53 protein-coding genes, 2 pseudogenes and 1 riboswitch (2 of these 56 cut by a window edge) are annotated in these 57,671 nt (G+C 38.3%); of the genes and pseudogenes, 45 read left to right on the top strand and 10 right to left on the bottom strand.

The features are described from left to right. On the top strand, positions 1–833 hold the 3' portion of the coding sequence (locus tag I2F89_RS06765) for a phosphatase PAP2/LCP family protein (protein WP_195513879.1). Its footprint begins 769 nt before the window's first position; only the last 833 of its 1,602 coding nucleotides appear in the window; the start codon falls outside the window, past its left edge; the stop codon is at positions 831–833. Between the two features lie 122 nt (positions 834–955). On the opposite strand, the gene I2F89_RS06760 is transcribed toward I2F89_RS06765, so the two are convergent. The 3 genes from I2F89_RS06760 to I2F89_RS06750 all read right to left on the bottom strand — a co-directional run bounded on the left by I2F89_RS06760 (position 956) and on the right by I2F89_RS06750 (position 3,071). Next, a complete protein-coding gene (locus I2F89_RS06760; RefSeq protein WP_195513877.1) occupies positions 956–1,696 on the bottom strand; it encodes a hypothetical protein in 741 nt (246 codons plus the stop codon). A gap of 255 nt (positions 1,697–1,951) precedes the next feature. Then, the gene (locus tag I2F89_RS06755) at positions 1,952–2,197 is read right to left on the bottom strand and encodes a hypothetical protein (protein WP_071866339.1); all 246 of its coding nucleotides are present in this window, start codon (positions 2,195–2,197) and stop codon (positions 1,952–1,954) included. A 22-nt stretch (positions 2,198–2,219) separates the two neighbouring features. Then, the gene (locus tag I2F89_RS06750; protein WP_071866340.1) at positions 2,220–3,071 is read right to left on the bottom strand and encodes an aldo/keto reductase; all 852 of its coding nucleotides are present in this window, start codon (positions 3,069–3,071) and stop codon (positions 2,220–2,222) included. A 159-nt stretch (positions 3,072–3,230) separates the two neighbouring features. Between I2F89_RS06750 and I2F89_RS06745 the strand changes: the two genes are divergently transcribed. Continuing rightward, entirely contained in the window at positions 3,231–4,235 is a 1,005-nt protein-coding gene (locus I2F89_RS06745; protein WP_019723512.1) for a nucleoid-associated protein, read from the top strand. Positions 4,236–4,363: 128 nt separating this feature from the next. Here the strand turns inward: I2F89_RS06745 and I2F89_RS06740 are convergent, their stop codons facing one another. Next, a complete protein-coding gene (locus I2F89_RS06740) occupies positions 4,364–4,720 on the bottom strand; it encodes a YxeA family protein (protein ID WP_195513919.1) in 357 nt (118 codons plus the stop codon). A 241-nt stretch (positions 4,721–4,961) separates the two neighbouring features. Between I2F89_RS06740 and I2F89_RS06735 the strand changes: the two genes are divergently transcribed. The 3 genes and pseudogenes from I2F89_RS06735 to I2F89_RS06725 form a co-directional block, all read left to right on the top strand. Further along, positions 4,962–6,845: a glycosyltransferase family 2 protein gene (locus I2F89_RS06735; protein WP_142433595.1), complete on the top strand. Its 1,884-nt coding sequence runs from the start codon at positions 4,962–4,964 to the stop codon at positions 6,843–6,845. Positions 6,846–7,198: 353 nt separating this feature from the next. Further along, positions 7,199–8,386: an elongation factor Tu gene (gene tuf / locus I2F89_RS06730; RefSeq protein WP_019723509.1), complete on the top strand. Its 1,188-nt coding sequence runs from the start codon at positions 7,199–7,201 to the stop codon at positions 8,384–8,386. 320 nt (positions 8,387–8,706) lie between these two features. Then, positions 8,707–9,096, top strand: a pseudogene (locus I2F89_RS06725) (Fic/DOC family protein); the annotation flags it as partial. Between the two features lie 154 nt (positions 9,097–9,250). Here I2F89_RS06725 and tnpB read toward each other — a convergent pair. Beyond that, complete coding sequence (tnpB, locus tag I2F89_RS06720; RefSeq protein ID WP_071866344.1) at positions 9,251–10,393, bottom strand: IS200/IS605 family element RNA-guided endonuclease TnpB; 1,143 nt, start codon at positions 10,391–10,393, stop codon at positions 9,251–9,253. A 16-nt stretch (positions 10,394–10,409) separates the two neighbouring features. Then, positions 10,410–10,814 carry an IS200/IS605 family transposase gene (gene tnpA / locus I2F89_RS06715; RefSeq protein ID WP_071866345.1) on the bottom strand — a complete coding sequence of 135 codons (405 nt, stop codon included), beginning with the start codon at positions 10,812–10,814 and terminating at the stop codon, positions 10,410–10,412. Positions 10,815–10,977: 163 nt separating this feature from the next. On the opposite strand from tnpA, the pseudogene I2F89_RS06710 reads away from it, so the two are divergent. Beyond that, positions 10,978–11,196, top strand: a pseudogene (locus I2F89_RS06710) (cell filamentation protein Fic); the annotation flags it as partial. Positions 11,197–11,270: 74 nt separating this feature from the next. On the opposite strand, the gene mprF reads toward I2F89_RS06710, so the two are convergent. Both mprF and I2F89_RS06700 read right to left on the bottom strand, forming a co-directional pair. After that, positions 11,271–13,856: a bifunctional lysylphosphatidylglycerol flippase/synthetase MprF gene (gene mprF / locus I2F89_RS06705; protein WP_195513875.1), complete on the bottom strand. Its 2,586-nt coding sequence runs from the start codon at positions 13,854–13,856 to the stop codon at positions 11,271–11,273. A 23-nt stretch (positions 13,857–13,879) separates the two neighbouring features. After that, a complete protein-coding gene (locus I2F89_RS06700) occupies positions 13,880–14,596 on the bottom strand; it encodes an alpha/beta fold hydrolase (RefSeq protein WP_010735792.1) in 717 nt (238 codons plus the stop codon). Positions 14,597–14,806: 210 nt separating this feature from the next. On the opposite strand from I2F89_RS06700, the gene I2F89_RS06695 reads away from it, so the two are divergent. The 19 genes from I2F89_RS06695 (at position 14,807) to I2F89_RS06605 (ending at position 36,236) form a co-directional block, all read left to right on the top strand. Beyond that, complete coding sequence (locus tag I2F89_RS06695; RefSeq protein WP_071866347.1) at positions 14,807–15,436, top strand: lysozyme family protein; 630 nt, start codon at positions 14,807–14,809, stop codon at positions 15,434–15,436. A 102-nt stretch (positions 15,437–15,538) separates the two neighbouring features. Beyond that, positions 15,539–16,375, top strand: a complete 837-nt coding sequence (locus I2F89_RS06690; RefSeq protein WP_074801234.1) for an undecaprenyl phosphate translocase family protein — start codon at positions 15,539–15,541, stop codon at positions 16,373–16,375. Positions 16,376–16,623: 248 nt separating this feature from the next. Further along, the gene (locus tag I2F89_RS06685; RefSeq protein ID WP_181880041.1) at positions 16,624–18,993 is read left to right on the top strand and encodes a cation-translocating P-type ATPase; all 2,370 of its coding nucleotides are present in this window, start codon (positions 16,624–16,626) and stop codon (positions 18,991–18,993) included. Between the two features lie 168 nt (positions 18,994–19,161). Next, complete coding sequence (gene dnaG, locus I2F89_RS06680; protein WP_195513873.1) at positions 19,162–21,003, top strand: DNA primase; 1,842 nt, start codon at positions 19,162–19,164, stop codon at positions 21,001–21,003. Between the two features lie 23 nt (positions 21,004–21,026). After that, the gene (gene rpoD, locus I2F89_RS06675; protein WP_010735787.1) at positions 21,027–22,136 is read left to right on the top strand and encodes an RNA polymerase sigma factor RpoD; all 1,110 of its coding nucleotides are present in this window, start codon (positions 21,027–21,029) and stop codon (positions 22,134–22,136) included. A gap of 291 nt (positions 22,137–22,427) precedes the next feature. Further along, positions 22,428–24,476 carry a cell division site-positioning protein MapZ family protein gene (locus I2F89_RS06670; protein ID WP_195513870.1) on the top strand — a complete coding sequence of 683 codons (2,049 nt, stop codon included), beginning with the start codon at positions 22,428–22,430 and terminating at the stop codon, positions 24,474–24,476. Between the two features lie 287 nt (positions 24,477–24,763). Then, complete coding sequence (locus I2F89_RS06665) at positions 24,764–25,627, top strand: S1 RNA-binding domain-containing protein (protein WP_086335212.1); 864 nt, start codon at positions 24,764–24,766, stop codon at positions 25,625–25,627. A gap of 105 nt (positions 25,628–25,732) precedes the next feature. Continuing rightward, a complete protein-coding gene (locus tag I2F89_RS06660; RefSeq protein WP_023519469.1) occupies positions 25,733–26,206 on the top strand; it encodes a Fur family transcriptional regulator in 474 nt (157 codons plus the stop codon). Positions 26,207–26,302: 96 nt separating this feature from the next. Beyond that, positions 26,303–27,190: a site-specific tyrosine recombinase XerD gene (gene xerD, locus I2F89_RS06655; RefSeq protein ID WP_071866352.1), complete on the top strand. Its 888-nt coding sequence runs from the start codon at positions 26,303–26,305 to the stop codon at positions 27,188–27,190. A gap of 19 nt (positions 27,191–27,209) precedes the next feature. Next, positions 27,210–27,578: a GNAT family N-acetyltransferase gene (locus I2F89_RS06650; protein WP_071866353.1), complete on the top strand. Its 369-nt coding sequence runs from the start codon at positions 27,210–27,212 to the stop codon at positions 27,576–27,578. Next, positions 27,575–28,345 (top strand): segregation/condensation protein A, encoded by a 771-nt coding sequence (locus tag I2F89_RS06645; protein ID WP_269149416.1) that lies wholly within the window; start codon positions 27,575–27,577, stop codon positions 28,343–28,345. Before I2F89_RS06650 ends, I2F89_RS06645 begins: the two co-directional genes overlap by 4 nt. Continuing rightward, positions 28,329–28,904 (top strand): SMC-Scp complex subunit ScpB, encoded by a 576-nt coding sequence (gene scpB, locus I2F89_RS06640; protein ID WP_010735780.1) that lies wholly within the window; start codon positions 28,329–28,331, stop codon positions 28,902–28,904. The genes I2F89_RS06645 and scpB overlap by 17 nt, the downstream gene beginning before the upstream one ends. Continuing rightward, complete coding sequence (locus I2F89_RS06635; protein ID WP_010735779.1) at positions 28,904–29,620, top strand: pseudouridine synthase; 717 nt, start codon at positions 28,904–28,906, stop codon at positions 29,618–29,620. The genes scpB and I2F89_RS06635 overlap by 1 nt, the downstream gene beginning before the upstream one ends. An 84-nt stretch (positions 29,621–29,704) precedes the next feature. Continuing rightward, positions 29,705–29,827, top strand: a riboswitch (FMN riboswitch). Positions 29,828–29,954: 127 nt separating this feature from the next. Next, positions 29,955–30,566: an ECF transporter S component gene (locus I2F89_RS06630; protein ID WP_019723230.1), complete on the top strand. Its 612-nt coding sequence runs from the start codon at positions 29,955–29,957 to the stop codon at positions 30,564–30,566. A 556-nt stretch (positions 30,567–31,122) separates the two neighbouring features. Then, positions 31,123–32,646: a YfcC family protein gene (locus I2F89_RS06625; RefSeq protein WP_065096592.1), complete on the top strand. Its 1,524-nt coding sequence runs from the start codon at positions 31,123–31,125 to the stop codon at positions 32,644–32,646. A gap of 375 nt (positions 32,647–33,021) precedes the next feature. After that, a complete protein-coding gene (locus tag I2F89_RS06620; protein ID WP_065096591.1) occupies positions 33,022–34,362 on the top strand; it encodes a M20 family metallopeptidase in 1,341 nt (446 codons plus the stop codon). A gap of 222 nt (positions 34,363–34,584) precedes the next feature. Next, positions 34,585–34,821 (top strand): addiction module antitoxin, encoded by a 237-nt coding sequence (locus tag I2F89_RS06615; protein WP_071866356.1) that lies wholly within the window; start codon positions 34,585–34,587, stop codon positions 34,819–34,821. Next, positions 34,818–35,225, top strand: coding sequence for a type II toxin-antitoxin system death-on-curing family toxin (locus tag I2F89_RS06610; RefSeq protein ID WP_071866357.1), 408 nt, complete (start codon positions 34,818–34,820; stop codon positions 35,223–35,225). Before I2F89_RS06615 ends, I2F89_RS06610 begins: the two co-directional genes overlap by 4 nt. Positions 35,226–35,504: 279 nt before the next feature. After that, entirely contained in the window at positions 35,505–36,236 is a 732-nt protein-coding gene (locus I2F89_RS06605) for an alpha/beta hydrolase (RefSeq protein WP_115357503.1), read from the top strand. A 258-nt stretch (positions 36,237–36,494) separates the two neighbouring features. Here the strand turns inward: I2F89_RS06605 and I2F89_RS06600 are convergent, their stop codons facing one another. Further along, positions 36,495–36,716, bottom strand: coding sequence for a ferredoxin (locus I2F89_RS06600; RefSeq protein ID WP_010735774.1), 222 nt, complete (start codon positions 36,714–36,716; stop codon positions 36,495–36,497). Between the two features lie 29 nt (positions 36,717–36,745). Here I2F89_RS06600 and I2F89_RS06595 point away from each other — a divergent pair, with 29 nt between their 5' ends. From I2F89_RS06595 to I2F89_RS15620, 13 genes are all read left to right on the top strand, one after another. After that, positions 36,746–37,765, top strand: a complete 1,020-nt coding sequence (locus I2F89_RS06595) for a helix-turn-helix domain-containing protein (RefSeq protein WP_115357504.1) — start codon at positions 36,746–36,748, stop codon at positions 37,763–37,765. Continuing rightward, positions 37,752–39,143, top strand: coding sequence for a RecQ family ATP-dependent DNA helicase (locus tag I2F89_RS06590; RefSeq protein ID WP_065096586.1), 1,392 nt, complete (start codon positions 37,752–37,754; stop codon positions 39,141–39,143). The genes I2F89_RS06595 and I2F89_RS06590 overlap by 14 nt, the downstream gene beginning before the upstream one ends. Positions 39,144–39,227: 84 nt before the next feature. Beyond that, positions 39,228–39,863: an SAG1386/EF1546 family surface-associated protein gene (locus tag I2F89_RS06585; protein WP_034688017.1), complete on the top strand. Its 636-nt coding sequence runs from the start codon at positions 39,228–39,230 to the stop codon at positions 39,861–39,863. Between the two features lie 126 nt (positions 39,864–39,989). Further along, entirely contained in the window at positions 39,990–40,670 is a 681-nt protein-coding gene (cmk, locus tag I2F89_RS06580; protein ID WP_195513861.1) for a (d)CMP kinase, read from the top strand. A gap of 133 nt (positions 40,671–40,803) precedes the next feature. Next, on the top strand, positions 40,804–42,030 hold the full coding sequence (gene rpsA, locus I2F89_RS06575) for a 30S ribosomal protein S1 (RefSeq protein ID WP_115357506.1): 1,227 nt from the start codon (positions 40,804–40,806) through the stop codon (positions 42,028–42,030). A gap of 212 nt (positions 42,031–42,242) precedes the next feature. Further along, the gene (gene der / locus I2F89_RS06570) at positions 42,243–43,553 is read left to right on the top strand and encodes a ribosome biogenesis GTPase Der (RefSeq protein WP_010735768.1); all 1,311 of its coding nucleotides are present in this window, start codon (positions 42,243–42,245) and stop codon (positions 43,551–43,553) included. Positions 43,554–43,799: 246 nt separating this feature from the next. Beyond that, positions 43,800–44,075, top strand: coding sequence for an HU family DNA-binding protein (locus I2F89_RS06565; protein ID WP_002290178.1), 276 nt, complete (start codon positions 43,800–43,802; stop codon positions 44,073–44,075). 244 nt (positions 44,076–44,319) lie between these two features. Beyond that, entirely contained in the window at positions 44,320–45,366 is a 1,047-nt protein-coding gene (locus I2F89_RS06560) for a hypothetical protein (protein ID WP_142433583.1), read from the top strand. Beyond that, entirely contained in the window at positions 45,367–46,626 is a 1,260-nt protein-coding gene (locus I2F89_RS06555; RefSeq protein ID WP_086334503.1) for a tetratricopeptide repeat protein, read from the top strand. It begins immediately after the preceding gene. Between the two features lie 5 nt (positions 46,627–46,631). Beyond that, the gene (locus tag I2F89_RS06550) at positions 46,632–47,192 is read left to right on the top strand and encodes a YpiB family protein (RefSeq protein WP_108145494.1); all 561 of its coding nucleotides are present in this window, start codon (positions 46,632–46,634) and stop codon (positions 47,190–47,192) included. 517 nt (positions 47,193–47,709) lie between these two features. Beyond that, positions 47,710–48,072 carry a GNAT family N-acetyltransferase gene (locus I2F89_RS06545; protein ID WP_115357507.1) on the top strand — a complete coding sequence of 121 codons (363 nt, stop codon included), beginning with the start codon at positions 47,710–47,712 and terminating at the stop codon, positions 48,070–48,072. Between the two features lie 83 nt (positions 48,073–48,155). Then, a complete protein-coding gene (locus I2F89_RS06540) occupies positions 48,156–48,419 on the top strand; it encodes a hypothetical protein (protein ID WP_115357508.1) in 264 nt (87 codons plus the stop codon). Then, entirely contained in the window at positions 48,419–48,544 is a 126-nt protein-coding gene (locus tag I2F89_RS15620) for a hypothetical protein (RefSeq protein WP_258866313.1), read from the top strand. The genes I2F89_RS06540 and I2F89_RS15620 overlap by 1 nt, the downstream gene beginning before the upstream one ends. 294 nt (positions 48,545–48,838) lie before the next feature. Here I2F89_RS15620 and I2F89_RS06530 read toward each other — a convergent pair whose 3' ends face one another. Beyond that, a complete protein-coding gene (locus I2F89_RS06530; protein WP_115357510.1) occupies positions 48,839–49,720 on the bottom strand; it encodes a YitT family protein in 882 nt (293 codons plus the stop codon). Between the two features lie 247 nt (positions 49,721–49,967). Between I2F89_RS06530 and I2F89_RS06525 the strand changes: the two genes are divergently transcribed. From I2F89_RS06525 to I2F89_RS06495, 7 genes are all read left to right on the top strand, one after another. Further along, entirely contained in the window at positions 49,968–50,306 is a 339-nt protein-coding gene (locus I2F89_RS06525) for a nucleotide pyrophosphohydrolase (protein ID WP_010735763.1), read from the top strand. 19 nt (positions 50,307–50,325) lie between these two features. Continuing rightward, positions 50,326–51,531, top strand: coding sequence for a CCA tRNA nucleotidyltransferase (locus tag I2F89_RS06520; protein WP_195513859.1), 1,206 nt, complete (start codon positions 50,326–50,328; stop codon positions 51,529–51,531). A gap of 265 nt (positions 51,532–51,796) precedes the next feature. Then, the gene (locus tag I2F89_RS06515; protein WP_010735761.1) at positions 51,797–52,252 is read left to right on the top strand and encodes a hypothetical protein; all 456 of its coding nucleotides are present in this window, start codon (positions 51,797–51,799) and stop codon (positions 52,250–52,252) included. Between the two features lie 229 nt (positions 52,253–52,481). Next, on the top strand, positions 52,482–52,757 hold the full coding sequence (locus tag I2F89_RS06510; RefSeq protein ID WP_071866377.1) for a hypothetical protein: 276 nt from the start codon (positions 52,482–52,484) through the stop codon (positions 52,755–52,757). A gap of 12 nt (positions 52,758–52,769) precedes the next feature. Beyond that, on the top strand, positions 52,770–54,866 hold the full coding sequence (locus tag I2F89_RS06505; RefSeq protein ID WP_195513857.1) for a cation:proton antiporter: 2,097 nt from the start codon (positions 52,770–52,772) through the stop codon (positions 54,864–54,866). A gap of 222 nt (positions 54,867–55,088) precedes the next feature. Continuing rightward, on the top strand, positions 55,089–56,975 hold the full coding sequence (locus I2F89_RS06500; RefSeq protein ID WP_074801157.1) for an ABC-F family ATP-binding cassette domain-containing protein: 1,887 nt from the start codon (positions 55,089–55,091) through the stop codon (positions 56,973–56,975). Positions 56,976–56,985: 10 nt separating this feature from the next. After that, on the top strand, positions 56,986–57,671 hold the 5' portion of the coding sequence (locus I2F89_RS06495; protein WP_074801154.1) for a thymidylate synthase. It continues 262 nt past the right edge of the window; the window shows 686 of its 948 coding nt (coding positions 1–686); the start codon lies at positions 56,986–56,988; the stop codon falls past the right edge of the window.

Below are 57,671 nucleotides of genomic sequence, written 5' to 3'. Positions count from 1 at the left end.
TGACTTCGATGCAACAACCGCTACAAAGAGAAACCGTTCAGCGGGAAAAAGATACGCCAGTCAGCATTTTAGTTTTAGGTATCGCCAATAATTCAATTAGAAAAACGGACTATCGTGCAAATACAATCATGTTGGTTACATTGAATAATCAAAAGAAAACAACGACGATCACGAGTATTCCTCGAGATTCTTTCGTAGAAATTGCCAATATGGATGGACTGGTTGATAAAATCAACCATGCTCATTCTTACGGTGGTATCGACATGATGGTGGATACGGTTGAACAATATCTTGATATACCGATTCATCACTATGTATCGTTGAATATGGATGGATTAGAAGCGTTGATCGATGCTGTGGGAGGAATCACTGTAAACAATGCGTTTGAATTTACAGCAGAAGATATCCATTATCCAGAAGGAACGCTAGAATTAAATGGTTGGGAAGGATTACAGTATGCGCGCATGCGAGCAGAAGATCCTGAGGATGACTATGGGCGACAGAAAAGGCAAAGGGAAGTCGTCAATATTTTAGTCAATGAGTTCTTATCTGTGAAAAGTTTATTCAATTATCGCCAGCTTTTAGAGGTAGTCGGTGAAAATGGGACAACGGACATGTCTTTAGATGAAATGCTCGGAATGATGAATGAATACCATTCGGCATTATCCAATATCACGAATCATCAGTTGAAAGGTGAACAATATATTGGTGATGGCATCTTGGGAGAAGCAGGTATCTACTATGAGAAGATACCAGATGAGGAACGGATGAGAGTGATGCAGTTGGTGCAAGAGCAATTAGAAACAACAGGGCAGAACGCAGCGCAACAATAGGAACAATCGATCTTCTCTTTTTTACATTTATAAATGATAAAAAAAGCAGTTGAAATGAACGATGATCGTCATTTCAGCTGCTTTTTTAGGTAAAAATCATCACGCAATCTATTTGCTTGCGTTTATCTTTCGTTGATCGGTGTAGCGGCAAATTGTTCGATCAATGGCACTAATGTCAATTTCACTTTGTATTTACGTTCTAAAGCTTTTTCGATCGTAAATTCATTGATAGCAGACATAGAGATCTCTGCTAATTTTCGTGTGTCGTCTTTGACTGTTTCATTGATCACTACAGCATCTGCTGTTTTTTCAGCAGTGAACTTCGGATATTCTGCTACTTGTTTTGCAAAATCATCGAAACTCAAAGAATCTGTCGCTGCTTTTTCATCACTTGTTTTCTTGTCAGTTGTTGCTTCTTCACTGACTGATTGAGAAGTTGTCTCAACTTTTTCAACTTCTTTTGTTGGTGTTTCTTTTACGGACACGTCATTAGTGACTGGTGTCGCCACAGGTTGAGCCGTTGGTTGATCTTTTTTCATACGTTGATCATTCCAGTAAGAAACGATCTCAATCAATAGGTTGTCACGGAAACGTTCAAAAATCGTTGCTTCACCAGAACGAATACGTTTCAAGACAGCAGTAAAGTTATCGTCGATTGGTACATTGATGCGTGTATCTTCATTTGCTTGTCCTGCTAAGCCAATGATTAAGACTTGACGGTTTTTAGGATCAAGCATGACTTGCAATGGTAGACCATAACGGCGTAAACTTTCTTCTTCCAATGAACGGAATAATTGCGTACGAATTCCATCTAAAGAAGGACGGAATTGTTTTAATAATTTTTGTTTTTGTTTTTTCTTCATAAATACTCTCCTTCATTCATACCCTTTCGATTATAAGAAAAAAACGAGCAAATGAAAAGGTTTATCAAGAAAAAACTTTTATTACTTCGATGGAAAAACAAAAAATTAAGTGGGATATTCGACTTTTTACATATTCTAAAACCTAATAAACGGTGGGAATAGAAGTCACCTTCTCGGAAATAAGGCTAGATACTTCTGTCCCGACCTCTCAAAAAGGGGAGCAAAAGTCCATTGACTAATGCTCCCCTAATCTAGTTATTTTTTTGGCAATAAGGCAAAGGTGACTAGTTCAGGTGAATAGATGACCTCATGTCCTTGCCATTGCATCGTCATCAATGAATGATCCAAGCGTTTTTTTATTTCCGCAATTTTTTCATCTCTTGACCAATTTCGAGCAGGAAAATGCTGGATTTTTTCTGGGCGGATCAAAAAGATGAAATCTGGATCAAATGTCTGCGTCACTTTTTCAGATAAACGATTTAAGCGGTCCACGGGGTTCATAGAATATCACTATCCTTTACCTTTAAAATTGTGTAGTATCTGGATCTTTTGCTTTGCCAACGACACCATCTAATTGGTCGATCGTCTTCATTTCTTCTTCTGATAGCTCAAAATCAAATAATTCAGTATTCTCCTTGATTCTGCTTGGTGTAACAGATTTTGGTAATGGTAAGAAACCATGTTGTAATGACCAACGTAGCGCTACTTGGGCAACGCTCTTGTTGTGTGTTTCGGCAATCTCTTGCATTTCTGTGACGTCGAAGATTTTACCAGTGCCAAGAGGGCTATATGCTTCAAGGACCATATCATGTTTTTTCGCGTACTCAACTACAGGTGGTTGCAATTCGCCAGGAGCAAGAAATACTTGATTGACCATTGGCATGATTTTTGCTGTTTTTGCAAGTTCATCTAAGTGATGTGGTAAGAAGTTGCTGACACCAATGGCTTTGATTTTGCCAGCTTCGTATAACTCTTCAAACGCACGCCATGTTTCGGCATTCGCTTCTTGCCAATTTTCGCGGAAAGAAACTGGATTAGGCCAATGGATCAAGAAAAGATCCACATAGTCTGTTTGTAATTTTTTTAAAGACTCTTCGAAAGAGGACATTGCTAGATCGTAGCTATGGTTTTCGTTCCAAAGTTTAGTCGTTAAGAAAATCTCTTCTCTTGGAACACCACTTTCTTTGATTGCTTGTCCGACACTTTCTTCGTTTTTGTACCCTTGAGCGGTATCAATATGACGATAACCGGCAGCTAATGCTTCTTTAACTGAGGAAACAGCAACGTCTCCGTCAGGGGTTTGCCAAGTACCGAAACCGACAACAGGGATTTCATAGCCATTTGATAAACGATAAGTAGATGTTAGTGAATTCATACTTTCAGCTCCTTTGATTTTAGTACACTTTAAGTGTAGCTTATTTTCTAAAAAAAGAAATGTATTTTGTTTGTTATAAAATATTTTTTTGTTCGTCCCATTTTGTCGCTGGTATTTTTGTTTGATTTTCCGTAAACTAGAGCAGAAAGGAATGAAACGATGGATATCTATTTAAAAAAAGCAATTTTGCATATTATTGATCGAGAAACAGGATCTCCTGTATTTTCACAACAAGAACTAGATCTTACGAAAGATTTTGTCAGGGACTTTCTACAAAAGAAGATCCAAAAAATCTCTTCTGCACAAACTAAAACAGGGCAACTCACTGAAGAAAGCCTATTTTCTCAAAACTTGAAACAGTGTCAAGAAAATTTTGTCGAAGAAAGTGAGCGTTTAGTCCAACGGTGGTTTGACATCTATGCAGAAAGTGAGGAAGCACCTAGTGCAGATGTTTTCGTTGTCTTGTATGAAGTAGACACTGTGATGTATTTAGCTTTATTGAAAGTGAATTATCGTGATGCTTATACCCACTATGTGGAAGCAGATGAAGCCGGTATTGACAACCGTTTGATTTTGAACCGAGCGATCCTTGGCTCAAAATCTCAAAAAGCAGATGAAGCATTAGCAGTCAATCTGACAGACCTGACGTATGAGTTGATTGAAAAACGCTATGAGTTCTCTGGTAAAAAAGAATGGTACTTTTCGGGAAAAGTGATTGAGAGCGTTCCGGCACCTTCTTTGGAAGACAACGTCAAAGTGATAAAAAAAGTGGCGAAACAGCTAGGCAAGAAGTTTGAAGCAGAAGAGTTCGATATCATGGCGGACTTAAAAGAAGCTGTGTATGATACGATCGAAGAAAAAGGTAGATTGGATCATGAAATGATCGCGGAGAAAGTATTCAAAGAAAATATCACTGCCAAGTTAGCATTCCAAGAAGAAGTCAAAGAACAAGGCTTTATTCCAGAAGCACCACCAGTGAAAGAAGTACAAGAAATCTCAGAGAAAAAATTCGGAAAGCAAAAATTCCGTTTATCAAATGGCATTGAATTGATTGTACCAGTAGACGTTTATCGTAACCCGGATCTGATTGAATTTGTCAATAATCCTGATGGCACGATCTCTGTCATGATCAAAAATGTGGATGAAGTATTGAATCGTCTATAGTTTCTTTTAGATGAATCAAAGAAACGAAATAAAAGTGAATAGTAAAAAAGCAGTCAATATCCACGAAGATCGTTTTTCAAGTCTTGTGGGTGTTGACTGCTTTTTTGTGTTGTTTTTTGTAAACTGGTTCATTGATCTAATTGATCTAACGCTTTGTCCGGCACTTGAGAAGCTGTTACTTCTTCCCAACTGATGACGCCTTTACGTGAATTGACTTTTAGTTTTAAATAAGCATTCATTTTTAAAGGGCGTTCTCTCGCTTCACGTAAAGTGACTGCTTTTTCTTCTCCGTTTGCGTTGTAAGCATTTTGGTCGTATACATAAACAGAAACGTCCATGTCATTGTCTGCTGAATCCACTTCTTTTTCTCCGTTAGTGGTGATTTTTGTATAATAAGTTTCACCGCCATAGAAATAATCATAAGCGATAAAGCTTCCTCCTAGGAAAATTCCCAATACAATCAATAATGCTATCAATTTTTTTATCATTTTTTTCACCTCGGATACTATTATTCAACAAAATCTATTATTCGTCTATCGAAAGTCCAAAATTTATCGTATTTATATATAATAATGGCATATTCGCCGTTTTATGTATAAAATACTTAAGTTTTCTGTGAGAACATTTTTCAAAGTTGAGCTTACGATAATCGAATTTTAGGAGAGCTAGTTGCTTTGCTTAAAAAAACACAACTTATATAATAATGTTATGAAAGGTGGTATTAAAATGGAACTGTATTATTTAGTTGGTTTGTTTGGTATAATTTTTGGACTTTATGTGTTAGCAAAAAGAAACAATAAGATAAAACCATTCTTTTCCAAATTAACTTTAGCATTTTTGGTTGTATACTTGATCTGGCGTCTTTTCTACACGATCCCAAATGATGGCGTGATATCATTAACTTTCGGTCTTATTTTATATGTGGCAGAATTTATTGGTTTATTTGTGTATGGTTTTTTTATTTACTTGTTTTCTAATAAGTTGTCGAAAGAGTCCATGAGAGTTCATTACGATGTGGAGCCATTTCAACCAAGTGTAGCAGCGTTTATATGTACGTATAATGAGGATAATAAATTAGTGATTGCGACTGCTTTGGCTGTCAAAGCGTTACGTTATCCAAATAAGAAAATATATATTTGTGATGATGGTCATCGTGAGGAATTGAAAGAACTTGCAGAAAAATACCATATTGGTTATCTGACAAGAGAAGGTAACGAGAACGCAAAGGCAGGAAATATCAACTATGCACTTTCACAAACAAGTAGCGACTTGATTTTGCTTTTAGATGCTGATTTCATCGTTAAGAAAAATATTATTTACGAGGCTATCGATTATTTTAGAAATCCAAAGGTTGCGTTAATTCAATATCCTCAAACTTTTTATAATAAAGATCCCTTTCAATTATTGAGAAAATCATTTTACAATGAACAGGAATTATTTATGCGTTTTTTAGAACCAGCTCTTTCACGTGAAAATGCGTTGATCCATATCGGGACCAACGCTATCATTCGACGCAGTGCTTTAGAGGAGATAGGTGGCGTCCCAACAAAAAGCATTACTGAAGATATGGCAACAGGGATGTTATTGCAAAATGCTGGTTATGAAACGATTTTCATAAATAAAGCTTATGCTTTGGGAATCACGCCTTATACAGCTCGAGAGCTGTCCTCTCAACGGACACGTTGGGCCCAAGGTACAAAGCAAATATTTGACCATTTTAAACCACGTAAATTTAAAGGGTTATCTCGTATGCAAAAATTGTGTTACTATAATTCTTATTTGTACTGGTTTACTTCATTTCAAAAAATCATTTTTTTATTAGCACCAACTCTTTTTATGGTCTTTGATATATTTATTGTTCGAAGTAACAACAATCAGTTATTATTGTTCTTTTTACCACCGTTTGTCATGATTTCTCTTTCGTTTCGGTTGTATGTTCCTAAAATCAGGAATCTTACTACTTCGCATATCTATGATTGTTTTGTCGCGCCGATCCATACTAGAGCATTGATCAAAGAGTTCTTTCATTCGGAAAAAAAATTCAAAGTGACAAAAAAGGAACTTGTTGACAGTCAATCATTTGATTGGCGAACAGTTTTTCCTCACATGTTACTATTTGGTTGGATCGCTTTCGCCTCTATCGTTGCATTGTACCGACTTTATCGAGGAGAAGGATATGAAACAGGCTATATTGTGACACTTCTATGGTCAGTGTATAACCTCTATGGATTATTCTATGCGATTTTGATTGGTAAAAATCGAACAATTGAAAGCGACAGTGAAGCATTGAGCATTGTAACAAAGAAACAACTAAGTTATCTATCCCAATCATTTGAGATGTATCAAATGAGTTATAACGGATTTAGACTTCGTTCCAAAAAATTAGTTACTCCTACTTTTACACCTGGGAAAGCTTATTTATTTATGGATGAGAAAACTGGACTTAGAATCAATTCGATATGTAAAGAAAATCATGGGAGATATGCGACTTTCTCATTTAACAATTTGACACAAGCTTCTGCAGAAGAACTTGCAAGTTACTACAGTGATCAGTTGAATGCAGCAAAACAATTAGAATTCGATATGGAAACCGATACTTTACAAAGTTGAGAGTATGACCATTACTAATAGTAAACGAACGCTGTCAATAATAACAATAGCGTTATGACAGAGGTCGGCACAGAAGTAATTAGCCGTCTTATTTCCGAAGAGTTTACTTCTGTCCCCGCTGTATATTCCCTTTTAGAATATGCGTGAAGACTAATGTCCTACTCACTTTTTATTGAAATAGTGTATCGAAACACTTTAATTGACTTTGACCAATTTTGACGTATAATAGGGTTTGTTCATAACTTACAAAAAGTAAGTGTAGATGATTTTTTTGAGTTTATACTGAAAAAACTGTTATGGACGATGAGCTGAAATCATTCAGTGCATAAGACTATTTAGGAGGTTTGTTAATTATGGCAAAAGAACATTTTGATAGAAGTAAACCACACGTAAACATCGGTACCATTGGGCACGTTGACCATGGGAAGACCACATTGACTGCTGCAATCACGACAGTATTAGGGAAAAAAGGCTTAGCAAATCCTCAAGATTATGCAAGCATTGATGCAGCTCCTGAAGAACGTGAACGTGGGATCACCATCAACACAGCACACGTAGAATATGAAACAGATAAACGTCACTATGCACATATTGATGCACCAGGACATGCGGATTATGTGAAGAACATGATCACAGGTGCCGCTCAAATGGATGGTGCGATCTTAGTTGTTTCTGCGACAGATGGACCAATGCCTCAAACTCGCGAGCATATCCTTTTATCACGTCAAGTTGGTGTAAAATATTTGATTGTATTTTTGAATAAAGTTGATTTGGTCGATGATGAAGAATTGATCGATCTTGTAGAAATGGAAGTTCGTGAATTACTGAATGAATATGGTTTCCCAGGTGATGACACACCTGTCATCAAAGGCTCTGCATTGAAAGCATTGCAAGGTGACCCAGAAGCAGAAGCTGCGATCAATGAATTGATGGAAACAGTGGATGACTATATCCCAACACCAGAACGTGATACCGACAAACCATTGCTTTTACCAGTTGAAGATGTTTTCTCAATCACTGGTCGCGGAACGGTAGCATCTGGTCGTATCGACCGTGGAGCTGTTCGTGTCGGTGATGAAATCGAGATCATCGGAATCAAACCTGAAACGAAAAAAGCGGTTGTGACAGGGGTAGAGATGTTCCGTAAAACGTTAGATTATGGCGAAGCTGGAGATAACGTAGGAATCTTGTTACGTGGTATCCAAAGAGAAGATATTGAACGTGGACAAGTAATTGCGAAACCTGGTTCAATCACACCACATACAAAATTCAAAGCGGAAGTTTATGTATTGACGAAAGAAGAAGGCGGACGTCATACACCATTCTTCAATAACTACCGCCCACAATTTTATTTCCGCACAACAGATGTAACAGGTACGATCGTGTTGCCAGAAGGAACAGAAATGGTCATGCCTGGAGACAACGTAACCATCGAGGTAGAGTTGATCCATCCAGTGGCAATCGAACAAGGAACGACTTTCTCTATTCGTGAAGGTGGTCGAACTGTCGGTTCAGGAATGGTAACAGAAATCGAAGCGTAAGTATTTTTTATAAAAAAATATAAAACCTGTGGACAAGGTATTTACTTGAATATCTTGTCCAATGGTTGTAATAGAAGTGTTAATCACCGATAAAAAAACGAGCAAACTCCAAATTTTCTTTGAATTTTTAGGTTTCTCGCTTTTTTTTGTGGGGGGAATCTTCGAACAACATGTTATGAGAATTTAGTAGGTGCAATACGACTAGTATCCTTATTGCTTGTTTCCATCGATTTTTCTTGTTTTTACCATGTCTATAAATTTGTTATAATAAATATATCTGTGTTTCTAAAAAACTATGACAAAAAGTTATGGGGGATTCAATGATTTTAGAAAATAAATTAGGATTGACCAGTCAAGTCGAGTTGGCAAAAGCGGAAGAAAAAATCAGTAAGCAAAAAGCAAAAAAATTATATGATTCTGGAAGAATAGATGAATTAGAAATTGGAACGTTCAAAGGGTTAAGTGAAATCCATGACTATTTGTTTTCTGAAATCGATGGTTTTGCTGGGGAAATTCGCTCAGTAAATAGTGCAAAGGTAAATTTTCGGTTTGCGCCGGTCATGTATTTGGAGTATTCTCTAAAGCATATTGACCAAATGCCACAGTCTACTTTTGAAGAAATCATCAAAAAATATGTAGAGATGAACATCGCTCATCCTTTTCGTGAAGGGAACGGTAGGAGTACTAGAATTTGGTTAGATCTCATTGTGAACTACTCACCACTTAGCTAAACCTACCGGTTTTTAACGCTTGAAGTGGGAGCTTCTTGGGAATAGAGCATACTTGATAGTGTATTTCTTTACTAACAGCGGTGTCTCTTATTTGCCAAGCTATCCCCGTAGTTCCTACGGTTCTTGATTTTATCTAAGCTAATTGTTTTATTCGGAGACCTTCGATCAGAATATTGATGCTTGCGTTTATATCACGGTCATGATGAGCATGACAAACCGGACAAGTCCATTCTCGTATTTCGAGCGTTTTCTTGCCATCTTGATGACCACAATCCGAACAGAGTTGACTAGATGGGAACCATTTATCTACTTTGATGATTTCACATCCATACCAGTCAGCTTTGTATTGTAGTTTAGTTACAAAACTAGACCACGATACATCAGAAATACTTTTAGCTAATTTATGATTGCGTAACATACCTTTTGCATTTAAGTCTTCAATACAGATAGTATCGTGATTTTTGATAATCTCTGTACTTAACTTGTTTAGAAAGTCGTTGCGCTGATTCATTACTTTTTCATGTAGCCGCGCTACTTTTCGTTTTTGTTTTTGATAGTTTTTGGCTTCAAAGAGATTGACACCTTTCTTTTTAGCTAATAATGCACGTCTTGACAACTTACGTTGTTCACGTTTTAGTTTCTTTTCCATTTTTGACGTGAACTTATTATTATCAATCTTTTGACCGTCAGAAAGAATGGCAAAATCAGTTATACCAAGATCAATTCCAATAGAAGAATCGTTTTTAGGAAGTTCAACTATTTCTTCTTTACACAACAAAGAAATATGGTAATTACCACTTGGATGACGTGAGATTGTGGCAGATTTGATAATTCCTTTAGGTTGTCTATGGAGTTTAATCTTGACTAAAGACTTCAACTTAGGAACTTTGATGAATTTATTATCAATCAAAGCTACTGTTCCTTTTTGGTTGTTAGTAGTATAGCTTTGTACAGGATTCTTCTTACTTTTGAATCGAGGAAACCCAACGGATTTATCTCTAAAAAAATTCTTATATGCCTTATCTAAATTAAGTTGTGCATTCGCTAGAGCCAGGCTATCTACTTCCTTCAAAAACGGAAATTCTTCCTTATATTGAGCTGGTGTTGGAAAATTCATTTTTATAGAAGAATCATTTTTAGTTTCTTCATAATTTTTCATTCGGTCATCAAGCATTAGATTGTAGACCTTACGGACACAACCAAAAGACTTAGCAAAGAACATTTCCTGCTCTTCTGTTGGATAAATTCTGAATTTATATGCTTTTAGTCGCTCCATAAGACTCACCTACTCTCTATTTGTGGTTATTACCTTGATTCTGAATATACTTTTTGATGACATCAATTGGTGCGCCACCAGTTGTCAACAGGCAGAAACTTTTAGACCAAAACATTTCTTTCCAAAGATATTGTTTTACTCTAGGATAGTCACGCTTTATCAAGCGTGAACTCGCGCTTTTATAAGCGTTGATGAACTTCGTCAGCTCTGTTTTTGGCTGTGCTTTGAACATAATATGAACATGATCTTTATCATGATTCCACTCAACGAGAGTGATGTGATATGACTCTGCAATTCGTACAAAAGTTATTTTAGCAAATTCAGATATTTCATCATCAATCACTTGTCTACGGTATTTAGTTACCAGTACAAGATGATAATAGAGAAGAAACACTGAATGATTATTAGTATCTAGTTCCATTGTTATATCAGCTCATTTCTTATATAGACTGATTATAACATAGTACAAAATAAAAAGGCAATATGCATTACATGTCGGTTTTCGAGTTACCAACGGTAACCCTCATACCGAACGGCATTCATCACCCACCTATAGAGGATGGGCGACTTCTGCCTGAATTAAGTTAAAATCGGAGATACAGAAAGTGGTTGACTGGAATCTAATTGACAAGTCGGATTATTTATCTGCAATGGAACGTAGTCCGATCAATGACTTAGAAATCAGCTATTTGATTTCTAACGCGTTGACAGATAAGATTTCCGATCGTGAACTTTATATGAAAGGAATCGATGTGAGTTATTTTTATGAAGGTTACTCTGAATATACCATTGATGATCTCTAACAGAAGGAAAAAAGGTTTGTGAATAAACAAAAAACGCCTGATTTTGACTAAAACAGCAAAATCAGGCGTTTTTTTTATTTACGAAACCATTTTTTTAAGCCATTCAAAGGCTTTGTTTTTTGATCAACGGGCGCATTGTCAATGATCAATAACGTGATCATCACATAAGCGATCCAACTATCTCTTGAATAAAGTGTATAGCGAGATCTCCAATTGGTGGCATATTTATCTTTGTATTCTCTCAACCCTTGAAAAGAATAGAAATGTGAGCCAAATTCATAGACTAGATAAGCAATCCGTTCTTGGATGAAACTTTTTCTTGAAGTCCCAACATTAGACAAAGGAGCCATACCCAAATTGAACCATTGGATATTTTCCTCCTTCATATATTCAAAAAGATGGATGAATAAATAGTCCATGCTGCCAGAAGGGGCAGTCTCTGGATCATAGCGCATCAAATCAATCGTTCCGATCTTATCATTCGTATAAGTCGGCATGATCGAAGTGAAAGCGACCAACTCATCTTGATCGTTTTTGACGACTGCAATCGGTGCTCGCTGTAAATAGTCTTCTGAGAAGAAACCTAATGAGAAGCCTTTTTCTTTGCGACTGCCTAGCCAACGATCAGAAATGGTTTTAAGCTCAGCCATTTGTTGGGAAGAAAATGGTGGTTGAAGTACCTCAAACATGAATCCTTCTCGTTCGATGCGATTCAGTATCGCACGTGTGCCTTTCATTTTTTTCCCAGAAGTCGTGAAGTCGGCTAACGAAACATGGCCTTCTTCGCCCATTTTGATAAAATCATAGCCAAATTCATGAAGGATCATAACCAGTTCTTCGCTCGTTTCATAAAAGACTGGCAAGTAGCATAAGCGATCTGTTTCTGCGATAAACGCTTCGATCGCTTCTGGAAAATCTTCTTTTTTGCCTGAGGGATCGCCCATCACCACACACTTATTGTTATAACTAGCAAATTGTAACAAGACGGTTGCTTCCCCGTCTTTTTCATAGGTAAACATCCGTTTATCTTTCAAAAATATCAGTTGACTATCTGAATTACCGCCGTAAGTTTCTAAAATCGTAGTGGCGACCGCTTCATCTAACTCTTGTCCAACTTGTGCTTTTTTACCTTGGAGATAGTGGACAAATAAAATCATGATAAAGGCTACTGCTAAAATTGCTAGAAAACCAGACAACCAAATTTTTTCTGAAGGAAATAGAAAAAATGAAATAAACCGATGATTACGATGTGGGAAAGTGGGCATATTATAAACACCGATCACGATATATAAAACGGTCAATGCACCTATGATCAACCCATCGATCGTCAACCATTCCCACGAGTAGATCAATTGATCTCTGAACAATTCATTACGTGAAGCGATCACGATACCTAATAGCAATAGTAAGAAAATAATGCCAGTAGTGCTTAGATCATTCAGCCCAACATAAATTAATGAAACAAGGATCAAAAAAATGGTTGGCCAGTAGACACGCTTGACTCTGGCTGCGATGCCTCGTCCCATAATAACAAACAAGAAGCCTAACAATATGCTTGGAAATTGCATAATAAAATGCATCTTTATAGGATTGATATGATGCAACCAACGAAACTCAGTAAATGCTTGCGGGATCGTTGCTGAAAGAACCAACATGATGCCAGAAAAATACATTAAGATCACCAGGATCTTCCGAGCAATCTGGGTCGCTAATTGCTTTGGAATACCAGAGTATCGTTGGTCGATCGATACACCGACATTTTTAAAGAAGAAAACTAATCCAATGAAAAATGGAATAAAGTAATAGAAGATCCGATAAAGCAAGATCCAGATCACAACGGTTTCTTTAGGGATACCTAGAGCTGATAAACCAAAGATCATCATCACATCAAAACTACCGATTTCTCCTGGGATCATTGAGATGATCCCGATAACTGAAGCAGCGATAAATAGAGGGATTGTTTGCCATAGATCGATGGGGATCTCCATCAAATAGCCGACTGCAAGAAAGGTTCCTAAGACACCCGTCCATTCCAATAAGGAAACGAGTAACAATTGCCCTTGGGATTTAATTGAAAGACCACCAACATAGCCTTCTTTTTTGATCGTGGTAAAAATAAAAACGATGGGGAAATACAAACCACCGGCAATCAACCAAATCCAATACTGTTTAAGAAACGGAGCGACAGGAGTAAAGAAGACCATAAAAAACGAGACTAAACTATACAGAGATAAACCCGCCATCAAAAATAAAAATACTTTAGATAAAGCTTGCATGACTTGTTTGCTATCTTTTCTTTGACCGTAGAGTTCGGATCGTAAACCGATACTGACAAAGCCACCAAATCCAGCAATGTTATTAATAGTATTGATCATCCAACTTGTTTCAAATAAATATAATGGCTTTTGCTTTTGATTTAGTAACTTGTTGAAAATCAAATCATATCCAATCATGGGTAGAATAGAAATCAACCCAATCAAAAACATGACACCAATTTTCCAGAGTGGGATCGTGGAAAATGTTTGAGCTAGTTGGTCCGCAGATAACAAAGTACTGATTGTCATCAATTCACGAATAATAATCACTAATACAGAAATCAAAAAAATCGTTTTGATAAGTCTCAAGTGGCTTTTGAACCACTGAATGATTGGCTTGAACAAAAAATCACCTACTATTTTCAAATTTATTTTGTCAAGAAGTCTAAAACTTCTTGATTGAAGCGTTCTGGGTTTTGGCGAGCTAATTGGTGTCCTTGTCCTGTGACGAGAACAAATGAAGCATTAGGGATCGTTTTCGCTAAATAAAGCGAATGTTTCAGTTTGATGACATCTTTTTTACCGACGATGATCAGTGTTGGGCAATTGATTTTTTCTAAATGTTCTGTCGTGAGGCCAATATCATGAAGCAATAAATCGATGACCAATAAATGCTGACGTAAATGTGGCTGGAACAGTGCGCGCAACCAAACAAAGAAATAGTGAAAAGCACTGAGTAGTCGTGAGGACCAGAGAACCCCATTCAACCGTGTATTACCCGAATTTAAAATCAAGCGATTGACCCTATCTGGATAATTGCTTGAAAAAACTAAGGCAAGATTGGCTCCATCACTAAATCCCAAGATATTCGCTTGTGAGATTTGTTCCAGCAGCATGACTGTCAATAAATCATCTGCCATCAAACGAAAATTCAATGTTCCTGCTTGATTTGTCGATTGTCCATGCCCGCGACTATCGATGAGATAAATCGTAAAGTATTGTTCTAAAACGGGCACTTGTTCTGAAAAGAAATCACCGCTCCCGTCATTTCCATGAAGTAGCAAGAGGGGAAATCCATGTCCACTTTTTTCATAATAGATGTCAGTACCATCTGCCATTTTTGCAAATTTCTTTTCTCTTTTCACATTTATCACCTACTATTTTGAATTATAACGCTCTTTATCTATTTTAGAAATCGAAACTCTATAAAACGAACGATCATTTTCGTAAGATGAAAGGGAAAATGAAACATTCATTTTTTATTAAATTAAATAAGAAAAAACAGAGAAAAAATAGCCAAGAATGAAAAGAAATAGTAAGATAAAAAAAGATGTCAAATAGCTAGGTGGGTTTGGATGAAGAAAAAAAGAAAATCAATCTCCCGTATGATCGTAGGTCTATTTGTCTTCACGATTCTGGCAACGATTCTTTTTCTATTCGGTAGAACATATCAATCGATCAAGCGTGTAGAAAATTATCAGCCAGAGATTTCGTCAGCATTAGAAAAGTATCAAATGCAAGAACATGAGAATCTAGTGAAGGCAATCATACTTACTGAATCAAGAGGAAATGGTGTCGATTTGATGCAAAGTTCGGAAAGTGCCTATGGACAGATGGGGGCGATCACGACACAAGAAGGAAGTATTGACCAAGGAGTCAAATACCTCTCAGAGATGATAGCTGAGGCGAAAGCATTAGGTTGCGATCTGGCGACAGCGATCCAAGCGTACAATTTTGGCAAAGACTATATTGCTTACGTCAACGAAAGAGGCGGGAAGAACACGGTCCGTTTAGCCGAAGAGTATTCTAGGGATGTGTTGAGTCCGCTTTTAGGCAATGACAACAAAAAAACCTATCGCTATTGGCGAATCCAGTCATTATTGTATAATGGTGGGTATTTATACCATAATGGTGGTAATATGTTTTATGCAGATGTAGTGAAGATGAACCAACAGTTTCTTGAATGGTATGAAAATATTTTTTAAGCCTGTTGGATCGAACCAACTGCAAATCAAAGCAAGACGAATAATGAATACAATGAATGGAAAGAAGGAGTGCTTGGACGAGTGGAAGAAAATCAAAAAGTAATGGAGAAAAGAGAGAATACAACGAAAGATTGGGGATTAAGATTTTTCAAAGGAATGTTTATCGGCTCAGGATTTATCTTGCCGGGAGTGAGCGGAGGAGCTTTAGCAGCAGTATTTGGAATGTATGAGCGGCTGATTTCTTTCTTAGCACATATCACTAGAAACTTTAAAGAAAACGTCTTATTCTTTTTACCAGTCGGCTTAGGTGGTGTCACTGGCGTATTCTTGCTGTCTTTTTTAGTCAGTTTTTTACTAGGGGCCTATGAAACAACGATTTTGTGGTTCTTTGTGGGATGTATTGCTGGAACGGTGCCCGCTTTATGGAAAGAGTCAGGGAAAAAAGGCCGAAACAATACAGATCTCATTATTATGGTTGTGACATTTATTTTAGGTTATCTTTTCTTGTTATATGGTGCCCGTTTATTTGATGGGCAAGTAGAACAAAATGTCTATACCTGGATGATGGCAGGCGGTTTGATTGGTCTCGGAATGATCGTTCCTGGATTAAGTCCGTCGAATTTTTTAGTTTACATGGGACTGTATAAAGCGATGGCTGATGGATTTAAAGAAGTGCGTTTAGAAGTGATCATTCCTATTGCAATCGGTGGAATCGTGTGTGTGCTAGGTCTTTCCAAAGTAATGGACTTTATTTTCTCAAAAGCTTATAGCAAATTATTCCATTTTATTCTAGGCATTGTTTTTGCATCCACGATCATGATCATTCCTACAAATTATAGTGGACTTGGCATTTTAGGTATCTTGGCATGTCCAGTGTTATTCGTTGCTGGTGCTGCACTAGGCTGGTGGATGAGCCGTTTAGAAGAGCAGTATAAGTAGAAGAAGCACAAGAAGAAAAGTAACGTGATCGTTGTATTCAATTATCCAAGTTCTTGATAGATGGTTCGAAGAAACGATTCTCTTCTGTGATTTTTCTAGGTGAAGTATATGGTGAGATAGAAAAATAGAAAACAGATCCGCTGTTTTTTGATTTTTCTATCTTTTTTTAAAATAAAAAAAACGAGTTGTTTTTAATCGTAGAAACAGCTAGACTAATTGAAGTGATTATTTTTGAAAGTTGGCGTGATATGGAAATGAAAGAATTAAAGGGACTTACAGAAAATGAAGTGAGTCAAAGACGTGCCTCTGGTCAACAGAATGATTACCAAGAGGATGCTACAAAAAGTACGAAACAAATTTTCAGCGATAATATTTTAACATTATTCAATTTTTTGAACTTAGGAATAGGACTCTGCTTATTACTAGTTGGTGCTTATTCAAACATGGCTTACTTAGCAATTATTTTTGTAAATATCACCATGGGGATCTATCAGGAAATCCATGCGCGTAATCTTGTGCGCCGGTTATCAATCGTTTCACAGGCGGAAGTAACCGTTATTCGTGATGGAAAAGAACAGATGATCGCAACGAAAGAACTAGTTTTAGGCGATCTTGTCAAAATCGGTGCGGGTGAACAGATTCCCTCAGACTTGCAAGTGATCAGTGGTCGGGCAGAGGCAAATGAAGCTTTACTGACCGGTGAATCTGATTTGATCATCAAAGAGTCAGGAGCAGAATTACTGTCAGGTAGTTACCTGACTAGTGGCTCTGTCTTTGCTACAGTTATTCGTGTTGGGGCAGATAATTATGCTGTCCGCTTGACCAACGAAGCAAAAACACACAAGGAAATTCATTCGGAACTTGTGGAATCGATCCGCAAAGTATCTAAGTTTACAAGTTTTGTGATCATTCCTTTAGGGATCATCTTATTCTTGGAAGCTTTGTTCATTCGAAATGCGTCGATCCAACTATCAGTCGTTGCTTCTGCGGCAGCCTTACTGGGAATGTTACCAAAAGGATTAGTGTTATTGATCAGTATCGCATTGACGACTGGTGTAACGAAACTAGCGAAGAAACGAATCTTAGTCCAAGATATGTATTCTATCGAAACACTGGCACATGTAGATACATTATGTCTTGATAAAACAGGGACGATCACCGAAGGAAAAATGAGCATCCAACGAGTCGAACCCTTAAATAAAACCTATGAAAAAATGATTCCAACCATTATGGGAACATATTTAGCTGAAAGTAGCGATAACAATGTCACGATGCGTGCGTTGAGAGAGTATTTCGAGATTTCTAATCGTTACGATGTCGGAGAAAAATTAGCCTTTTCATCTGACCGCAAATGGGGCGCAATGGAATTTCCTGAACTAGGTGTAGTCTATGTCGGGGCTCCGGAACGGTTAGTGGCAGACGATCAGTTGCCGGAAAGTTTAGTGGAAGCCCAGGCCAACGGGTTTCGTGTATTGATGTTAGGTCTTGCTCCTAATCAAACGTTGTCTTCAGGCGATCCTCAAGGGGTTGAACCGATTGCTTTGTTTGAAATCGATGATCCTATCCGTAAAAACGCGCAAGAAACCTTAGCTTATCTGCACGAAGAAGGGGTAGACTTGAAAGTGATTTCTGGAGACAATCCTTTTACGGTGTCAAATATTGCGCGACGTGCTGGTTTGCCCAACTATCAATCGTATGTTGATCTATCTGATTTGACAGAAGAAGCAGAAGTCAGAAAAGCGGCGCATCAATATACAGTTTTTGGGCGAGTGAGTCCGCAACAAAAGAAACTCTTAGTCAACGAACTGAAAGCAAGTGGACGAACAGTTGCAATGACTGGAGATGGCGTAAACGATGTATTGGCTTTGCGTGAAGCTGATTGTAGTATTGCGATGGCAGAAGGAGACGGAGCAACACGACAAATTGCTAATCTTGTCTTGTTAGATTCTGATTTTACGACATTGCCCGAAGTATTGTTTGAAGGACGCCGAGTCGTGAATAACGTAACGAAAGTTTCAGGTATTTTCTTTATTAAAACAATCTATTCATTTATCTTATCGATTTTATGTGCAGTGACGGCTATCGGATTCCCATTTATCCCGATCCAGATCACGTTGATCGATCTTGCTATTGAAGGGTATCCATCTTTCTTCTTATCATTTGAGAATGATAAACGAAAAGTCGATTATCGCTATCTGCCTACTGCGCTAGTCAATGCATTACCTAATGCATTGCTTGTTGCTTTCAATACTGTGGCGATCTACCTGATCGGTCACAACCAAGGTTGGACATCTGGTGAAACAACGACATTGATGTATTATTTATTGATCGGGATCAGCTGTCTGGCAGTGATCAAAGCCTGCTTGCCATTCAATCCATTGCGGATTTTCTTAGCAGTCACCACAGTGGTCGGTATTTATGTCGCTGCGATGCTTTTCCATCATATATTAGAAGTCAATCTTGGGTTAGGAAATACTTGGCCATATTTTGTTGGCTTTATGGGTTTGAATGTGCTATTACGTTTAGCGTATTGGAAATTAGGCATACAAAACAAATTATTGAATAAAGTAAATGCAAATAAAACTCCTCATACTCATGTGGAAGAAAATGTCATATAATCCAGTATCTATCACTTGAAAAAGTATAGGAATATGGTACAATGAAACATGTATAATTGTGTCCTTTAAAATCGCACTGATTTTCGTTAGTGCGATTTTTTACCGGTTATTCTCCTGAAATGTCTTGTCGATGAGTATGAGATATCAACTAATGCAGGGGGTGAGAATATGGCTCAAAGGATCCCTCAAGAGACTATTGAGACGATTCGTAATCAAACGAATATCGTTGAGGTGATTGGGCAATACGTCCAGTTGAAAAAATCTGGGAAGAATTATTTAGGTCTCTGCCCTTTCCATGAAGAACGTACGCCTTCTTTTTCGGTTGCGGAAGATAAGCAGATTTTCCATTGCTTTGGTTGTGGAAAAGGTGGGAATGTCTTTACGTTTCTTCAAGAATTGGAAGGTCTGTCTTTTCCAGAAGCAGTAGTCAAGGTCGCTGATTTAGAACAGATCCAACTCGAAGATCAGTGGCGACAACAAACGTTAACTGCTCAAACCGGAGATTCAGCTACTGGTAAATTGATTGCGGCTCATGAAAAAGCAGTAGAAGTTTATCATCATATGTTGTTGCACACAAAAGTAGGTGAGCCAGCGTTAAATTATTTACTCGAACGCGGTCTGACCACCGAGTTGATCGAAGAATTCAAGATCGGTTTTTCGCCAAATGAACGCTCATTTTTACAACAAGTATTCCAAAATGAAGACTATTCTGAGGAAGTATTCCAGCAGTCCGGCTTGTTTGTGACCCATGATGATGGACGGATGTCGGATCGTTTTTACCAACGGATCATGTTTCCTCTTCGTAATGGTCAAGGTCGGACGATCGGGTTTTCTGGTCGTTACTTGGCTGGTGAACACGATACAAAAGATCAACCAAAATATTTGAACAGTCCTGAAACGGATCTGTTCAACAAAAGACAAGTCTTATTCAACTTAGACAAAGCACGTAGTGAGATCCGCAAGTCGGGTGAAATCTTACTATTCGAAGGGTTTATGGATGTTATCGCTGCATGGCAAGCGGGTGTCAAGACTGGTTTAGCCTCCATGGGAACAAGTCTCACGACTCAACAGATCCAGCAGATGGAAAAACTGACAAAAGAATTAGTGTTTTGTTATGATGGTGACCGTGCGGGAGTAGAAGCTACGAACCGAGGCATCGAGCTATTGCGTCAAAATAGTCGAATGCAATTATCTGTCGTAGCGATCCCAGAAAAACTCGATCCAGATGAGTACTTGAGAAAGTATGGGGAAGATGCTTTTCAAGAATTAGTTTTACACGGACGAGAAACCATTTTTGCTTTTAAATCGCGTTATTTGAAGCAAGAAAAAAATCTGGAAAATGAAAAAGATAAAATTGAATATCTTGAAGCGGTACTAAGTGAATTGAGTAAAGTTGTTTCGCCAATCGAACAAGACATGTATTTAACGCAGTTATCAGCAGAATTTCAGCTGAGTCGAGAAACGATGCAAAAACAAATACGTGATCTGCGCCGAAAGAATCAACTAACCAAGCAAGAACAAGCTCAACCAACGACAGAGCAGGTGTCCGTAAAATCTGGAACGATCAGACAAAAACGTCCACTATCTCAGGTTGAAAAAGCAGAACAAATGCTATTGTATCGCGCGTTCAAAGAACTTGCTGTGCGTAATCTACTCAAGGAACAAGGGGTTCAATTTATTCATGATACTTATGCAGAAATCTATTTTTTATTTGATGCGTTTGTATCTCAAAATGGAGAATTCAAACTTGCGGAGTTTTTAGACTTCTTGCAAGATGAAAATTTAAGGCGGATAGTGGTCGAGATCGAATACATGCGAATGGCGGAAGAAAGTACGCCGCGTGAGATCCAAGACTTACTGAGAGTGATCAGTAAATCGGGCTTAGCTGAAGAAATCATAACAAAAAAACAGATGCAGCAAGAAGCACGACGTACCGGGAACAAACAGTTAGAATTGGAATTGACGATTGAGATCATTAATTTAACGAAACAGTTAAAACAAGCCGAATAGCTACTTAAAGGGGGCCTTCTTTTATGGCAAATGGAACAGATGTTAAAAAATATGAAGCAGCAGTGGCAGCGTTCATTAAAGAAAATAAACCAAAAGGGCAAGTGATTTATGATGATCTATCAAATAAACTTGCGACACCATTCACTTTAAATGCAGATGAGATGGATAAGTTGATCCAAAAAGTAGAGGACGCAGGTATCAGCGTCGTTGACGAAAATGGTGAACCATCGATCCACAGTCTGAAAAGTGCTGAGAAAAAAGCAGAACAAGCTAAAACAGAAGATCTTTCTGCACCAACAGGCGTCAAAATCAATGATCCTGTTCGGATGTACCTCAAAGAAATTGGCCGCGTCTCCCTTTTAACTGCAGAAGAAGAAGTAGCATTAGCATTGAAGATCGAAGAAGGTGACCAAGAAGCGAAACAACGCTTGGCTGAAGCCAACCTTCGTTTAGTTGTAAGTATTGCCAAAAGATATGTGGGTCGTGGGATGCAATTTTTAGATTTGATCCAAGAAGGAAATATGGGATTGATGAAAGCTGTTGAAAAATTTGACTACCGTAAAGGGTTCAAATTTTCTACCTACGCAACTTGGTGGATCCGTCAAGCGATCACACGTGCAATTGCTGACCAAGCCCGCACGATTCGTATTCCAGTGCATATGGTAGAAACCATCAATAAATTGATCCGTATTCAACGTCAATTACTACAAGACTTAGGAAGAGAACCAACGCCTGAAGAAATCGGTGCTGAAATGGATCTTCCTACAGAAAAAGTACGCGAAATCTTAAAAATCGCTCAAGAACCTGTCTCATTAGAAACACCAATCGGTGAAGAAGATGATTCACATTTAGGTGATTTTATCGAGGACCAAGAAGCAACTAGTCCTGCGGAACATGCAGCGTATGAATTACTGAAAGAGCAATTAGAAGATGTCTTAGATACTTTGACAGATCGTGAAGAAAACGTCTTACGTTTGCGTTTTGGCTTAGATGATGGCCGTACACGTACGTTGGAAGAAGTAGGTAAAGTCTTCGGCGTGACTCGTGAACGTATTCGACAAATCGAAGCAAAAGCATTAAGAAAACTTCGCCACCCATCACGCTCAAAACAATTGAAAGATTTCTTGGAATAATCAAGAAATAATTTTTTAAACGAAAAAAACAGATCATTTTTCTTGAATGATAGAAAACCCTCAAAGTAGGAGATCTCTCCAGCTATTGAGGGTTTGTTTTTTATCAAATGATTCAACTGGTTTTCAACAAAGGATCGTTTAAACAGAGTAGTTCATTACGGTCGTTATTTATTTTTTACTGAAGGACTTATTTGTTTTTTTATAAAATCCTTAGGATATCCTATTGGCGTGTGGATTAGATTATGGTAGATTTAATGGTAGCGAAAACCTAGTAAAGGAGCCGATCGCTAAGTGATAAAAAAATGTCCAAAATGTGGATCAGAAAAAATCAAAGATCAATCAAAATGTCCAGAATGTGACTTTGAACCACAACAAGATGAACTAACACAATTACCGCAAACAGATGACAATCAATCGTTAGACGAAACAGCTGAGGAAGTTTATCCAGACAGTATCGTGAATGATCCAATCGAATGGTCAGAACTAAAAGATCTACCATTGGAATCTGTCATGGAGTTGTTTGACTCAAGTGACACGAGCACTGAGTCAAAGGATGATCAAGTAGATAAAAAAGAAAATACCAATCTTGGCAAAGAAAAAACAGAGACAGATCACTCTGCTACCTCTGAGCAAAGAGAAAAAGCGCAGCAGAAAAAACGAGTAGCTGAATTAAAAGAAGCAGTAAACAATGAAGAAGAAAATTCCATTCTAGCTGCTTACATCAAGGCGCATCGTGAAGATACGACTGAAGAACACGCAAAAGAGCTGCTTCGAATGATCGAAACGGCGGCAGCAACGGGTGAGGATTCAGTCGACATTCGCTTGTCGGAAAATACAACGGAGCAAGTTTCTCCTGAAAAATCTCAAGAGGATGCAATAAAAGAGTCACCAGTGGAAAAACCAACAGAAGAAACGATCATTGAAGATACTGTGGTCGAAGATTCTTCAACAAGTACAGAAGAACAAGTAGACGTAATTACAAATATAGAAGAAACTGCCCCAGTTTCTACGGAAGAACCTGTAGAGCCGACTGAACCGATCGAAGAGGAAAGTTCTAAGGTTGAGAGTACGAAAGCTGCTTCAACAGATGCACCGCAACCAAAAGAAGCTCCTGAAACCACTGAACTGGTGGAAACACAGCCGGAACAGACAAAGGTTGAGGAACAAGAAACAAGCAATGCGTCCATCAAAAAAGAAGAATTGCCAAATGATCGAGGATCAAAGAAATCCAAAAAAAGATTATACCTGACGAGTGCGGCAGTGCTTTTACTTGGTGCAGGTGGTTGGATGTATTATGATCATCAGCAAAAAGTACAAGCAGAAATCGCTGCTGAAACCCAGCGCAAACAAGATAAAATGGCAGATCTACAATCAGATTTAGCTGCGTTTTATTTGGATGATGATGAACAGTTCATCCGTACAAGTATGATCAATCAAGACTTGTCAAAATTAAGGGCATCATTGAATGAGGTCAAAGATGAAAAAGGTTATGCAGATCTGGAAAAAACCTTTGAAGATATCCAATCAAAGATCAAACAGATCCAAACGGTCAATGAATGGTTTGTTACACCAGTTATCGCAGATGATCAATTGATCGCAGAACCCAAATTGAAAGCTGACCAAGCAATCCAAAGTTTTGAAACAGAAGATACAGCATTTGGTCAATTGATCGACAAAGCGACAGATGAAGCAACCAAACAGTATCAACAACTTCAAACAGCAAAAGAAAAAACTGCTGTGATCTATGCAGATGGTCAAGTAAAAGATTCAGCAACGAAAGAGCAGTACGAGACAGCAAAAGTAGAAGTGGCGAAAGTAAAAAATGCAGAATTAGTCCAAGCACTTGCGACTGAATTGGATAAAGTCGATGAAGCTTTGACGAAAAAAGAAGAAGCGAAGAAAGCAGAAGAGGCGAAGAAAGCCGAAGAAGCGAAGAAAGCCGAAGAAGCGAAACAAGCGCAGGCACAGGCTGAAGCACAAGCACAGGCAGCTGCTCAACAAACTGAGTCGACACAGACAACGCCAGCGACAAATTCTGCAAACCGTCCAATCATGGAAACAAGAGCCAGTGATGTCGCAGATGCATCTAATCCTGCTTGGGATTGGGCGCCAGGAGTCAAAGAAAGTGTGATCGCAACAAGTATTGCACGAGGATACATCGTTGAAGGTGGTTATCGATTAGAGAAAGCTCGCATCGAAAACGGTGAAGGTTACTACAACCTTTATGCGACTTCAACTAAATCGTCATTGATGAGTGGCATCGGCGAAAGTGCACTACCATTTTATATCGTCACGATCAATTGTAAAACTGGTTGGTTTGGTGGGAACGGTAGCAACTAGATGAGTATTAGTTTGCTTTAGCATGACAGAGAGTTCTATCAACCTAATTTACTATTCCCTCAAAGCGAAACAACAATGGTCCACAAACAATTTTTCTTTCTATCATAACGTCAAGAATAGGCCTTAGAATCCAAAAATATGAGGATATTTTCGGGTTTTATGGCCTATTTCAGTTGAACGCTTGCGTCTCAACCTTTTATAGAGAATCTCTATCCATAAACATGTCGTTATGTTATGATAGCAAAGAAATGTTGGAATACAAAGGCCTTTTAGAAAAGGAGAAAAAGATGAACGAATTATTAGCAAATGTCTTTACCGCAATGGTGATTGACGAAAATGAAAAAAATTATTTTGTCCAGAAAAATGGACAAACTTTCCGTTTAAGTAAAGAGGAAGGGGAGCATACGATCGGCGAAGCAGTCGAAGGGTTTGGTTACCAGAATCAAAAACAAGAAAATCGTTTTACAACGGTGATCCCGAAGAGTCGCATCGGACATTATGCCTTTGGAACAGTCACTTCTTCAAGAAAAGATCTAGGTGTCTTTGTTGATATTGGTTTACCGGATAAAGATTTTGTTGTTTCACTGGATGAGCTACCTACAATGACTGAGTTGTGGCCCAAAAAAGGGGATCAGTTGATGATCGCTTTACGTGTCGACGCGAAAGATCGCATTTGGGGAAGTTTAGCAGAAGAAAGAATCTTCAAATCACTAAGTAAGCAAGGCTCAGAAGAATTGAAAAATAAAAACATCTCAGGAATCGCTTATCGTTTGAAGCTGACGGGAACGTATTTGCTGACGGATGATTTTTATATTGGGTTCATCCATCCTTCAGAACGTTACCGCGAACCACGTTTAGGTGAAAAAGTAGAAGGACGCGTAGTTGGGGCTAGACCTGATGGTGTGTTGAATATCTCTTTGAAACCACGTGCACACGAAGCGATTTCTGATGATGCACAAATGATCTTAACGATTTTAGAACGTTCGGCAGATCAACAAATCGCATTCACTGACAAATCAGATCCAGATGAGATCATGCGTGCGTTTGGAATCAGTAAAGGAGCATTTAAGCGTGCGATTGGTAATTTATTGAAACAAGGATTGATCAAACAAGAGGATGGCGTGACGAAATTAGCAAAAAAATCTAATTGAGAATGACTTGCATGTTTTTCTCGTCTAGCTTATAATAATTTTAATCTAGAACGGTTGATTAGATATCTTAATTATAATCATTATAAATTGTTGGGGTTGAGAAAAATGGGCATGAATACAATGTCAGTAATGAAAAAAACAAAACAACAGCTACATGAATCTGGGTTTAAACTGACCCCACAACGCGAAGCAACCTTGCTCGTCCTCTTAGAGAACGAAAAAGAACACTTGTCAGCAGAAGAAGTTTTCTTTCTAGTCAAAAAGAAAAACTCTGAGATTGGTTTGGCCACCGTTTATCGGACGTTGGAGATTCTAACGGATCTAAAAGTCATCGACAAAGTCAGCTTCAATGATGGTGTGGCTCGGTATGATCTGCGAAAAGAAGGAGCCAAACATTTTCATCATCATCTCCTGTGCTTAGATTGTGGAACGATCGAGGAAGTCGAAGAAGATCTGCTAAGTGAAGTTGAACAAGTGATCGAACAGCGTTACCACTTTTTTGTCAAAGATCATCGTTTGACCTTTCATGGTATCTGCCAAGAATGCTATAATAAGAAAAAAGAAAGAAAGACCGTCTGAATTGATAGACGGCTTTTTCTTTGAAGTGTCTACGAAAAAATAGACTACCGAAACCAAAGGCTATCTGATATGATAAAGAAGCATGAGGTGAGAATGATGGAAGAAGAAATCAATGAATATCTTCGCTATTTAAGTATCGAGCGTGGATTATCGTTCAATACTCGAAAAAGTTATGAACGAGACTTGAATCAATACTTGCACTATCTGAAAGAACACGAGATAACCTCTTGGCAAACAATTGATCGATTTGTCGTCATCCAATACTTAGAAACGTTGCATGCGGAAAATAAGGCTTCTGCAACGATTACACGTATGATCACAAGTTTAAGAAAATTCCATCAATTTTTGCGACAAGAACGGTATACAGAACAAGATCCAATGCAACATATCGAGACACCGAAGAAAGCCCAAAAGTTGCCAAGTACGTTGTCTTTAAAGGAAGTAGAACGACTGATCGAAACACCTGATACATCGAAAAATTTAGGGATCAGAGATCGCGCTATTTTAGAAGTCATGTATGCAACAGGGATGCGTGTGAGTGAGTTAGTCGGACTGAAGTTAGGCGATTTGCACTTGTCTTTAGGGCTGGTCCAAACCTTAGGTAAAGGAGATAAAGAACGAATCATCCCTTTAGGCGATTATGCGATTCAATGGTTAGAACGTTATTTGGATGAGGTTCGTCCTTTACTAGTCAAAAATCCATCTGAAACCCACGTTTTTTTGAATCATCATGGTTCAGGTCTCTCTCGACAAGGAATATGGAAAAATTTAAAACAACTTGTTCGAGAAGCAGGGATCTACAAAGACGTGACCCCTCATACATTGAGGCATAGTTTTGCGACACATTTACTAGAGAATGGGGCGGATTTACGTACCGTTCAAGAACTATTAGGTCATGCAGATATTTCAACGACACAGATCTATACACATATCACGAAAAAAAGAATGACAGATGTCTACAAGCAGCATTTCCCAAGGGCTTAGTTTATAGGATGGTGAGAAAATGTTAACACATTATCGAAAAGAAAACCGAAAAATCGCGATGGGACTATTGAGCTTTCATAAAAAGTTAAATGCAGAATCAAGTTTACTAAAAGAGATCGATACCTATGAATCTGCTGAGGATTATGAACTTTTTTTCTATACACCAGAAGATTCTACAAATATCCAAGGAGTCATTGGTGTTCATTGGAATGATAAAGATCAGATGACGATTCACGATATTTCGTTGAATCCTTCCTACCGGGGGGAGAATATCGGGTTTCAAATGTTGAATGAATTGCAAGCAAAATACCCTGATGTGTTGATCCATCCAACGGATATCACAGAAGCTTATTTAAGTAGATGGATCAAGGAAAATAAGAAAGAGTGAATGATGTGACAGAAATCAATATCAAATTAGATGTCTTTGAAGGTCCATTAGATTTACTCCTTCATCTGATCCAAGATATGTCGATCGATATTTACGATATCCCGATCGCCACTATCACGGAACAATACATGAACTATATCCATACGATGAAGACGCTTGAGTTAGCTGTGGCAGGAGAATATCTCGTCATGGCGGCAACACTGATGGCAATCAAAAGCAAGACTTTATTGCCTATCCAAGAAGTGAGCAATGACGAAGAAGAATTTTGGGAAGAAGATCCTCGTGACGAATTAGTTAATCAGCTGTTAGAATACCGCAAATTCAAATATGCAGCAGAGAAGCTTACTGAAAAGGCAGAAGAACGTAGTTTGTATTTCACAAAAGAACCTTCTGCAATCGATGAGTTATTGGGTCAAGAAAAACCATTGAAGCGTGGACAAGTGAAAAAAATCGATTTATTTCAAGCCATGCAGAAAATTTTAGAACGAAAGAAATTTGCCCAAAAAGAAGAAAAAACGATCGCACCTGATGATGCGACAATCGAAGAACGAATGACATTTATCCAACAGCGCATCGTCTCTCAAAAAAATGGCTGTTTGTTCGAATCTTTTTTTGAAACGCCTTCTAGAAACGAAGTCGTCACAACATTTTTGGCGATCCTCGAATTGATGAAAAATGGACAGATCGTGGCTCAGCAAGAAAAAAATTATGAATCAATCATGCTTTATCCAGCAGTAGGAGATACACAACATGACGAAATTAAGTGAACTTGAAGCAATCTTATTTATAGTAGGAGAAGAAGGAACGACAATCGAAGAATTGAGTGCCTTACTGACCTATACACGAGAAGAAACGACTGCTTTAGTGGCAGAGTTGGCAGCTAGTTATGAAGCAAATGACAACACAGCGTTACATCTTTTTGAAACAGAAAAACAACTCGTGCTGACTACCAAAAAGGAGTTAGCGCCGATCGTCAAAAGATACGCGCAAGGGACATCGAATACCTTGTCACAAGCGGCAGTCGAAACACTAGCAATCATTGCATATAAACAACCGATCACTAGAAGTGAGGTCGAGTTGATTCGTGGTGTTCAAGTTTCTGGCGCGATTCAACGCTTGACTGCACACCAACTGATCGAAGAAAAAGGGCGAGTTGATGGACCAGGTCGCCCGATCCTTTACGGGACCACAAGTCATTTTTTAGATTATTTTGGTCTGAGATCGCTAAATGAGTTACCCGATATTCAAGATATCGAACGTTCACTGGAAGAAGACGCACCCCTTGATTTATTTTTTGATGGCGTGCATGAAGGAGAAAACATATAATGGAAAGATTACAAAAAGTAATTGCTCACGCAGGAATTACCTCTCGCCGTAAAGCCGAAGAATATATTTTGGCTGGTCGAGTAAAAGTAAATGGTCAAGTCGTCAAAGAACTTGGCGTAAAAGTTGGCAAACACGATACAGTGGAAGTCGACCAAGTGCCGATCTATCAAGAAGAATATGGCTACTATTTACTTTATAAGCCAAAAGGCGTCATTTCTGCTGTAGCAGATGACAAGGGCCGGAAAGTAGTGACAGACCTATTACCAATGGTCAAAGAGCGTATCTATCCAGTTGGACGTCTAGATTATGATACTTCTGGCATACTTTTATTGACGAATGATGGTGATTTTGCGCAACGATTGACGCATCCAAAGCATGAAGTTGATAAAGTATATGTTGCCAAAGTCAAAGGGATCGCCACTAAGTCAGCGCTGAACCCATTGACAAAAGGAATCAAAATTGAAGGAAAGAAAACGTCACCTGCAAAGTATGCAATTTTATCTGTTGATCCTCACACGAATCATAGTATCGTAGAATTAACGATCCATGAAGGCCGTAACCACCAAGTAAAAAACATGCTACAAGCCGTCGGGTTACCTGTGCAAAAATTAAAACGAGAAAAATATGGCGAATTGACCTTGCAAGGTTTACGTCCTGGTGAGTATCGTGAGCTCAATAAAAAAGAAATCAGTCAGTTATTGAATCAATCAAAATAAATAACTTACTTTTTGTAAGACTAAATACCTTGCTTTTTTGTTATGAAATAAGTATAATAAAATGGTAAACAAAAATTAGATATGGTTCGTCTTCAGGGGCAGGGTGAAATTCCCGACCGGTGGTTATAGTCCACGACCTACTTTTGCGAGTAGCTGAATCGGTGAAATTCCGATACCGACAGTAAAGTCTGGATAAAGAAGATAGAGCTTATTTGGCATACGTATGTACAAATGACTCTAACTCTATTTTCCCCTGCGAAAATAGAGTTTTTTTGTTTGTGTTTACGTGGTTGAATAGTTCGCTGAAGAGGAATCCCAACAGGAGGATTTCAACATGAAGAACACCCGAGTACAAAAAATGGTTGCGGTCGCATTATTTGCTGCAATCGGATTGGTTTTGCAATTTTTCTCATTTCCAATCATGCCAACATTTAGCTTTTTGAAAATCGATTTTAGTGATATCCCAGTTTTGATCAGCATGTTTTTATTTGGTCCGTTAGCGGGGATCGTTACCGCGTTTTTACGTTCGATCTTACATTTGATCATGACCGGTTTTAGTCCGGAGAATCTAGTTGGCGACGTCGCTAGTTTCTTTTCAACAGCGGTCTTTACTTTACCGATTTTCTACATCTTCAAAAGAAACAAATACCAAAAAGGAAAAAATCAAATTTTAGGCGTGATCAGTGGAACACTTGCACTAACCATTTTCATGAGTATTGCGAACTATTTTGTGATCACACCTCTTTATTTAACATTTTTAGGCCTTAACGCAACCCAAATGTTAGGTATGCCACTGGCAAATTACATTTTGATCGGTATCGTACCTTTTAACTTGATCAAAGGATTTATCGTTAGTGTGGCATTCCTTGTCTTACACGCCAAACTACTGCCTTGGTTGAGCAGAAAACAACACCAGTTAGAAAAACGACATAGCGTGGTAAAATAAAAGTAAACGACTCTTTTTTAAAAAAACTACGATATATTATAATATAGAAAATACAAGTAAACTTGAAAGTAGTAATTCCTACTTTCAAGTTTTTTTTTACTAAAAAGGGCATTTCCAGTTATTTATATAGAGCCTAGATAGTTTTTTTGGGATGATAACAAATGACCAATCATAGGTATTCTTATAGCTAACACATATTTTTTTAAAGTTTTTCTTAATATTTTGTTATGAAAAAAAATTCAATAACCGACATTGTGTAAGCGTTTTATAAATCGTGTCTGAGTATTTTTTGCCTTTTTGTATAAAAATGTATTTTATACGTTTTAACGTGAAATTCTTCTCCTTTTGTTTGTTAGATGGACCTGATATAATAGACGACGGAAACGCTACAATTAGTATGAATAAAGCATTTCAATTAAATAATTAAAGGAGGGACAATAAACGAGGGTTTTGAATAAAATTTATCGAATCTACTAGTTATTATTTTTGTTCTTATCATCTTTTTGATAAAATACCGATGTGTCAAAGATTTTTGAAACAAGAAAGGAAGAAGAAAATGGAACAAACAACGAAGAAGAAATTTCAAATGCCTTCAGCGTACTCGGTCTTATTCATTATTATTGCCATTATCGCTGTACTTACATGGTTCATCCCAGCAGGACACTACAGTGTGGATGAAGCCGGTAATATCATTGCAGGGTCTTACGAAAGAGTCCAACAAAATCCACAAGGACTTTGGGATATCTTTATGGCTCCAGTCAACGGGATGTTGGGTGTACCAGCGGGTGAGTTAACGAAAGAAACACCTGCGGCAATTCCAATTTCATTCTTTATCTTAATTGTTGGTGGTTTCTTAGGAATTATCAATAAAACTGGCGCATTAGATGCTGGGATCGCAACTGTTGTGAAACGCTTCAAAGGGAAAGAAAAAATGTTGATCCCTGTATTGATGCTTTTATTCGCTTTAGGTGGATCAACTTATGGAATGGCGGAAGAAACGATTCCATTTTACGCATTATTGATTCCTGTTATGATGGCCGTTGGTTTTGATACTGTCACAGCAGTAGCCATCGTGTTGGTCGGATCTCAAGTGGGTTGTTTGGCATCAACAGTTAACCCATTTGCGACAGGAGTTGCATCACAAGCCGTTGGTATTTCAATGGGTGAAGGAATTGGGTTACGTTTCTTTATGTTCGTTGTCTTACTAACAATCTCTATTATTTATGTGTATCGCTATGCGTCGAAGATCGAAAAAGATCCAACCAAATCTTTAGTATATAATCAGCGCGAAGAAGACATGAAACACTTTGATATCGAAGCAATCAATCGTCAAGAAATGATCACGAAGAAACAAAAACATGTGAATGTATTGTTCTTCCTTACTTTTGGTATCATGATCATTAGTTTGATTCCGTGGACAACATTGAATGAAAACTTCACTATTTTTGAGTCATTGACAAATTGGTTAACTGGCCTACCTGTAATTGGAACTGTTTTAGGTAAAAACATGTTGCCTCTAGGCGATTGGTATTTCCCTGAAATCACAATGTTATTCTTAGTAATGTCAATCGTTGTGGCAATCACTTTTGGTATGAAAGAATCTGATTTTGTCAAAGAATTCTTAGCAGGTGCTTCAGACTTGATCGGTGTAGCAATCGTTGTTGCTGTTGCTCGTGGGATCCAAGTAGTGATGAACAACGGTTTGATCACAGATACGATCTTACATTGGGGAGAACAAGGATTAAGCTCATTATCATCAAGTGTCTTCTTGATCCTTACATTTATCTTCTATATCCCTATGTCATTCTTGATTCCATCAACTTCTGGCTTAGCAGCTGCTACAATGGGAATCATGGGACCAATGGGAGAATTTGCCGGTGTCGGTAAAGATCTAGTAATCACTGCTTACCAATCAGCATCTGGTTTAGTGAACTTGATCACGCCAACTTCTGCTATCGTAATGGGTGCAATCGCCATTGCCCGCTTTGATATTTCCGTTTGGTGGAAATTCACTGGAAAGTTGATTGCCATCTTATTTGTTGCCATCTGTGTGATCTTAGGTGTAGCAGCAATGTTCTAATTCTAGACAAATGACAGCCAAAGTTCTATGATAAATGAAGAAACACTATCTATTGACTGAATAAAGAGATATGAATCCTTTATTCACCATGTACGATGTATCACTTGTATGTAAGAGATCGTCGGTAGAAATAAGACCTTTGAAAAAACGAGTTACTCTGTTGATGAAATGGTGACTGAAGAATCCAGCTCCAAGAAATAAGCGACAAAACCCGAAACTTGGATTTTGGGTTTTGTCGCTTATTTCCGAAGGCGTTGGCTTTTACACAGAAAATTTCGTAAACAGTGTCCTATTGCACTCGAGCAAATGGACATGTGGATCAAAGTAGTATTTTCTGCCGCCATCTTTTTTTTAAATAATTAGGAGGCAAAGTTGATGAAACAATTTGTAACAGAACAACATCATGAACAAGCATTAGAATCATTAAGTGAGTTGATCAGAATTCCTTCTGTGTTGGATGAATCTGATTCTGGAGAGGGACATCCTTTTGGCAAAAAAGTTGTAGAAGCTTTAGATAAAGTGTTAGAAATCAGTGAAGGATTAGGTTTCAAAACATTTAAAGATCCCGAAGGCTACTATGGTTATGCAGAAGTAGGCTCAGGAGACGAGTTATTTGGTATCTTATGCCATATGGACGTTGTCCCTGGAGGCGATGAAAAAAACTGGGAATCTAAACCTTTTGAGCCAACGATCAAAGATGGCTGGCTAGTTGGCCGTGGCTCTCAAGACGATAAAGGACCTTCGATTGCTGCGATGTATGCAGTGAAAGCATTGATGGATGCAGGGGTAGAATTTAATACGCGCATTCGTTTCATCTTCGGAACGGACGAAGAAAACCTTTGGCGTTGTTTAGATAAATACAATGAAAAAGAAGAAGGAATCACACAAGGCTTTGCGCCAGATGCAGAATTTCCTTTGATCTATGCAGAAAAAGGCTTGCTACAAGCTTACTTGACAGGTCCTGGCACAAATGAATTTTCTGTAAATGCTGGTGGGGCACTAAATGTAGTGCCGGATTCTGCACCATATTCGGGCGAAAAATTGGCAGAAGTAAAAGCAGCGTTAACGAAACACAACTTCGATTTTGAAGATCAAGGTGACTCGATCACAGTGCTAGGAAAAAGTATCCACGCAAAGGATGCCGCAGAAGGTGTCAATGCGATTTCTCGTTTAGCGATCGCTTTATCTGAAGTTTTTGATTTTGCGCCAATCAAGTTTTTAGGAGAATTAGTCCAAGAAAATGCGACTGGTGAAAAAGTAGTCGGAAAGACTGTTGACGAACAATCTGGTGAGTTGACGATGAACTTCGCTAGTTTAGAAATCACACCTGAGCAAACAAAAATCGGGGTGGACATGCGTATCCCTGTCACCTTCAAAAAAGATGAGCTTGTCGAAAAAATGACAGAAAAAATCAAAGCATACGATTTATCATATGAAGAATTTGATTTCTTGGATTCATTATACGTTCCTTTGGAGAGCGAATTGATCCAAAACTTATTAGGAACGTACCGTGATATCACAGGGGACATGACTGAGCCATTTGTTTCTGGTGGAGCAACCTTTGCCCGTACGATGAACCAATGTGTCGCTTTCGGTGCAATGTTCCCTGATACACCAGACTTCATGCACCAAGCCAATGAACGATGGGAATTAAGCAGCATGTACAAAGCGATGGAAATCTACGCAGAAGCGGTTTATCGCTTGTGTGGAAAGTAAACCATAGTTAGTTAAGAAACGAATAAGATTTATAAAAAATAACCACCACTATTTTGAGAAACTTTGTCAAAGTAGTGGTGGATTTCTTCACCATCTAAACATCCATAATTAAGCAACAAGCGTAATAGCTATTTCACATACTCAGAAATTTGTTGGAATGTAGATACTATGATAATATGTATCTACATATTGAATATATTATAAACAGAAAGGAAAAAATTAATGGATAAAATTCGTAAATACAAAATCAGAAAATCTGGAAATAGTGATGTAACAACAATACCAAATGAAGTAAAAGAGTATATTGGAGTTAAAACTGGAGAGTCCATTAGTTATATATTTGATAAAGATGGGGCAGTTAGAATAGTAAAAGCACAAGAGGAAATTGATATTGATACTATTGTCGACTCTGTGATGAATCAATATGATCAAGCATTGAAAGATTTGGTCGACCTATGATATATTTGACTTCAAAACACATCATAAAGATAAATGCTAAAGTAATTTTAGCATATTCTCAAGGTGAAACAATCGGTATAAAAGATGCAACTGCACTAGATATGGCAATAAATCAACCTGCACAGTCAGTTTTTGGCAGAGATTTGTATCCTACGATATTTGATAAAGCATCTATACTTACAATCAATTTAGCTACAAAGCATCCTTTTCATAATGGTAACAAACGTACAGCATTTGTATCGATGATTACATTTTTGCAAGCGAATGGATATACAACAACTTTTACCCAGCAAGAGGCAGTTAAATTCATTTTAGATATTACTACTAGTAAAAAAGAATTTGATGAATTAAAACGAACTGTCTCGACTTACCTAACTCGGTCAGGAAAAGTTAATCCAAAGTAGTTCCCACATCGATTTTCCAGTTGATTAATCGTTTCCTAGAGTAAATGAGGCGAGTTCATGCACAACAGTGAATACATAAATTGAGTTTAATATAACAATGTAAGAAACCACCACTATTTTGAGAAATTTTGTCAAAGTAGTGGTGGATTTTCATTGTCACTTGTTCCTCCTTACAAAGATATCCAATAATAACATCTTACATAAAATCATTTGCAATTTTACCGTATTTTATTTAGTGTATAAGAGTATCAAATGAAAGTTGACGGAAGGTGATGTTTTTTGAAAATATTCAAAAGAGTCCTGATAGGATTAGTGATCGTACTGGGATTAGGTGCTATCGGAGGTTATTTTTATTGGCAACAAAGTGTGTACGAACCATCGACTCAAGCAGAGCAATCATTTAAACAAGGAATAGATAAAGAGGATTATTTATTATTCGAATCGCAAAAATCGGCGGAACATCCAATGGTGATTTTTTATCCTGGTGCGCTCGTTGAACCAGAAAGTTATAGTATATGGGCAGAACAACTAGCAGAAAATGGCTATACGGTAGCCATTGCTAAAATGCCTTTTGAACTGGCGATCCTGAGTGGCAACAAAGCAGACAAAATCAGAGAGGATTTCAAAGATCAAGATTTTGTGATTGGGGGACATTCTTTAGGTGGCGTGATGGCAAGTCGTTATGCTAATGCAAATCTGGATGACGAACGATTAAAAGGTATTTATTTCATGGCAAGTTATCCGGATGAAAAGGGGACATTGGAAAAAACTGATTTACAGGTCATCAGTATCACCGGAAGTGAAGACAAAGTCATGAACCAAGAAGCAGCTGATGAAGCAAAAGCTTATTTACCTGAACAAACAGAATTTGTTTCCATCGCTGGAGGGAACCACGGCGGATTTGGTAGTTATGGTCATCAAAAAGGTGATGGTGAAGCAACAATCAGTAATGAAGACCAACAAACAGCAATCGTCACGACCATGATGAATTGGCTGAACCAAATCAAGTAAGAGCGTCACTTTTCGGAACGACGAAAAGAAATGATCCGTTTATAATTGAAAATTTCACAAGCTGATCGGCGGATACAGACGTCTCAAAGGAAGCTCCTAGAAAAATAAGGCGTCATCCACAAAAAAATTTAAGAATCATTTTCGTGGATGACGCCTTATCACTTGAGGGGAATACGATTACCTCATCTATTTTTGTGAGATAGAAAAAACAAGTAGATCATCGGACAGTCCTGCTAAAAGTTAGTTGTAAGAGAGCGGTCAATTTTCTTTTTCCAATAAGATTGCTCGAACCGGACATTTTTGATAAGCTTTGGTTACGTTGGCTTCTTCTAAAGGCTGAACGAATTGTTGATGTGCTTCTGGTTCTTGTGCAAATAAGACGATTCCTTCTTCATCATAATCAAAGATATCAGGTGCCTCGATTTGACATAGACCACATGCGATACAACGTTCAGGAACTAATTTACATAATAATGACATATTCACCATCCTAACATAAGGGGATTACTATGACTGAGTTTATTTTATCTTTATTTTCTTCAAGTGACAAGTTACGAGCAAGCTCACTCTATCAATTATTAAGTGGCAAGCGTACATCCTCGGTACTACTTTTTGGCTTTTTTCAGCGACTATTAGTTGTGCATGGTTGTTTTCCTTCACTTGAACAAGCAACGTTTGATACGCAGATTCAACAGATGATAGATGAGGGATTATTAAAGTGGGAAGACCAAGAGTTGCAACTGACGAAAAAAGGGGAAATGCGAAGAAAAAAAGAATCCCTCACCGGACTACACTATGATAAGTATGGACGTACAGCTACTACTAGTTGGCGTTTGCTGAAATTCTCTGTACAAGTCGTCTCTCACTTATCCGCCAATGAAACAGCTTATTTACCAGTAGAGACGGGGCCTTTTTATGCGTACCAAGTGAAGAGATGGTTGAAAGAAGCAACGTGTACCAAAACGGAGCTGGTCGCTCAAGTATCAAAGGAACTTTCTACTATTTTTACTCTGATGCCAGACGAACAGGCGAACTTCTTAGCAAACCAATTTTCTGGTAAAAAGCAAACAGGCTTACTCGCGTACCAGCTGACCACTCTTGAAGATGGCGTAGCACAGCAACTATTCCAAGATCAATGTATCCATCGCTTATTAGCGATTATCGAACAGCATTCAGATTTCTTGTTATACGATTTGCTGGCACCGTTGCTAAGACAAAATTATAATCAAAGCATGTTGACGACAAGAGCAATGATTTTATCTGGAGATTCAGTGGATCAGGTGATGAGCAAGCGAGGGTTGAAGAAAGGGACGATCAATGATCATTTGATCGAGTGGGCCATCTTTTTTGATGATTTTCCTTTTGAACGACTGATCCACTCCGAGACAAGAAAATCTTTAGCTTTGTTGGAGCGACCACTTCTTACACTAAGATATAAAGACCTTGAAGAACAAACGATCGATTACGGAGAATTTCGTTTGGTACAAATCGAGACATTTAAAGGAGGGGATAAAAATGGATTTGCTTGATCCATTGAAACAGTATTTTGGTTTTTCCTCTTTTCGCCAAGGACAGGAAGAGATTATTTCCACCTTATTGAATCAGAAAGATGTTTTAGCGATCCTGCCAACTGGTAATGGCAAAAGTTTATGTTATCAGTTGACTGGCTATTTGCAAGATGGGATGGTCTTGATCGTTTCTCCTTTACTCTCTTTGATGGAAGATCAAGTAGGGCAATTGCAAAAACGAGGAGAGAAAAGGGTGGTTGCCTATAATAGCTTACTTACTAGAAGTGAAAAACAGTATGTGTTAGCTCATTTATCCGAATATAAATTTGTCTTTGTCAGTCCCGAGATGTTGCAGCAACCGGAAGTACTTCATGCGCTGAAGCAACAAAAAATTTCGTTGTACGTAGTTGATGAAGCTCATTGTGTCTCACAGTGGGGCATTGATTTTCGACCGGAGTATCAATCTCTCGGAAGAGTCGCAAAAGAATTAGGATCACCAACTACCTTAGCTTTGACGGCAACAGCCACGCGACCGGTACAAGAAGAGATCGAACACATTCTCTTTCGCACAAAACCTGTCATCGTCAAACATTCAGTTAATCGAGAAAATATCTCATTATTTGTCTTTCATACAGATGAAAAAGACCAGCAATTACGTCAGCTGATGGCACAAGCAGACGGGGCAATGATCATTTATTGTGCGACTAAAAAAGAAGTCGAACGTCTTTATCAACTGTTTCGCAAAGACTATGCTGTGGGGTATTATCATGGAGGGCTAGATGCCTCACAACGTCGCCAACTTCAACAACAATTCAGTCAAAATCAACTGCAATTTTTGATTGCGACGAATGCGTTTGGTATGGGGATCGATAAAGCAGACATTCGGTATGTCATCCATTATGATCTACCAGATAGCTTGGAAAATTATATGCAAGAAATTGGTCGAGCAGGCCGAGATCAGCGACCTAGTAGCGCTGTGTTGCTTTACCGACCAGGAGATGAAGGGATCCATTACTTTTTCCAACAATTGTCTAAAGAACAACGCCAGATTTTCGAAGAACATCTGTCAACTGGGCAAACAGAGGCGCCTCAGTTCGATGAGATCCAGCAAAAATGGCTGATGGTAGTAAATGAAATACAAAGTCCTGATACATGGCTTCTGCAATTAAAAAAACAAGAACAAGTGAAAATCAAGCAACTACAACAGATGCTTGCTTATATCCATGAAACGACCTGTAGACGAGAACGTCTGATGGACTATTTCGATGAAACTCTCAAAGAGAAGCCTAAAGACTGCTGTGACCGAGATGGCGCATCATTATTTCTAACTGAAACAGGGCAAATAAGTCCAACCGTAGAAGTAAAAGACTGGCAAACGATTTTACTAAATTTATTTTAAAAAAATGGTGCGAGGTATTTTTTTCGTACAATCAAGATTATCCTATGGTATAATAACTAGGAAAGAATTTAGGAGGTCAATAAGGTGAGTAGAAAAGATAGACATCAATCATCAGAAAATAACGAAACACAAGAACCATGGGAACAACCAATTTACGATACAGAGGATGAAGCATCTTCAAGAAGTACGCAAAGACAGCAAAAGAAAGGGAACACCCTGTTCTTATCACTATTTTTGATTTTATTAGTTTTATGTATTGCGATTCCAGCCGGAGCTTACTTCTGGATCAGAAACGGATCAAGTAACAGTGCTACCGCTGCATCTTCTTCCTCTACGACTTCATCGATCGTAGAAAGTTCGACTGTAGAATCAACTGTAGAATCGACGACAGTTTCTAGTGAACCAACTTCTGATACACAATCAGTTGCTGGAGAAACAACACCAACAAGTGCTGTGACACCAGAAACAACACCATCTTCAACAGTAACAGAGCCAGAACAAACAACACCAAGCAGTGTGGCTCCACAAGAAACAACACCTACTTCAACACCAGAGGCAGGCGCAGGTGTTTCAGGTTCAACCACAGTCGTTCAAGCGGGTGAAGGTCCTAGACAAGTAGCAGAACGCGCAGGCATTACAGTCGATCAATTGTTCCAATTGAACGGAATCGATCCAAACAACTACATGTTATATCCAGGACAAGAACTTAGAGTCCAATAAATGGAGTGAAAAAGATAATACTGAAGAGTTGTTTTTCCTCAGAGTATCTTCATAAAATGTAATTAAATAAGGAGCAGTGGCTTGAGCCACAGCCCCTTTTTTTTGAGAAAAGGGAGTTTATGAAAAATGACACGAATTAGTATCGCAATTGATGGTCCTGCCTCTTCAGGCAAAAGTACGGTAGCTAAAATCATCGCAAATGAATTGAACTACATTTATACAGATACGGGCGCGATGTATCGTGCAGTCACTTACTTGGCAATCAAACATCACATTGCTTTTTCAGATGAAACAGAGTTAGTCGATTTGATCAATAAAAACCCTATTTCATTTGAGCAAATGGCAGATGGACAACATGTCTTTGTAGCTGGGCAAGACGTTACTTCAGATATTCGACAAACAGACGTTACACGAGCGGTCTCTGAAGTAGCTGCGCATTCAAAAGTACGCGAAGCTCTTGTTGCGATCCAGAAAAAAATCGGTGAAGATGGGGGTGTCGTCATGGATGGGCGAGATATCGGTACCGCTGTTTTACCAAAAGCCGAAGTGAAGATTTTCTTGGTAGCCAGCGTATCTGAACGGGCACAAAGACGACACAAAGAAAACCTTGAGAAAAATATTCCGACAGACTTAGAAGAATTGACAAAAGAAATACAAGCACGTGATGAATATGACTCTACTAGAAAAGTTTCACCCCTGAAGCAAGCAGAAGATGCGATACGGATCGATACAACCGGTAAAACGATTCAAGAAGTTGTCCAAGCGATTAAAGAAGTGATTCAACAAAAAGGATATTTTCTTGACTAAATAGAAAAAAAGCGAAGAATCCGACCATTTTAATGGAAAACAAACGAAATCGCTTTATTTTTTTCAAATAATCAATTAAACTATAGGCAGTACCGTAGTTAACGGCAGAATGTTGGTTAGGAGGACAAGTGTTATGACAGAATTTGAACAAAATCAGACAGACCAATCTATGGAAGATGCAATGAATAGCGTTCAAGAAGTGAGCGTTGGCGATGTCGTCAAAGGAGAAGTTTTAGTCATTGAAGACAAACAAGCCATCGTTGGAATCGAAGGAACGGGTGTTGAAGGCGTAGTTCCTGCAAAAGAATTATCTACTTTACCGGTTGAAGATATCAACGAAGTGGTAAAGGTTGGCGATACGTTAGATCTAGTCGTGATCAGCACGATTGGTAAAGACAAAGAAAACGGAAGTTACCTTTTATCAAAACGACGCTTAGATGCGAAAAAAGTTTGGGAGGATATCGAAAAAGATTTCCAAGCTGGAAACATCATCGAAGCACCAGTGACAAATGTAGTTAAAGGTGGTTTAGTTGTCGATGTCGGTGTTCGTGGATTTGTTCCGGCATCAATGGTAGAAGATCATTTTGTCGCTGATTTTTCTGAATACAAAGGAAAAACGATGACATTCAAAATCGTTGAAATCGAACCATCAGAAAATCGCTTGATCCTTTCACACAAAGCAGTCGTTGAAACAGAAAAAGAAGCACAGAAAAAAGAATTACTATCAACTATCCAAGAAAATGACGTGATCGAAGGACGCGTGGCTCGTATCACAGATTTTGGTGCATTTGTTGATTTAGGCGGCATCGATGGATTAGTACACGTTTCTGAGATTTCTCACGGACATGTTGCTAAACCGAGTGATGTTTTAGCTGTTGGTGATGAAGTGAAAGTCAAAGTTCTTTCAATCAATCCAGAACAAGGACGTATCTCATTATCGATCAAAGACACATTGCCTGGACCTTGGACAGATATCGAAACAAAAGCTCCAGTAGGCGCTGTACTTGAAGGTAAAGTGAAACGATTAACTAGCTTTGGTGCCTTTGTTGAAGTATTCCCAACAGTGGAAGGGCTTGTCCACATCTCACAAATCTCACATAAACACATCGCGACACCACATGAAGTGTTGCATGAGGGCGATGATGTCCAAGTGAAAGTTTTAGAAGTCAATCCAGAAGAGCACCGGATTGCATTAAGTATCAAAGCATTAGAAGAAAAACCTGCTTCTGATAAAGAACCAAAAGAAGTTGAGTCTTATGAGTTACCTGAAGAAAACACAGGATTTACAATGGGTGACATCTTAGGCGAAGCCTTAAAAGGGGAAGTAGAAGAAACAGCAACAGATGATTCTGAAAAATAAATGAATGATCGTTCCCGAAGCGCGAATTTACAGCATCAAGGGAAGTTGTACATGTGTAAAACAAGTGGTCTGGGGATTACGTCCCAGACCATTTTCTTTTGTAATAGGTAGTGATCCAGAAAAATACTTGAATGTTCACCGATCTAAGCTTGAAAGTTCGCGAAGTATTCGGTACACTAAGTGAGATTGGAAACATGTGAGGAGGAAAAAATATGGCAAATCCAACAATTGCAATCGTTGGTCGCCCAAACGTCGGTAAGTCGACGATTTTTAACCGTATCGCTGGTGAGCGTATTTCGATTGTCGAAGATACTCCAGGAGTTACTCGTGATCGTATTTATGCTAAAGGGGAATGGTTAGGTCGTGATTTCAGTATTATTGATACTGGTGGGATCGACTTAGGCGATGAACCATTTATGGATCAAATCAAGCACCAAGCAGAAATCGCAATCGATGAAGCAGATGTAATCGTCTGTGTCGTCAGTGGCCGTGAAGGCATCACTGATGCAGATGAAGTCGTAGCAAAAATTTTATATCGTAGCAATAAACCGGTGATCTTAGCCGTTAATAAAGTCGACAATCCTGAAATGAGAAATGATATCTATGAATTTTATGCACTAGGTCTAGGTGATCCCTACCCTGTATCTGGAAGTCATGGATTAGGGATCGGCGACATCTTAGATGAAGCAGTGAAATTTTTTGATGAAGAAGCAGAAGAAGAAGAGGATGATACCATCAAATTCAGTTTGATCGGTCGCCCGAATGTAGGGAAATCTTCCTTGATCAATGCGATCCTAGGTGAAGACCGAGTGATTGTTTCGGACATCGAAGGAACGACGCGTGATGCTATCGATACGCACTTCGTCTCAGAAGACGGTCAAAAATTCATGATGATCGATACAGCTGGTATGAGAAAACGTGGTAAAGTTTATGAAACCACAGAAAAATACAGCGTGATGCGTGCCATGCGTGCGATTGACCGTTCAGACATCGTGTTAATGGTCTTGAACGCAGAAGAAGGCATCCGTGAACAAGATAAACGAGTAGCTGGCTATGCGCATGAAGCTGGCCGTGGTGTGATCATCGTTGTCAATAAATGGGACTTAGTCAAAAAAGAAACGAATACGATGCGTGACTTCGAACAAGAGATCCGTGAAGAATTCCGTTACTTAGACTATGCGCCGATTCTGTTTGTTTCAGCTGTGACCAAACAACGATTAGAACGTTTGCCTGAAATGATCGAAGAAGTGAGTATGAACCAAAACTTACGTGTTTCTTCAGCAGTCTTGAATGATGTGATCATGGATGCCGTAGCAATCAACCCGACACCGACAGATAAAGGTAAACGATTAAAGATTTTCTATGCAACACAAGTCGCAGTCAAACCGCCAACCTTTGTTGTTTTTGTTAATGAAGAAGAATTGATGCATTTCTCTTATGAACGCTTTTTGGAAAATCAAATCAGAAAAGCATTTACGTTTGAAGGAACTTCGATCCGAATTATACCACGTCGAAGAAAATAGGCATTTTACCATAGTAGTCCGTTTTTTTCAAAAAAAATAAGCATATTTTTGTATTACGTTTTTATGACTAAAAAAAGCGGTTAAATAATGCCAAAAACCTTGCTATTAAGCGATTCATATGATATCGTGATAACAGAATATTGAAACTTAATCAATATTTCTTATAAACTTCTGGACCACTCAGAAAGTTTTTAAACTAAAATGATGTTCCTATCATATCTCTTGTTGGAGGAGGTGAATCTATCCATGGCAAATAAAGCAGAATTAATCGAAAAAGTTGCTTCAGCTACAGATTTAACTAAAAAAGACGCAACTGCAGCAGTTGACGCTGTATTTTCAACTATCCAAGATGCTTTAGCTAACGGCGAAAAAGTTCAATTAATCGGTTTTGGTAACTTTGAAGTACGCGAACGCGCGGCTCGTAAAGGACGTAACCCACAAACTGGTGAAGAAATCGAAATCCCAGCTAGCAAAGTACCTGCATTTAAACCAGGTAAAGCATTGAAAGACGCTGTTAAATAAGACAGTTGAAAAAAGCGCTTGTGGCTACGGCTACAGGCGCTTTATTTTTTATATAGATGGATAAAAGTGGCGGAAAGCAGTAGAAAGGCGACAACCAAATAGTTCAGCAACCGAATGGAACTCTTTACATATCAAATAAAAGAATAGAGTCGATCAAAAAAGGCATGGGTCCATATACTAGTTTTTCTTATTCTTTTTTTATTTTACTTACTAATGGTAAAATAAAAGAAAAGGGGAGGGCAACATGGAGTTATCCTATCGCTACCAACAAGAAGAAACAACAATCTTTTATGGGGAAACATTTGTCAGTCAGTTGAAAAATGAATCGATTGATCAAGCGATTCTTTTTTTGACGAACCAACGTTATTATGATCTATACGCTGAGAAAATGACACAGTCATTCACGAACAAGTTAGCGATTGATTGGTATATTTGTGGCAATACACAGTGTAATCAATTGTCTGAATTGCATAGTCTCTTATCCTATGCGAGACGCTATCCCGAAAATCGACCGCTTTTAGTAATAGGTTTTGGCAATGAGGGAATTATGGAGTTGGCGGGCTTCTTTCAAAAACATACGTATCTTCAGACTACACTTTGGTTGATCCCCGTCTCGATCCGCTCCATGGCACGGGCACTGAATCCTCAATGCGAGATATTACACGGGCCTAACGAATCGGCTCTTCAAACGACGAACCTTCCAGAACGAATCATTTATGATCGGACGATCAGTGAAAAGCAAATCGAAGGGAAACAAATCGATTTTTTGATTTTTATCTGTTGCGGGTTAGTCTGTGATCATCCGTTTCTTCAAAATCTTTACAAAAATTATCCGAATCGCGAAAAATTATTCAATCGTCCTTTTGCTGGTATGCTAGAAGAAATCATTTATTTTTATCAAGAAGACGCTGAACAAGTGACAAATTATGGTAAACTATTTGAGCAAGCTTTTTATCTGACTGAAAATAGTCATTTGCTTTCCGCCAGTATGAAAAAATTTTTAGGTATCTTGATGCAACTTATATGGAATTCAGAAATCAAGTCGCTTTCTTTCCAATTGAAGAATTTTTTTATCTGGCTGCAACATCTAGGTTATCCGATTACTTGGCCTGAAGAGATATCAAAAATGGATTATCTAGAAAATGTGCTGGTTTTAGCGGAAAAGAGCAAAAAAATTCTCGTTTTGGAAAAAATTGGTATAATAGATGGATATCAATTGCCAAACGAACAAGAACTATTGAAAACAATGGCGTCCTATGAAAGGATCGTTCAAGAGATTAGAGGGATTTAGATGATGACAAATAGTGAAAAAATGCTACAAGCATTAGCAGACGAAAATTTGACAGAAGCAAATGAATACTTGGCAAAAGCGCTCCAAGAAGATCCGGCTGATGTGTTACAGGAATTAGGAGAAGAATTATTAGCCATCGGTTTTTTAGAAGAAGCAAAGGCAATTTTTGAGCATCTGCTAACTGTATCGCCTGAAAATGATGAATGGAATATTCCGTTGGCAGAAATTGCGATCGAAGACAATGAGATCGATCAGGCATTTGACTATTTAGAAAAAATCCAGCAAGATAGTGAATACTATCCGCAAGCATTATTAGCAATCGCCGACTTGTATCAAGTAATCGGTATTCCTGAAGTAAGTGAAGCAAAATTGAAAGAAGCCGCAACATTATTACCTGAAGAACCATTGATTCAATTTGCATTAGCTGAATTGTATTTTTCAGTTGACCGCTTTAATGAAGCTTCCGCACTTTACGAAATGTTGTTAGCGAATGGTATAGAAGAAATTTCTAGTATTTCCATGCAAGAACGCTTAGGACAATCGTTGAGTATGCAAGGGGATTTTGAAGCAGCAATCCCACCACTGGAAGCTGCTTTAGCCGAAGAGCGGACAGATGATCGTCTGTTCCAATTAGCGTTCACGAATCTACAATTACATGAGAACGAAAAAGCTATCAATTATTTGCAAGAATTACGGGAATTGAATCCACAGTATCAATCTTTATACCTTTATCTAGGTCAGGCCCTTCAAGAAGAAGAGATGATCGAAGAAGCACAACAAGTCTTAGAAGATGGTATCAAAGAGAATCCATTCCAAGTGGAACTTTATCACTTGGCTTCTGAAAATGCCTTTCGTCTACATGACAAAGAAAAAGCAGAGAAGTTACTACTTGATGCCTTGAACGTCGGCGACAAACAAGATGAAACGTTGTTGACGTTGAGTAATCTTTACTTGGATCAAGAACGTTATGAAGACGTTGTTCAAACAGTCAACCAAATGGAAGAAGTTGCTAATCCATATGCAGAATGGAACCTCGCTCATGCCTATAATCAATTAGAAGATTTTGCGGTAGCAGCAGTCCACTATGAACAAGCAGCCCACGAATTAGATCATGAGCCAGATTTCTTGAAAGAATATGCTTTATTCTTACGTGAAGAGGGCCAATTAGCAAAAACACGAGAATTATTGGAACAATATTTAACTTATGAACCAGGGGATATGGAGGTATTGTCGCTATTAGATGATTTAACAGAGAGGTGATGAATATGTTGATTGATGTTAAAGAAAAGAAGAATTTCTTAACTTGGATGGTTAACCATGTCTCTTTCAGTCGTAGAGAAGTATTTTGGATTTTGAACTATCTGGCAAATCATGAAGCAATCTTACACAATGTGCGTTTTGTTGAAGGAGCAAACTTAACAAGACGTGGTTTACAGATCACCGATCTTTCCTATGAAGGTGAGCCGATGAAGCTATTTTTAGATGGAAAGGAATTTACTGACACTGATCAGATCTTCCACGAAATCCGTCTGAATTGGAAAAATCCACTCTATGTCGAATGCCTTTTTGAAAATGCGTGGCAAACGAAAGAATATTTAGCCATCATCGAAGATAACCCGTTAGCCTCATGGGAAGATGCAATCAGCGAAGAATCAACAGAATTAATCGAGCATTATTTCCAAGAAAAAGAGCAAGAAGCAAAGCTGAACATGCTCTATCAACAAATCGATCAAGCATTAGAAGAAGGCAACAAAGATGCGTTCTTAGAACTATCAGATGAAGTGAATCGGATGATCCTTCAAGCGCCACAGAAGAGTAAGAGCTGAGTGTGGGGAAAGCTGGTCATGGAAGAGTAAAATTTTGATAAGTAAGTATCAATAGTGAAAGTATATATATAATAAAGCCTAGGCTTCCTTCCGAGTAATATTCGTAAAGGAAGCCTAGTTTTTATTAAGGTTTTTAGTTCAACGAAACATGAATTTCAATAACAAAATTACTTTGATTGCTTCGCTGATTGCCTTTGGTTGATCCGTATTAACGAAATGTCCCGAGTTCTTTACATATTATAGAATTTTAGAAGGTGCGGTGTTCTGCTATAAATGTATACATATCTGATTTCAGTGATATTTTCGGACAGAAAAACTAAAGGGTGGTTGAACGTTAAGCTAAATAATACATTCAAGGAGAGACTTATACATGAAAAATCAAGAAATTCTATTCAAGCCTTTTACACCAGCAGATTTACCTATTTTTGAAAGTTGGATATAGAAACCGTTTATCTACAAATGGTTTTGTCCCTATGGAGAGTCTGACTAGCGAGAATGGTTAGAGGAATCGGCTGATATTCCGGTAAACACTAAACCAATTAATCATTTCATTATTTATATAAATGATAAAAAAATCGGATTTGCACAATGTATTGATATATCTTCAGTTCCCGGTTATGCGATGGAAGTTTATAGCGATCTAGTTGGAACGCTTGAGCATACTCAAGCATATGAGTTGAGCTATCTACTCGGTGAAGAATATGTATTGGGGAAAGGTCTAGGGAAAACGATTATTCGAATGTTGATTGAAGAAGTAAGAAAAAGAGGTGGCCGTCTAGTAATAGCCGATCCTGGAGAAGAAAATATCCCATCTGTCCGTGTTTTGATTAGTAATGGTTTTACTAAATATAAAGACGGGGATTATCGAAAGGTTCTTTAGGATGCGAGCAGTGATTCCCACGCTTAATTTCTACTATAGTATCTATGATCAAATGACAATATGTTATAAAGGATATGCAAAAAATGGAAATAAAGAAGTACACATCAGAATATCAACAACAATTATTTGACTTATTAAAAACTGAAGGAGAAGAATGGGGTTATTGGTTACCAGAGAATCAACCAAACTTTCTTGAAGCATTAGAAAAATCTATTACATTTCTCGTAATCGAAAATGGACAAGTTGTGGGCTTTATGAGGACACTAAATGATTTTGTGGTCTGGATCGGATCGTCGATTTGCTTATTTATAGAGAGCATCGAGAAAAAGAATATGGCAAACAGTTGATGACCTACTTTTGCGAACAGTTTCCTAGCAAAGAAGTCTATGTTTCAGGAGCGAATGATGCGCATTCTTACTATGCTCAATTAGGTTTTGTACCAGAAGGTATCGTTTATCGTGTCAAGGCTTAAAGCTTTTGCATAAACCAAAGAGTGAAAGGATGGGTAATTAATTATCAAGGTGTATGACATCGATAAGGCTATTGATCAAAGAAGATGTGACAGAAGTACCCAACTACGACAAATAAGCGTGAACCCCCGAAAATTTTGAAGAGCCATTTTCGTTCTTCACGCTTATTTATGAAGATAAGCTTGTGGAGTACTATATATTCGGTTTTAGGAAACACAAAATGACTTATCGCCTAGGCACTTCTAAATGAACTGAGAATATCTCTAAGGAGACGAATGAAACTACTTGATTCAAAATCATTCTATCAGTTTTTTAAACCGATTCGTTTGTGGTTTGAGATACGTAAAGCCTTCTCCTTCTACTTCATGGACATTTAGAATCGAAAGAAAGGCATGTTCGTCAATTTCATGAATGATCCGTTTTACTTCATTTAATTCCCTGGCACTTACTACCATATAGATCATTTTTTTATCGACACCAGAAAAACCACCTTCTCCGTGCAAGAATGTGACACCACGTTGTAAGCCAGTCATCAATAAAGGCGCAATTTCCTCACTTTTATTTGAGACCACAAGAATCCCTTTGGCAGAGTAGCCGCCATCAAGGATAAAATCGATGACACGACTAAATACATAGGAAGCGATTAACGTGTACATCATCCGCTTCAAATCGATATAAGTTAATGAAGCAAGTAAAACTATCACATCAAAAGCTAAAAGGGAACGTCCCATAGAGATTCCATGATTTTTTTCAAGTATCCGAGCGATGATGTCACTTCCTCCTGTAGTACCTCCCATACGATAAACGATCCCGCTGCCGACTCCGGCAATCAGTCCTGCAAGTAATGAGACGATCAGTAAATCATGCTCTAAGTTGATTTGTAAGGGAATCCTTTGCCAAATCCATAAGAAGACAGAAAGCGAGACAGTGCCTAAGACAGTATACGCGAGCGCGCGTTTTCCTAATATTTTTCCGCCTAGTAGGATCAATGGAATATTGATCAATAAAGTAGAATAAGCTGGGTCGATATGAAAAAGAGCACGCAAAATCAGGGTAATACCTGAAACTCCACCCTCAGCTAGCTGGTTTGCGATATTCAAATAGACTAGTCCAAAAGCATAAATACTTGTTCCTAAAATAATAAAAAAAACTTCTTTCATTGTTTTCAATGATGTCATCGAATCCCCACTTTCTACTATTGATATGATTCATTATGCAACAAGCGGTAAATCCTAGATATAAACCTAGGGATTAGGAAACTAGTTATTCATTTTTTATAGTTATAGAATAGACCAAGTTGGCTTGATGCTAAGAATTTATTAAGTATACCTAACATAATGTAGCATGTATTCTTTGTTTTCACAATTGCACTTCTTGCGGTTTTGCTGTAAAGTTTTTTAGGAAGAGATGATTGGAGGGTTCTTAATGAAAGAAGAGCGTTCACTAAAAAGTATGCAAGAAGAGGTCGATGCGTACATCCAACAATTTAAAGTTGGGTATTTTTCGCCATTGGCGCAAATGGCACGTCTGACCGAAGAAGTAGGTGAATTGGCACGAGAGGTCAATCATTCATATGGCGAAAAAAGTAAAAAAGCAACAGAACCTAGTAATTCAGTGGCGGAAGAATTAGGCGATGTTCTATTTGTAACGATGATCATGGCAAACTCGTTAGGAATTGATTTGACGACGGTATTTGAAAAAAATATGGAGAAGTTCAATCGAAGGGACCATCATCGTTTTGCCCGAAAAGATGAGGAACAGTGAGAGGATAGAAGGAGTAAAAATGAGACTAAGTGAATTACCGATCGAATATAAAAAAGCAATTCCAGTAATAAGAAAAATCGAGGCAGCTGGATTTGAGGCGTACTTTGTTGGTGGTAGTGTGCGAGACACGTTACTCGGACAAAAAATTCATGATGTAGATATTGCTACTAGTGCGTTTCCAGAAGAAATCAAGCAATTGTTTCCAAAAACGATCGACATTGGGATCGAACATGGAACGGTTCTCGTCTTGCATGAAGAGGAGCAATATGAGATCACGACATTTCGTACGGAATCGACTTATCAAGATTATCGACGACCCGATAGTGTTTCATTTGTTCGTACACTAGAAGAGGATCTAAAGCGAAGAGATTTTACGATCAACGCTTTTGCTTTGAAAGAAGATGGTGAAATCATCGATTTATTCGACGGCTTGGCTGATTTAGAAAATCACGTCTTACGAGCAGTCGGCCGGCCTTTTGAACGATTTCATGAAGATGCCTTGCGAATGATGCGTGGCCTTCGTTTTGTGAGCCAGTTAGGATTCAAATTGGAAGAAGAAACAGCCAAGGCAATCGAAGACAACCATGCCTTATTGGAGAAAATTTCTATTGAACGAATGAATGTTGAATTTATCAAAATGCTTTTAGGGGATTTTCGTAATCATGGCTTGGTCGCATTTGTTGAAACAAAATGTTACATCTATTGTCCACAATTAAAAGAAGATGGTGAGGCATTACTACGATTTGCCGATTTACCATCTATCCCATTAAAAAAAGAAAGTCAAGCTTGGGCATTGTTGCTCAACCAGCTCGGTCGATCAGAGCAAGAGGTGGCACCTTTCTTAAAAGCATGGAAATGTTCCAACCAAATGATTCGAGAAGTCCAACGTTTGGTCAAAGGATTGGCGAAGCGACAAGAACGACGATTAACACCATTGGAGATTTATCATCTTGGAAAAGACGCATCGTTGGATGTGGAGGAATTAATGATTTACTTCCAACAAACCCCTGACACAACAACTGTGCTAGACATTTATCACGCACTTCCTATCAAGACAATGAGTGAGTTGTCCATTGATGGAAAGGTGTTATTAGCTACGAGTGAGAAAAAACCAGGTAAATGGGTCAGTGAAGCATTAGCACTTGCGGAGTCGGCGGTAGTGAACGGACTGGTACCGAATGAACAAGCTGCGTTATTAACCTATCTGAAAGAGCAACAAGGGTAGTCAATGAAACCGTGGCAATCACTAATTACGTTTGATTGGCGGGCTATTCATATACTGACATGGCTAAAGTAAGGGCATGAGAGTTATCTATAGAAGCGTTTGGCTTTTTTGTAGCATGTTTTTCATGTCCCTCTTCTCTTTTATAGGAGGATTGTTATCAAAAAAGCTGACAGAAAAGCAAACATGAGAGATGACCGCTTTTGTTGTTTTATGCTAAACTAGTAATGAAACAGAATATAATGCGTCAAAAAAGGAGATTTTTTTAATGAGCAAAGAAATGACAGCGCTAAAATTTTATTTCCGTAACGGCGAAACATGGACGATCAATCGTCGTCACATCGGCGACCTTTGGATCAAACAAATCACAACAAGTTTTGGTCGTATCAATGGAAGCGAATTTATCGAGATCCATCCATGTGCCGGTTTTAAAATCGAGATCTTCCATGAAGGAGATTCAGTAGCTACTCATGATATCAATCTAGGTGGTTTGGAAATGGGTATGTTCAATCGTGCTTTGAAATATGAAGATATTGAACGTATGGAAATCTTGTATCGCAATGGTACACCTGATCTAGTATACTTCCCTTACTTGGACAAAGGAACAGAGGGATTAGATAATCAATATCAATCAACAAAAATCAGTGAAAAAACTGGTAACTTATACATTGTGATCAACCCAGAACAACGTGTTGACGATGTTTATGGCGAATATTTCGAATAAGAGCGAATGACGTTTGAAAAATAGCACATGCAAAACTTTTGAATAGGTTTTGCATGTGTTTTTCTTTTGTCTTTATTTTATGATTCCAGTTGATATTTTATAGTGATTGGACTAGAATGAGTTTCTGGGATTGAAACAAACACTTCACTGTAAAAGTAAAAAGGTTTTAGTTGCATTCTTAGAACTTTTTGCTATAATTGGTGCAGTTTGAATATAGGAGATCTTGAAAATGAGAGAGAGTTTTGAAGAACAAAAGAAACGACTGGTTGAACACTATGGTACTTTTTCAATGGAAGATCGTCGTCAAATCTTATGTAAGTTGCGTAAAAGAAATATCTTGATGTATCGTCAATTGGGACGATTGAAACACGAATTGCTCCGTTTAGAATCAAAACGTGTGCAATGTGAGTTAGATGGTCGAGTGACCCAAGCGGAAGTTGTTGAAAACAAAATATTAAAGAAAAAAGAGCAATATTTGAAAGTTCTTGCACAAAATAAAAAATAAAGGGGATCAAGCATGGAATTTGCAGAGTTAGTGATTGTTTTTGCAGTCACGATCACGCTATCCAACATAGCAAGTCGTATCTTGCCGATGATCCCTGCACCACTGATCCAAATATTTCTTGGCGTGATTTTAGGATTGACCGAATGGGGTGAATCCATCAATTTTGAACCTGAATTATTTTTAGTGATGATCATTGCCCCTTTGCTTTTTAGAGAAGGAGAAAAAGCGGATATCGCCTCGATTTTGAAAAATTTCGATACGATATTGTTTCTCGCTTTTGGTGGGGTGATCTTGACTTTGATTGGCGTCGGAGCAACGTTATCGTTTTTGTTACCAAGTGTTCCTTTAGCCGCGTGTTTCGCTTTTGGTGCAGCACTAGGTCCGACAGATGCGGTGGCAGTCAGTTCGCTGTCCAATCGTGTGAACATTCCGAAAAAAGCCATGCATATTTTGGAAGGTGAAGGGTTACTGAATGATGCATCTGGCGTTACAGCCTTCCAATTTGCCTTAGCCGCTTTGATCACTGGAACGTTTTCTGCGGTCAACGCAGGCGTTACATTGATTTTATCAAGTATTGGCGGGGCAGTCGTCGGCTTTTTACTTGTCTGGATGAAAAGAAAAATTATTGGTCTGATTGAGAAAGCGTCGGCACGTGACGTGACAGGCTACTTGTTGATTGAATTGTTGTTGCCTTTCTTAGCATATGTTTTAGCCGAAGTCTTTCATGTTTCAGGAATTATTGCAGCTGTGGTTGCAGGGGTATTACAAGCCTCAGGATTTAAAAAAATCTCAGTCTTTGATGCGGAGTTGTCAACTTTGTCGAATAGTACATGGACAACGATTGCCTTCACATTGAATGCACTGGTATTTATATTTTTAGGAATCGAACTGACACAAGTCTTTACACCTGTTTGGGGTGACGGTTTATATCCGAATAGTTTGTTGCTAATGATTATCTTATTGATTTCGATCATGCTGTTCATCATTCGCTTCGTTTCAATCAGCTTGTTTTATATATTCAAGGGCGGTTTCCAAAGTCTCAAGAAACAACTGAATGAAGTCTTGATCTTAACCTTCGGAGGCGTAAAAGGAACCGTCAGTTTAGCGACTATTTTTATTTTACCATTCACGATCAACCAAATGGCATTCAATCAGCGTTCATTACTCCTGTTTTTGACCGCAGGTGTTATTCTAGTCACGTTGATTATCGGGATCATTGTATTGCCAATGTTGACTGAAACAGAAGAAGCAGCGACAACTGATTTAAAAGCTTTGATGATCTTGGAAGAAGTGATTGAAACACTGCGCTTAGAAAAAGAAGCGGAAGAATCAGGATCAAAAGCTTATTTAGCGATAGAAGCGGTGATTGAGACTTACCAAGAAAGAATCAGTGAGCTCTATTTATCTGATTTGAGTGGCGATGAAAAGCAAGAAGTCCAAGAAATCCAAGCGTTGATTTTATCGATTGAGCGAGATGGCTTGGATGAAAGATATCGTTCTGGGAAGCTGTCTTCTAATGGCTATCGTTTTTATTCAAGATTCCTGGCTAACTTTGAACAGTCTATCACAAGTCAAATTTTATCATTCATTGGTTTTTGGTTCATCGTAGTACGTCGACTGATGCGGATCATTCTCCATCCAAAAATGTTTTGGCAACGACGGCAAAGTGATCGCCAGACCATGATTTCTGAGAAAGATATTCAAGAAATTCGAGAGACGTATCAAAAGAATACTCAGTTGATCATTGAAAGTTTGGAGAATCTAACGGATGTTTATGATGAATCGATGATTGGATTCTTCATTGAACAACGCAAAGCTCAAGGGATTCGGATGATGAGTGGTAATCTGATTTCCTCTTGGATGATCCAGCAAGATCGTTTATTTACGAAAAAAATGCTAAGAGGTTATTATTTAGAAAGAAAAGTCATTGATGAATATGAAGTAGCAGAAGCAATCACGACTTTTTCTGCAAATCAATACAGAAGAAATATCAACCTGTTGGAGTCCTATACAATGAATCAGCCGACAGATCGCTTTTCATTTCGCTTTGCTTTCCAAGCGAAAGCAAAGAAATTTCAATTGAAACAAGACCAAAAGAGGAAGTTGTGACAAAGCACAGCTCCTCTTTTTTTATGGGGTTGTGACAGAAGTCGTTTAACCTTAATAATTAAGTTTATCCTGGAAGTCAGGTTTTTGAATCCTGGATATTCAGTTATATGAAATGAGAGAACACGTTTCTTCAATGCTACCTAAAAAAAAGAATATTCGAAAAAAACTATCTTTTAAACAATTGTTTTATGTTACAATATCCAAGATAAGGGGGGAGTACTGGTGAAAGAGCTAAAAATAACTGACCTCAAAAAAACATATGGAGAAAAAGAATTATTTAATCAGATCTCCTTTTTGATCCATGAACATGATCGCATCGGTTTGATTGGTACTAATGGAACTGGTAAAACAAGTCTTTTGAATATCATTGCTGGACTTGACAGTGGAGATGGTGATCAGCAGACAGTTTTTTATCCGAATGATTACCGTATCGGTTATTTATCACAAACCGATTCATTTTCAGAAAATGATACGGTCTTACAAGCTGTTTTTCAAGGGAATAGTCCATTGATCCAGACTGTACGACTCTATGAGGAAGCCTTGATTGCATTAGCTGAAAATGGCGATGATGAAGCAGTCCAAAAACGCTATGCATTGGCAGAAGAGCGAATGAATAAAGAGGACGCTTGGACGACGGATACAAATGCCAAGATCATTTTGCAAAAATTAGGGATCAGCCAACTAGAAAAGAAAATCGGTGAGCTTTCGGGTGGACAAAAAAAACGTGTGAGCTTAGCACAGGTTTTGATCGATGAACCTGATCTTTTATTACTTGATGAGCCGACAAACCACTTAGATTATGCAGCGATCGAATGGTTGGAATCTTACTTGAAACAATATCGGGGTGCCTTATTGATGGTGACCCATGATCGTTATTTCTTAGATCGTGTCACGAATCGGATCTTTGAACTTGCCTTTGGGAATCTTTATGAATATAAAGGCAATTATGAAGCTTATCTAATTGAAAAAGCCGAGAGAGATCGTGTCGAAGTCGAACAAGAAGAAAAGCGTAAACGCCTGTATAAGCAGGAGCTTTCTTGGATGCGAGCGGGAGTACAAGCTCGTGGGACGAAACAGCAAGCACGTATCAATCGCTTTGAAGATTTAAAAGAAAACGTATATCAAGTCAATCATGATACGGATATCGAACTAAATATCGCGACACAACGTTTAGGTAAAAAAGTGATCGAGATCAAGGATGGCTCGTATTCGATTGAAGGAAAACCTTTGCTCCAACACTTGGATCTATTGATCCAATCAAGAGAGCGTCTAGGAATCACTGGAGAGAACGGTGCTGGAAAGTCAACGTTGTTAAATATCTTAGCAGGGAAATTATCCTTAGATAGTGGCATCTATACGATTGGCGAAACTGTTCGATTAGCTTACTATACACAGGAAAATGAAAAAATGTCTCCGGACAAACGAATGATTGCTTATCTGCAAGAAGCGGCAGAAGAAGTCCAAACGGCGGATGGAACGCAAATCGGTGTCGCCGAACTTTTGGAGCGGTTCTTGTTTCCTAGATTTATGCACGGAACACTGATCCGTAAACTATCTGGTGGGGAAAAGCGTCGTTTATATTTACTCAAATTATTGATCCAGCAACCAAATGTTCTATTGCTGGATGAGCCAACCAATGACTTAGATATCGCTACTTTAACGATCTTGGAAGATTATTTCCGAACCTTCCCTGGAGCGGTGATCACCGTTTCTCATGACCGTTATTTCTTAGATAAGGTAGTTGATAAACTGTTAGTTTTTCTAGGAGATGGCAAACAAGAGCTTTATTATGGCGATATGTCTAGCTATTTAGCCAAACGCAAAGAAGATCAACAGATTCAACCAGAAAAAGTCAAAGTTAAGATAGAAGAAAAAAAATCTGAGCCAAAGAAAAAGCTTTCTTATATGGAACAGAAAGAATGGGCAACAATCGAAGATGAGATTGCGGAACTAGAGAATCGTTTGGATGAATTGCAAGAGGAGATGAACCATCAAGGGGATGATTTCACACGATTGCAAGAATTACAAAAAGAAGTGACCACAACTGAGGAACTGCTGGAAGAAAAAATGTCACGTTGGGAATATTTAAGTGAATGGGCAGATAATTAGGAGGGAAAAGATGGAGCAAGCATATCTTGATCTAGGGAAAAAGTTGTTATCTGAAGGACATGTAAAAGGTGATCGTACGGGAACAGGAACATTTAGTTTATTCGGTTATCAAATGCGATTTGACCTGCAAAAAGGCTTTCCGTTATTGACGACAAAACGTGTACCTTTTGGTTTGATCAAAAGCGAATTATTATGGTTTTTAAAAGGAGATACGAATATCCGTTATCTTTTACAAAATAATAACCATATTTGGGATGAATGGGCATTTGAACGGTATATCAAAAGTGAGGACTATCAAGGACCGGATATGACAGATTTCGGACATCGTAGTTTGACTGATCCAGAATTCAATAAAGTCTATCAAGAAGAAAGCAAGAAATTCTGTGAAAAGATAGTGGCAGATGAAGAATTTGCAGAAAAACATGGAGATCTTGGTCATATTTATGGCTATCAATGGCGTCATTGGGAAACCAAAGAAGGTAGTTTCATCGATCAAATCAAAGAAGTGATCGATGCTATCAAGCAGACACCTGATTCAAGACGACTGATCGTCTCAGCATGGAATCCAGAAGATGTGCCAAGTATGGCTTTACCTCCTTGCCACACGATGTTTCAATTCTATGTAAATGACAATAAACTAAGTTGTCAGCTGTATCAAAGAAGTGCTGACGTGTTTTTAGGTGTCCCATTCAATAT

Source organism: Enterococcus sp. 1001283B150225_161107_E12 (assembly GCF_015556925.1).
Taxonomy (GTDB): Bacteria; Bacillota; Bacilli; order Lactobacillales; family Enterococcaceae; genus Enterococcus_B; species Enterococcus_B mundtii.
Note: the sequence above shows the minus strand (reverse complement) of the source record. Positions and strands in the feature narration are given on the sequence as shown.

What these genes read in the sequence shown, in the direction of transcription:
- der (WP_010735768.1), top strand. Translation starts at nt 42,243, where the DNA reads ATGGCAAATCCAACAATTGCAATCGTTGGTCGCCCAAACGTCGGTAAG.
- I2F89_RS06685 (WP_181880041.1), top strand. Translation starts at nt 16,624, where the DNA reads ATGGAAATGAAAGAATTAAAGGGACTTACAGAAAATGAAGTGAGTCAA.
- tnpA (WP_071866345.1), bottom strand. Translation starts at nt 10,814, where the DNA reads ATGGAACTAGATACTAATAATCATTCAGTGTTTCTTCTCTATTATCAT.
- I2F89_RS06690 (WP_074801234.1), top strand. Translation starts at nt 15,539, where the DNA reads ATGGAGAAAAGAGAGAATACAACGAAAGATTGGGGATTAAGATTTTTC.
- I2F89_RS06600 (WP_010735774.1), bottom strand. Translation starts at nt 36,716, where the DNA reads ATGTCATTATTATGTAAATTAGTTCCTGAACGTTGTATCGCATGTGGT.
- I2F89_RS06660 (WP_023519469.1), top strand. Translation starts at nt 25,733, where the DNA reads ATGGGCATGAATACAATGTCAGTAATGAAAAAAACAAAACAACAGCTA.
- rpoD (WP_010735787.1), top strand. Translation starts at nt 21,027, where the DNA reads ATGGCAAATGGAACAGATGTTAAAAAATATGAAGCAGCAGTGGCAGCG.
- scpB (WP_010735780.1), top strand. Translation starts at nt 28,329, where the DNA reads ATGACGAAATTAAGTGAACTTGAAGCAATCTTATTTATAGTAGGAGAA.
- I2F89_RS06665 (WP_086335212.1), top strand. Translation starts at nt 24,764, where the DNA reads ATGAACGAATTATTAGCAAATGTCTTTACCGCAATGGTGATTGACGAA.
- I2F89_RS06560 (WP_142433583.1), top strand. Translation starts at nt 44,320, where the DNA reads ATGGAGTTATCCTATCGCTACCAACAAGAAGAAACAACAATCTTTTAT.
- I2F89_RS06750 (WP_071866340.1), bottom strand. Translation starts at nt 3,071, where the DNA reads ATGAATTCACTAACATCTACTTATCGTTTATCAAATGGCTATGAAATC.
- rpsA (WP_115357506.1), top strand. Translation starts at nt 40,804, where the DNA reads ATGACAGAATTTGAACAAAATCAGACAGACCAATCTATGGAAGATGCA.
- cmk (WP_195513861.1), top strand. Translation starts at nt 39,990, where the DNA reads ATGACACGAATTAGTATCGCAATTGATGGTCCTGCCTCTTCAGGCAAA.
- I2F89_RS06650 (WP_071866353.1), top strand. Translation starts at nt 27,210, where the DNA reads ATGTTAACACATTATCGAAAAGAAAACCGAAAAATCGCGATGGGACTA.
- I2F89_RS06550 (WP_108145494.1), top strand. Translation starts at nt 46,632, where the DNA reads ATGTTGATTGATGTTAAAGAAAAGAAGAATTTCTTAACTTGGATGGTT.
- I2F89_RS06555 (WP_086334503.1), top strand. Translation starts at nt 45,367, where the DNA reads ATGATGACAAATAGTGAAAAAATGCTACAAGCATTAGCAGACGAAAAT.
- I2F89_RS06610 (WP_071866357.1), top strand. Translation starts at nt 34,818, where the DNA reads ATGATATATTTGACTTCAAAACACATCATAAAGATAAATGCTAAAGTA.
- tuf (WP_019723509.1), top strand. Translation starts at nt 7,199, where the DNA reads ATGGCAAAAGAACATTTTGATAGAAGTAAACCACACGTAAACATCGGT.
- I2F89_RS06515 (WP_010735761.1), top strand. Translation starts at nt 51,797, where the DNA reads ATGAGCAAAGAAATGACAGCGCTAAAATTTTATTTCCGTAACGGCGAA.
- I2F89_RS06565 (WP_002290178.1), top strand. Translation starts at nt 43,800, where the DNA reads ATGGCAAATAAAGCAGAATTAATCGAAAAAGTTGCTTCAGCTACAGAT.
- I2F89_RS06760 (WP_195513877.1), bottom strand. Translation starts at nt 1,696, where the DNA reads ATGAAGAAAAAACAAAAACAAAAATTATTAAAACAATTCCGTCCTTCT.
- tnpB (WP_071866344.1), bottom strand. Translation starts at nt 10,393, where the DNA reads ATGGAGCGACTAAAAGCATATAAATTCAGAATTTATCCAACAGAAGAG.
- I2F89_RS06745 (WP_019723512.1), top strand. Translation starts at nt 3,231, where the DNA reads ATGGATATCTATTTAAAAAAAGCAATTTTGCATATTATTGATCGAGAA.
- I2F89_RS06540 (WP_115357508.1), top strand. Translation starts at nt 48,156, where the DNA reads ATGGAAATAAAGAAGTACACATCAGAATATCAACAACAATTATTTGAC.
- I2F89_RS06735 (WP_142433595.1), top strand. Translation starts at nt 4,962, where the DNA reads ATGGAACTGTATTATTTAGTTGGTTTGTTTGGTATAATTTTTGGACTT.
- I2F89_RS06625 (WP_065096592.1), top strand. Translation starts at nt 31,123, where the DNA reads ATGGAACAAACAACGAAGAAGAAATTTCAAATGCCTTCAGCGTACTCG.
- I2F89_RS06520 (WP_195513859.1), top strand. Translation starts at nt 50,326, where the DNA reads ATGAGACTAAGTGAATTACCGATCGAATATAAAAAAGCAATTCCAGTA.
- I2F89_RS06525 (WP_010735763.1), top strand. Translation starts at nt 49,968, where the DNA reads ATGAAAGAAGAGCGTTCACTAAAAAGTATGCAAGAAGAGGTCGATGCG.
- I2F89_RS06615 (WP_071866356.1), top strand. Translation starts at nt 34,585, where the DNA reads ATGGATAAAATTCGTAAATACAAAATCAGAAAATCTGGAAATAGTGAT.
- I2F89_RS06505 (WP_195513857.1), top strand. Translation starts at nt 52,770, where the DNA reads ATGGAATTTGCAGAGTTAGTGATTGTTTTTGCAGTCACGATCACGCTA.
- I2F89_RS06590 (WP_065096586.1), top strand. Translation starts at nt 37,752, where the DNA reads ATGGATTTGCTTGATCCATTGAAACAGTATTTTGGTTTTTCCTCTTTT.
- xerD (WP_071866352.1), top strand. Translation starts at nt 26,303, where the DNA reads ATGGAAGAAGAAATCAATGAATATCTTCGCTATTTAAGTATCGAGCGT.
- I2F89_RS06530 (WP_115357510.1), bottom strand. Translation starts at nt 49,720, where the DNA reads ATGACATCATTGAAAACAATGAAAGAAGTTTTTTTTATTATTTTAGGA.
- I2F89_RS06510 (WP_071866377.1), top strand. Translation starts at nt 52,482, where the DNA reads ATGAGAGAGAGTTTTGAAGAACAAAAGAAACGACTGGTTGAACACTAT.
- dnaG (WP_195513873.1), top strand. Translation starts at nt 19,162, where the DNA reads ATGGCTCAAAGGATCCCTCAAGAGACTATTGAGACGATTCGTAATCAA.
- I2F89_RS06630 (WP_019723230.1), top strand. Translation starts at nt 29,955, where the DNA reads ATGAAGAACACCCGAGTACAAAAAATGGTTGCGGTCGCATTATTTGCT.
- I2F89_RS06620 (WP_065096591.1), top strand. Translation starts at nt 33,022, where the DNA reads ATGAAACAATTTGTAACAGAACAACATCATGAACAAGCATTAGAATCA.
- I2F89_RS06695 (WP_071866347.1), top strand. Translation starts at nt 14,807, where the DNA reads ATGAAGAAAAAAAGAAAATCAATCTCCCGTATGATCGTAGGTCTATTT.
- I2F89_RS06595 (WP_115357504.1), top strand. Translation starts at nt 36,746, where the DNA reads ATGACTGAGTTTATTTTATCTTTATTTTCTTCAAGTGACAAGTTACGA.
- I2F89_RS15620 (WP_258866313.1), top strand. Translation starts at nt 48,419, where the DNA reads ATGACCTACTTTTGCGAACAGTTTCCTAGCAAAGAAGTCTATGTTTCA.
- I2F89_RS06635 (WP_010735779.1), top strand. Translation starts at nt 28,904, where the DNA reads ATGGAAAGATTACAAAAAGTAATTGCTCACGCAGGAATTACCTCTCGC.
- I2F89_RS06755 (WP_071866339.1), bottom strand. Translation starts at nt 2,197, where the DNA reads ATGAACCCCGTGGACCGCTTAAATCGTTTATCTGAAAAAGTGACGCAG.